Genomic DNA, 56,359 nt, shown 5'->3' on the forward strand with positions numbered 1-56,359 from the left:
GAAACCCCGCCGAAGCGGGTTTTATGAAGAAGTGAAACTGACCGATAAGCCGCTTTCTTTCGGGTATAGCGTCGTGGACAGTCATTCATCCTGCCGCCCTGTAAAAGCAAAAACCCGCCGAAGCGGGTTTTATGAAGAGGTGAAACTGACCGATAAGCCGCTTTCTTTTGGATATAGCGTCGTGGACAGTCATTCATCCTGCCGCCCTGTAAAAGCAAAAACCCGCCGAAGCGGGTTTTATGAAGAAGTGAAGCTGACCGATAAGCCGGGTTCTGTCGTGGACAGTCATTCATCTAGGCCAGCAATCGCTCACTGGCTCAAGCAGCCTACCCGGGTTCAGTACGGGCCGTACCTTATGAACCCCTATTTGGCCTTGCTCCGGGTGGAGTTTACCGTGCCACGGACTGTTACCAGCCGCGCGGTGCGCTCTTACCGCACCCTTTCACCCTTACCTGATCCCACTTGCGTGGGCCATCGGCGGTTTGCTCTCTGTTGCACTGGTCGTGGGTTTCCCCCCCAGGCGTTACCTGGCACCCTGCCCTATGGAGCCCGGACTTTCCTCCCCTCCGCCCGTCTCCCCGAAAGGACGACGACGAAGCGGCGACTGTCTGGTCAGCTTCGGCGCGCAGTATAGAGGGTTCGCGCGACTTTGTCACCCTGCGCTGCGCATTCCTATCGCCAGAGCGGCAGCAACATTTCTGGATGCCCGATAAATATTGTCAAAAGCGCCCCGAAAAGCCTCCTCCAGCGTCACGATGCGCGTGAGTACGCTAAAGGCAGCGTCGATGCCATAATGATGCACTATCCCTACATCGTGCGTCAGGCTGCCGGCAATGCCAATCACTGGCTTATGATATTTTTTCGCCACATTCGCGACGCCAATCGGCACTTTACCGCGAATACTTTGGCTATCAATCCGCCCTTCTCCCGTCACCACCAGCGTACAGTCGTGGATATGCTCCTCCAGGTTCAGTGCCGCCGTGACAATTTCGATCCCGCTGCGTAATTCCGCACCGAGAAAAGCCATTAACGCCGCCCCCATACCGCCTGCCGCGCCTGCGCCGGGCGCCGCCTTTACGTCGACATTCAGCGATTTTTTTATGATGTCGGCATAGTGAGCAAGATTTCTGTCCAGCTCAACAATGTTCTCTTCGGTCGCGCCTTTCTGCGGCCCAAAAATTCGTGATGCGCCGTTGTCGCCGATCAGAGGATTAGAGACATCGCAAGCGACACGAATCGCGCAGAGTTTTAAACGGGGATCGAGCTCTGAAATATCAATGTCGCTTAGACAATGAAGGCTTCCGCCACCGTAACCGATATCCGCGCCGTTTGCATCGCGCAGTTTTGCGCCTAACGCCTGCATCATCCCTGCGCCGCCGTCATTTGTCGCGCTGCCGCCAATGCCGATAATGATATTGCTTGCGCCGCTTTCCAGCGCCTGCAATATCAGCTCCCCCGTTCCCCGCGAGGTTGTAATCAAAGGGTTGCGTTTTTCTGGCGGAACCAGCGCCAGTCCGCTGGCCGCCGCCATTTCAATAAACGCGGTTTTACCATCCCCGGACATTCCCCAGCAGGCTTTCACTTTTTCACCCAACGGCCCGGTCACCCATGCGGCGCGTTCAACGCCCTGCGTCGCGGCAATCATGGCTTCGACCGTTCCTTCGCCGCCATCGGCAACCGGAACAGAGACATATTGCGCATCGGGGAAAATTTCCCGAAATCCTTTTTCTATCGCCTGCGCTACCTCGGCGGCAGAAAGGCTTTCTTTGTAGGAGTCGGGGGCAATTACGATTTTCATAGTGGTAGCCTGTTACTGCACAACGCCGGATGGCGTTTCACTTATCCAGCCTGAAATTCAGGCCCGAATCGCTACACGCCATCCGGGCACAACGTCGTTAGCGAGTGACTTCCACTTTCGCCAGTTTTTCGTAGTAGCACGCCAGCGCGCTATGGTCGTCATTACCGTGTCCATCCGCGCGTAACGCCTGCATCATTTCCATAACGGCGGCGGTCAGCGGGAGCTGCGCGCCAACGCCGTGGGAGGTATCCAGCGCATTCGCCAGATCTTTAATGTGCAGATCGATACGGAAACCTGGCTTAAAGTTTCTGTCCATGACCATCGGCGCTTTCGCATCCAGTACCGTGCTGCCAGCCAGACCGCCGCGAATCGCCTGATAGACCAGATCCGGGTTGACGCCCGCTTTAGTCGCCAGCGTCAGCGCTTCAGACATGGCGGCGATATTCAACGCCACGATCACCTGGTTAGCCAGTTTTGTGACGTTGCCTGCGCCGATATCGCCGGTATGCACCACGGAACCCGCCATCGCTTTCATCAGGTCGTAGTACTTGTCGAAAATGGCTTTATCGCCCCCCACCATCACCGACAGCGTGCCATCAATCGCCTTCGGCTCGCCGCCGCTGACCGGCGCATCCAACATCTCAACGCCCTTCGCCTTCAGCGCATCGCTGATTTCACGGCTTGCCAGCGGCGCGATAGAACTCATATCAATCAATACGGTTCCTGGCTTCGCGCCTTCGATGATACCGTTCTCGCCCAGCGCAACCTCTTTCACATGCGGAGAGTTAGGCAGCATCGTGATGATGACGTCACACTGTTCAGCGATCGCCTTCGCCGTAGAGGCCGTTTCCGCGCCTGCGGCAATGACGTCAGCAATCGCTTCAGGATTACGATCGGACACCACCAGCGAATACCCTGCTTTCAGTAAGTTTTTGCTCATGGGCTTACCCATGATGCCTAAGCCAATAAAGCCAACTTTCATCGTCATAGCGTTCTCTCTTTCCATACCAGGATTATTTTTTAAAGGTGTCGGCAAGCTTCTGCGTGCTGGCGCGGAATGCGCCTAAATCGCTGCCAACGGCGACAAAGGTCGCGCCCCATTCCAGATAACGGCGGGCATCCGCCTCTACCGGCGCCAGAATGCCGCACGGTTTACCGTGCGCTTTAGCGCGGGCGAAAATATGTTGAATCGTCTGCTGCACGTCAGGGTGAGAAGCATTGCCGAGATGACCCAGCGCGGCGGCCAAATCGCTGGGGCCGACAAAAATGCCATCAACGCCTTCCGTTGCGGCGATGGCATCAACATTGTCGACACCCAACTGGCTTTCGATTTGAACAATAATGGTGATGTTTTTGTTCGACTGCGCAAAGTAATCAGGCACCGTACCGAACATATTCGCGCGGTGAGAAACGGAGACGCCGCGAATGCCTTCCGGCGGGTAACGCGTCGAGGCGACGGCGCGAGCCGCTTCCTCTTGCGTTTCAACAAAGGGGATCAGGAAATTATAAAACCCAATATCCAGCATCCGTTTGATAATGACCGGTTCATTGGTTGGCACACGTACCACAGGCGCGCTGGCGCTGCCTTTCAATGCCATTAACTGCGGAATTAAGGTGGTCACATCGTTCGGCGCATGTTCGCCATCCAGCACCAGCCAGTCAAATCCCGCCAGACCAAGAACTTCGGTGGTGATTGGGCTTGCCAGTGCAGACCAGCAGCCAATCTGCACCTGTTGCGCCGCCAGCGCCGCTTTAAACTTATTCGGGAAAATAGCGTTATTCATCGCTTATACCTTCGCTTATTTCTTTAATTCTCTACATGTGATGCCGCCACCATAACTTATAGCAACGACAATAAAATGCTTATCTGAAATCAGAATGGGTCTCCGCATTCTATTTCTAACGTGGTACACATCCTGTAGCACAATATACCGTTCTGATATCTTTATCGTCTTTTATTATTATCATGGTATTTTCAAATAACTCGTCAGATACACTGAATTCGCCATTCAGTATAAACAGCCTATGGCGGATAATCATTGTGCAAACGCTCATTAAAAAGGGATTATTTAACGCTTATTTTTGAGCATACGCCCATGATACTGGGCGCTAATGCACACATTTACGCTTTACCCGGCCTACATAAAAAATTTCATAATTTGCGGTGATCTGGATCACATTCTTATATTTATACTCCTGTCATTCTTATTTCATTATGCATGAACTTTATTTCTTATATTGAGATTTAACGATTTAACCATAACCAAAATAGATAATCCTATTTCTATCATCCAGGCTGGAGAATGTTGAACAATGGCCAATATCGAAATTCGCCAGGAATCGCCATCGGCGTTTTATATAAAAGTACATGAAACCGATAATGTCGCAATTATTGTTAATGACCACGGTCTTAAAGCCGGAACACGTTTTCCGGATGGCCTGGAACTGACTGAACATATTCCGCAAGGCCATAAAGTTGCTCTGACGGATATCCCCGCTCACGGCGAAATCATCCGTTATGGCGAAGTCATCGGTTATGCGGTACGCGACATCCCGCGCGGAAGCTGGATCGACGAGTCGCTGGTTGAACTGCCAAAAGCGCCGCCGCTGAATACGCTACCGCTGGCGACCAAAGTACCGGAACCGCTGCCGCCGCTGGAAGGCTATACGTTTGAGGGCTATCGTAACGCCGATGGCAGCGTCGGCACCAAAAATCTGCTTGGCATTACCACCAGCGTGCACTGTGTGGCGGGCGTGGTCGATTATGTGGTGAAAGTGATTGAGCGCGATCTCCTGCCCAAATACCCGAATGTCGATGGCGTTGTAGGGCTAAACCATCTGTACGGCTGCGGCGTGGCAATCAACGCGCCGGCGGCGGTCGTGCCGATTCGCACGATTCATAATATCGCGCTCAACCCCAATTTTGGCGGCGAAGTGATGGTGATTGGCCTCGGTTGCGAAAAACTGCAGCCGGAACGACTGCTGGAAGGCACCGAGGATGTTCCCGCCATCGCCGTTGAAAGCGCCAGTATTGTGCGTTTACAGGACGAGCAGCATGTCGGCTTTAAATCAATGGTCGACGATATTTTACGGGTCGCCGAACGCCATCTGACGAAACTGAACCAACGCCAGCGCGAAACCTGCCCGGCCTCCGAGCTGGTCGTCGGGATGCAGTGTGGCGGCAGCGATGCGTTTTCCGGCGTCACGGCAAACCCGGCGGTGGGTTATGCTTCCGATCTGCTGGTACGCTGCGGCGCGACCGTCATGTTCTCGGAGGTCACCGAAGTGCGCGATGCCATTCATCTTCTGACGCCGCGCGCCATCAACGAAGCCGTGGGTAAACGCCTGCTGGATGAAATGGCCTGGTACGATAACTACCTTGATATGGGGAAAACCGATCGCAGCGCTAACCCGTCCCCTGGCAACAAAAAAGGCGGTCTGGCGAACGTCGTGGAAAAAGCGTTGGGCTCTATCGCTAAATCGGGTAAGAGCGCCATTGTCGAAGTATTGTCGCCGGGCCAACGCCCCACCAAACGCGGCCTGATTTACGCCGCGACGCCCGCCAGCGATTTCGTCTGCGGCACGCAGCAGGTCGCTTCCGGCATTACCGTACAGGTCTTTACCACCGGACGCGGCACGCCGTACGGGCTGATGGCGGTGCCGGTCATTAAAATGGCGACGCGTACCGAGCTGGCGAACCGCTGGTATGACTTAATGGATATCAATGCAGGCACCATCGCCACGGGTGAAGAGACAATCGAAGATGTGGGCTGGAAGCTGTTTCACTTTATTCTCGATGTCGCCAGCGGCCGGAAAAAGACTTTCTCGGACCAGTGGGGCCTACATAACCAACTGGCGATATTTAACCCGGCGCCAGTGACCTGATCCAGTCAGTACCCTTCTCCGACCAGGGTATAACCGCATAATCTGTAGACCGGGTAAGCGCCAGCGCTACCCGGTATTTTTTCGCCCTTAGTCTGTAGCCTGAAGTATGTCTGCCCGACATGCTTTTTTTACTCCTGACTTTCGATAACTTCCATTTTATTTCGAAACTTTCATTTATCAGATCAAAATCACAAAAAAACATTCCGAAAGCCTATAAATTCTTTCAAAGAAAACAAACGAAAGATTTCGGAGGAAGGATGTTTATCATTTCAGGCAGAACAATGCTAAAGAAGGCGCAGCAGGAAGGCTATGCTGTGCCGGCGTTTAACATCCACAACCTGGAGACATTGCAAGTGGTGGTGGAAACCGCCGCAGAATTGCGCTCTCCGCTGATTGTCGCCGGTACGCCAGGCACCTTTAGCTACGCAGGCGTCGGTAATATCGTGGCTATCGCCGCAGAACTGGCGAAAAGCTGGAACCATCCTCTCGCGGTACATCTCGATCATCATGAAAAACTGGCCGACATCAAAATGAAAGTCGCCGCCGGGGTACGCTCGGTCATGATCGACGGGTCGCATTTCCCCTTTGCCGACAATATTGCGCTGGTGAAAAGCGTGGTTGATTACTGTCATCGCTACGATGTCAGCGTTGAAGCTGAACTTGGGCGTCTCGGCGGGCAGGAAGACGATCTTATCGTTGACGGTAAAGATGCGCTTTATACCCATCCGGAACAGGCCCGGGAATTTGTAGAAAAAACGGGTATCGACTCGTTAGCCATTGCTATCGGCACCGCTCACGGCCTCTACACCGCTGAACCAAAACTTGATTTTGAACGACTGACGGAAATTCGTCAGCGGGTTGATGTCCCCTTAGTCCTTCACGGCGCCTCTGGCCTGCCGACCCGCGATATTACCCGCGCTATTTCGCTGGGCATCTGCAAAGTTAACGTCGCCACCGAGCTTAAAATCGCCTTTTCTGGCGCGCTTAAAAACTATTTAACGCAACACGCAGAGGCCAGCGATCCCCGCCATTACATGATCCCGGCGAAAGCGGCCATGAAAGAGGTTGTACGTAAAGTGATTGCCGACTGCGGTTGTGAAGGGAAGCTCTAAAGCCCCCGGATTTAGCACGGCAAAGGGCGTTTTCATAGCTGGATCACGAAAGCCATTATTATCCTTTGCCTTCAAACCAAAAATATTATGAAGATAAACAAAAGATATCGGAGCCAGAAGTGAAAGAAATAATTTCTCGTCACAAAGCAGGGGAACAGATAGGGATCTGTTCCGTATGTTCAGCACACCCGCAGGTGATTGAATCCGCATTACGTTTTGATCTGAATAGCGGGAACAAAGTTCTGATCGAAGCGACCTCTAACCAGGTTAATCAGTTTGGCGGTTATACCGGCATGAAACCGGCTGACTTTCGTGATTTTGTCTATGGCATCGCCCAGGAAGTGGGTTTTCCACGAGAACGGCTTATTTTAGGCGGCGATCACCTGGGACCTAACTGCTGGCAAAACGAACCTGCAGATACGGCGATGGAAAAATCTGTCGAACTCATTAAGGCTTACGTCGCTGCCGGGTTTAGCAAAATCCATCTTGATGCCTCTATGTCCTGCGCTGACGACCCGACGCCGCTGGACCCAATGGTTGTCGCTAAACGCGCCGCCCTGCTTTGCCAGGCAGCGGAAACGACGGCGACCGACGAACAAAAACGCCATTTAACCTATGTTATCGGCACTGAAGTTCCGGTTCCGGGCGGGGAAGCCAGCGCCATTAACGCCGTGCATGTTACCCGCGAACAGGATGCAGCCCGCACGCTGCAAACGCATCAGGCTGCTTTTCGCGTCCTGGGGCTGGATGAGGCATTGAACCGGGTTATCGCGATTGTCGTACAGCCGGGCGTAGAATTCGACCATACACAGATTATCCACTATCAACCGCAGGCCGCTAAAGCGCTTTCCGACTGGATAAAAGAAACGCCGATGGTCTATGAAGCGCATTCGACTGATTATCAGACGCGACAGGCCTACCGTGCGCTGGTACGCGATCATTACGCCATTCTGAAGGTCGGCCCGGCGCTCACTTTCGCGCTGCGCGAAGCCATTTTCGCACTTGCGCAAATGGAAAACGAGCTGATCTCCCCGGAACAACGTAGTCGGGTACTGGAGGTCATTGATGAAGTTATGCTAAACGAACCGGGCTACTGGAAAAAATACTACCGTCCAACCTGGAGCCAGGCGATGGTCGACATCCACTTTAGTTTGTCTGACCGTATTCGCTATTACTGGCCGCACCCGCGTATTCGTCAAAGCGTAGAGAAGTTAATCGCCAATCTGAATAACGTCACATTGCCGCTGGGATTAATTAGCCAGTTTATGCCCGTACAGTTTGAACGCCTGTCTGAGGGCGTGCTCACCCCCACGCCGCATAACCTGATTATTGACAAAATTCAGGATGTTCTGCGCGCTTATCGCTTCGGTTGCACGCCGGATGTCGCCTGAATAATGGAGAATTTATGAGCCAACTATTTGTCCGAACCGGAATCACATTCGACTCGAGCCAACAGGCGCTGGCGCACATTGGCAAAGAGATGCTGGCGAAAGGCGTGGTACATGATAGTTATCCGCAGGCGCTGGTGGAACGTGAAGCGTCTTTTCCTACCGGCATTGCGCTGGAGCGTCACGCCGTCGCTATCCCTCATTGCGAGGCGGTTCATGCGAAATCACCCGCTATCTATCTGATTCGTCCAGATAAGCCGGTCATGTTTCAACAGGCGGATGATGACGAAGAGATTGCTGTTTCGTTAATCATCGCCTTAATCGTTGAAAACCCGGCGGCACAGCTAAAACTTCTGCGCCGCCTGTTTAGTGAGCTACAGAACCCAAGCACCCTCGATGCCCTGTTAAGCGCGCCGGATGCCGAACTGGCGATACGCTTTCAGGAAACCATCCTTGAGCCTGAGCAGTGCGTCCAGGTTTGATAATAAATTGATAATAATGAGGAATACCCTATGAAACGTAAAGTAATTGTGGCCTGTGGCGGTGCGGTTGCAACCTCAACGATGGCTGCGGAAGAAATTAAAGAGCTATGTGATGCCAACCATATTGAGCTCGACTTAGTGCAATGCCGGGTCACCGAAATCGAAACCTATATGGACGGCGCCGATCTTATCTGTACCACTGCCAGGGTCGATCGCGCCTTTGGCGATATTCCCGTCGTTCACGGTATGCCTTTTGTTTCCGGCGTGGGTATTGAAGCATTACAGCAAAAAATTCTGTCCATTCTCATGGGGTAACGTATGTTTAGCGAAATAATGCGTTATATCCTCGACTTAGGCCCAACGGTGATGTTGCCTCTGGTGATCATCGTGTTCTCTAAACTGCTGGGAATGAAGCTTGGGGATTGTTTTAAATCGGGTTTGCATATTGGTATCGGCTTCGTGGGTATTGGTCTGGTCATCGGCCTGATGCTGGATTCTATCGGCCCCGCGGCGAAAGCCATGGCGGAACATTTCCAAATCAATCTCCACGTTATTGACGTCGGCTGGCCAGGTTCATCGCCCATGACCTGGGCGTCACAAATCGCGCTGGTCGCGATCCCTGTCGCCATCGGGGTTAACGTCCTGATGCTGGTGACCCGCATGACCCGCGTGGTGAATGTCGATATCTGGAATATCTGGCACATGACCTTCACGGGCGCCATGCTGCATCTGGCGACCGGTTCATACTGGCTGGGGATTCTGGGCGTTGTGGTTCATGCCGCCTTTGTCTACAAACTGGGGGACTGGTTTGCCAAAGATACCCGCGACTATTTTGGCCTGGAGGGGATTGCAATCCCACACGGTTCATCCGCATACCTGGGCCCCGTGGCGGTGCTCGTTGATACCATTATCGAAAAAATTCCGGGCCTCAATCGTATTCACTTTAGCGCAGACGATGTCCAGAAACGCTTCGGACCGTTTGGCGAGCCGGTGACTGTCGGCTTCGTGATGGGGCTGGTGATTGGTGTACTGGCAGGCTACGACGCCAAAGCCGTTCTGCAACTGGCGGTCAAAACCGCAGCGGTGATGCTGCTTATGCCACGCGTCATTAAACCTATTATGGATGGCCTAACGCCTATCGCGAAACATGCGCGTAAACGTCTACAGGCCAAATTTGGCGGGCAGGAGTTCCTGATAGGCCTTGATCCAGCGCTACTGCTCGGTCATACCTCTGTTGTCTCCGCGAGCCTGATATTCATTCCGCTGACCATCCTGATTGCCGTCTTAGTACCGGGAAACCAGGTGCTGCCGTTCGGCGACCTCGCCACCATCGGTTTCTTTATTGCGATGGCGGTCGCGGTACACCAGGGCAACCTGTTCCGCACGCTGATTTCAGGTGTCATTATTATGGGTATCACCCTGTGGATAGCCACCCAGACGATTGGCCTGCATACCCAACTGGCTGCCAATGCCGGAGCGCTAAAAGCTGGCGGACAAGTCGCCTCGCTGGATCAGGGCGGTTCTCCCATCACCTGGCTGCTGATTCAACTTTTTACCTGGCAGAATATCGTCGGCTTCGCCGTCATTGCCATTATCTATCTGGCCGGCGTACTGCTGACCTGGCGTCGCGCCCGACAATTTGTCGCGGCTGAGAAAGCCACGGCGCTACAGCAAAGTCAAATCGCCTCTTAATTTTAGGGGAGCAATCGCTCCCCTCACCTTCCTGGAGAATGTTATGAAATCAGTGGTTATTCACGCTGAGGGAGACGTGCGCGTTGAAGAACGTCCCTTACCACAACTGCAAGCCGAGGACGATGTGTTGGTCAAAGTCGTTAGCTCAGGGCTTTGCGGGTCGGATATCCCGCGTATTTTCGCGCAGGGCGCCCATTATTATCCTATTACGTTAGGTCATGAATTCAGCGGCTACGTTGAATCCTACGGCACAGGCGTAACGGATATGCAGCCCGGCGATGCCGTCGCTTGTGTCCCGCTTCTTCCCTGCTTTCACTGTCCGCAATGCGAACGCGGTTACTTTTCTTTATGCAAACAGTATCAGTTTGTAGGATCGCGCAGCGAAGGCGGTAATGCGGAATATGTGGTGGTCAAACGGGCCAATCTTTTCCGCTTGCCGTCTGATATGCCGATTGAAGATGGCGCGTTTATCGAACCGATTACCGTGGGCTTACACGCCTTTCATCTGGCGCAGGGCTGCGAGGGGAAAAACGTAATTATCGTTGGTGCCGGGACAATTGGCCTGCTGGCCTTACAGTGCGCGCGGGAACTGGGCGCGCGAAGCGTAACGGCGATTGATATCAATCCGCAGAAACTGGAACTGGCGAAAGCGCTCGGCGCAACGCATACCTGTAATAGCCGGGAAATGACCGCCGACGACATCCAGACCGCGTTGTCCGACATTCAGTTTGATCAACTGGTTCTCGAAACGGCAGGAACTCCCCAGACCGTCTCGCTGGCTATCGATATCGCCGGGCCGCGCGCGCAACTGGCGCTGGTGGGGACGTTACATCACGATCTCACCCTGACAACGCGTACATTCGGGTTAATTTTGCGTAAAGAGCTCACGCTCCTCGGCAGTTGGATGAACTACTCCGCGCCATGGCCAGGAGAGGAATGGGAAACCGCAGCGCGCCTGTTGGCTGAAAAACGTCTTCAACTGACCCCTCTCATTGCCCATCGCGGCGATGCGGAAAGCTTTGCAGAAGCAGTCAAAGCGCTTAATGGCGCGCCCATGCAGGGCAAAATCTTACTTCAACTTTCCTGATGGTACGAGCCAGCAACCTGCGCTGGCTCACATTTCCTTTCGAAATTTAGCGTTCACCTTTCGCAATCCTTCGTTTAAACTAGTTACAGTTAATTATCAGGCAAATCAATATGAACTCATTTGAGCGAAGAAATAAAATTGTCGACCTGATTAATACGCAAGGCAGCGTGCTGGTGATGGACCTTTCAAATACCTTTGGTATTTCTGAAGTGACTATCCGTGCTGACCTGCGTCTGCTGGAAGAGAAAGGCCTTGTCACCCGTTTTCATGGCGGCGCGGCAAAACCGGGAAGTCATCTGGCGGAAGGCGACAATCAGGAAGTCATTCTGGAAGATCGGTATCAACTCGCCAGCGATCCGAAAAAGCGGATTGCCCAGGCAGCTGCGGCAATGGTTGAAGAAGGAATGACCATCATTCTGGATAGCGGGAGCACAACATTACTGATTGCGGAAGCGCTCGCGCGAAAAAGCAATATTACGGTGATCACTAACAGCTTGCCTGCCGCTTTTACGCTATCAGAAAATAAAGATCTCACGCTGGTGGTCTGCGGCGGTACGGTACGGCATAAAACCCACTCAATGCACGGCACGATTGCGGAACGATCGCTACACGGCATCAGCGCCGATGTCATGTTTGTCGGGGCGGATGGCATTGATGCGACAAACGGTATTACCACGTTTAACGAAGGTTATTCCATTAGCGGCGTCATGGCGGCGGCGGCACACAAAGTTATCGCGGTACTGGACGCGACCAAATTTAACCGTCGCGGCTTTAACCAGGTATTGCCGATGGACAAGATCAACTGTGTGATAACCGATGACACCATCAGCAAACAGGATAAAGCGGCATTAGCGAAAACAGGCGTGGAACTAATGATCGTCTAAAAAGGAGTCGGTTATGCGTTGCTGATCGCGAGAGTAAGCCCGAAGGAAAGGTCCGGTCCGCTATCACCGCCCAATGCCCCCATCACTTTACCCACATCAATCACCTGATTGAGTATTAACGCGATGGCGATAAAAGGCGGTTCCCGGGCGCTCGCTTTTATTCTTCCTGCTGCTCCAGCGCATACTTATACAGCGCATTTTTCTTCACGCCGTGAATTTCTGCTGCCAGCGCCGCCGCTTTTTTCAGCGGCAGTTCTGCCTGTAGCAGCGCCAGCGTGCGCAGCGCGTCGGCGGGCAGGTCGTCTTCTTGCGCTTTATGGCCTTCGACAATCAGCACCATTTCGCCTTTGCGACGGTTTTCATCTTCTTTGACCCACGCCAGCAGCTCGCCGACCGGCGCGCCGTGAATGGTTTCCCAGGTTTTGGTCAGCTCACGCGCCAGCACCACATAACGGGATTCTCCCAATACCGCGACGATATCTTCCAGGCTATCTAACAGGCGGTGGGTTGACTCATAAAAAATCAGCGTTCGTGGCTCCGCTTCAACCGCTTTCAGCGCATCACGGCGACCTTTGGATTTCGCCGGTAAAAAGCCTTCATAGCAGAAACGGTCGGATGGCAGACCTGCGGCGCTCAGGGCGGCAATCGCCGCACATGGCCCCGGTAGCGGCACCACACGGATGCCCGCTTCGCGACAAGTACGCACCAGATGGTAGCCCGGATCGTTAATCAGCGGCGTACCGGCGTCGGAAACCAGCGCAATGTTCTGCCCTTCTTTTAGCTTCGCGACCAGCGTTTCCGCTTTTTGTTGTTCGTTATGGTCGTGCAGCGCGAACAATCGGGCATTAATCCCAAAATGTTGCAGCAATAAACCGGTGTGACGAGTATCCTCGGCGGCAATCAGATCTACAGCCTGTAACACCTCCAACGCACGCTGGGTAATATCCGCCAGATTACCGATAGGAGTAGGTACAATAAAGAGTTGGCCCTGAGAATTATCCGCCGATTCGTTTTGTTTCATTGTGTCGTCCGTATTGCCGATTTAATATTGAGCATTGCGTAAAAAAATATCACTGGATACAGTATGGTACCCTCAACATTTTCTCGTTTGAACGCCGCGCGCGCGCTGCCTGTCGTCCTGGCTGCGCTACTTTTCGCCGGGTGCGGCACCCAGGCGCCAGATCAAAGCGCAGCCTATATGCAGGGTTCAGCGCAAGCTGACTCCGCCTTTTACCTGCATCAGATGCAGCAAAGCGCAGATGATAGCAAGACCAACTGGCAATTACTCGCCATTCATGCACTGCTGAAAGAAGGAAAAAGCCAGCAGGCCGTCGACCTGTTCAACCAACTCCCGCAAAATCTGAACGATACCCAGCGTCGCGAACAGTCTTTATTAGCGGTAGAAATCAAACTGGCGCAAAAAGATGTCGCAGGCGCGCAGGCCTTGCTGGATAAACTAAAACCCGCCGACTTTGCGCCAAATCAGCAAGCGCGTTACTGGCAGGCGCAGATCGTTGCCAGCCAGGGACGCCCGTCGCTTACCCTGTTGCGGGCGTTAATCGCCCAGGAACCGCTACTGGCGGCGAAAGATAAACAAAAAAATATCGACGCCACCTGGCAGGCGCTCTCCGCCATGACGCCGGATCAGGCCAGGACGCTGGTTATCAACGCCGATGAAAATGTGCTTCAGGGCTGGCTGGATCTGCAACGCGTCTGGTTTGACAACCGCAACGATCCGGACATGCTGAAAGCCGGGATCGCCGACTGGCAAAAACGCTACCCGCAAAATCCGGGGGCGAAAATGCTGCCGACGCAGCTCGTCAATGTACAACGTTTCAAACCGGCTTCCACCAGCAAAATCGCTCTGCTGCTGCCGCTGAACGGTCAGGCTGCCGTGTTTGGCCGTACCATCCAGCAAGGTTTCGAAGCCGCGAAAAACCTCGGCACCCAGGCGGTAGAGATGCAGCCTGCCGCCGCGCCTGACGCGCCGGTAGAACCTGGCGTGGAGGAGACGCAGCCACAAATGACCAACGGCGTCGCCAGTCCGTCGCAGGCCTCGGTGAGCGATCTGACTGATGACGCTCCATCCCAGTCCGCTACGCCAGTCAGCGCGCCACAAACTCCCCCTGCTACAACAAGCGCGCCGGCGGATCCCTCCGCTGAATTAAAAATCTACGATACCTCTTCCCAGCCGTTGGATCAGGTGCTTGCTCAGGTTCAGCAAGACGGCGCCAGTATCGTGGTCGGGCCGCTGTTGAAAAACAATGTGGAAGCGCTGATGAAAAGCAACACGCCGCTCAACGTGCTGGCACTCAACCAGCCGGAAACGGTACGTAGCTTCCCTAATATCTGCTATTTCGCGCTCTCTCCAGAAGATGAAGCCCGTGATGCGGCGCATCATATTTATGACCAGGGCAAGCAGTCGCCGCTGCTGTTGATCCCACGCAGCACGCTTGGCGATCGCGTGGCGAACGCCTTCACCCAGGAGTGGCAAAAACTGGGCGGCGGCATCGTGTTACAGCAAAAATTCGGCTCCGTAGCCGAGCTGAAAATGGGCGTGAACGGCGGCGCGGGTATCGCGTTGACGGGCAGCCCGGTCGCCGCCAGCGTGCCTGCGCAGCCTGGCGTCACCATTGGCGGTCTGACCATCCCTGCGCCGCCGACCGACGCGCAAATCACCAGCGGCGGACGCGTAGACGCGGTCTATATTCTGGCTACGCCGGAAGAGATTGGCTTTATCAAACCGATGATCGCCATGCGTAACGGCACCCAGAGCGGCGCGACGCTGTATGCCAGCTCTCGCAGCGCGCAAGGCACCTCCGGCCCCGACTTCCGTCTGGAAATGGAGGGTTTGCAATACAGTGAAATTCCTATGCTGGCAGGCGGCAATATGCCGTTGATGCAGCAGGCGCTGAGCGCTGTACATAACGACTATTCTCTGGCGCGGATGTACGCCATGGGCGTGGATGCCTGGACGCTGGCGAACCACTTTTCGCAGATGCGTCAGGTGCAGGGATTTGAGATCAATGGTAATACCGGCGCATTAACCGCCAGCCCGGATTGTGTGATTAACAGGAAGTTATCATGGCTCAAATACCAGCAAGGGGAGATTGTTCCCGCCAGCTAACGCGTAAACAGGCTGGCGACGCGTGGGAAGCTGCCGCGCGTCGCTGGCTGGAAAGCAAAGGACTGCGGTTTATCGCCGCCAACGTGCGCGAGCGCGGCGGCGAAATCGATCTGATCATGCGCGACGGAAAAACGACGGTTTTTGTTGAGGTCCGCTATCGGCGCTCCGGGCTTTATGGCGGCGCGGCGGCCAGTGTGACCCGCAGCAAGCAACACAAATTATTACATACTGCCCGCTTGTGGCTCGCCCGCCAGAATGGGAGTTTTGATACTGTGGATTGTCGGTTCGATGTGTTAGCCTTCACCGGAAATGAGATTGAGTGGTTTCGGGATGCGTTTAACGACCACTCATAATTGAAGATTTTAAGGATTAGCGTGCTCGAAAGAATCAAAGTTTGCTTTACAGAAAGCATTCAAACTCAAATTGCTGCGGCGGAAGCGCTTCCGGATGCCATTTCCCGCGCCGCCATGACGCTGGTTCATTCCCTGCTTAACGGCAACAAAATCCTCTGTTGTGGAAACGGGACGTCCGCGGCCAACGCACAGCATTTTGCTGCCAGCATGATTAACCGCTTTGAAACGGAGCGACCCAGTTTACCCGCCATTGCACTAAATACCGATAATGTGGTCTTAACTGCGATCGCTAACGATCGCCTGCACGATGAAGTTTATGCAAAACAAGTCCGGGCGCTGGGACATGCAGGCGATGTTTTATTGGCGATCTCTACGCGTGGTAATAGTCGCGATATCGTAAAAGCCGTTGAAGCAGCCGTCACACGTGACATGACCATTGTGGCGCTAACCGGGTATGACGGGGGTGAGCTGGCCGGACTATTAGGGCCGCAGGATGTCGAAATTCGTATCCCTTCACACCACAGCGCGCGCATTCAGGAAATGCATATGCTGACGGTAAACTGCCTGTGCGATTTGATCGATAACACGCTTTTTCCTCACCAGGATGATTAAGGAGTACACATGAAGGCATTTTCGCCGCTCGCAGTCCTTATTTCTGCGTTGCTATTGCAAGGTTGCGTCGCCGCCGCGGTAGTGGGTACGGCAGCCGTCGGCACCAAAGCCGCAACCGACCCGCGTAGCGTGGGCACCCAGGTGGATGACGGAACGCTGGAACTGCGTGTCAGCAGCGCGCTGTCGAAAGATGAGCAAATCAAAAAAGAGACGCGCATCAATGTCACGGCTTATCAGGGCAAAGTTTTGTTAGTGGGCCAGTCGCCAAACAGCGAACTCTCCGCACGCGCTAAACAGATAGCGATGGGCGTTGAAGGCACCACCGAGGTCTATAACGAGATTCGCCAGGGTCAGCCTATCGGCCTGGGGACCGCCTCTAACGATACCTGGATCACCACGAAAGTTCGCTCACAGCTACTGACCAGCGATCAGGTAAAATCGTCAAACGTGAAAGTCACCACCGAAAATGGCGAAGTGTTCCTGCTGGGCCTGGTGACTGAACGTGAAGGTAAAGCGGCAGCGGACATCGCCAGCCGGGTGAGCGGCGTGAAACGCGTGACCACCGCCTTTACGTATATTAAGTAACCGGTGTGCCGGGTGGCGATAAGAATGTGTAAACCGCGTCGCCATCCGGTAAATCATCCGGCTTCGCTATTCCGCTTTTTCCCGCAGTTGCGATGAGGTCAGAATCGTCACGCCTTCTTGTGCTGGTGCCAGCGCTTCCGCCAGCATGGCCCGCGCCACATCCCGCGCATCAATCGATTTCCAGTTTCCTGGCAACAGCCGGAATAGCGGAGCGAAAAGCGTTTCATTCACCCGCCGCGTTGTTCTGTCGCCGAGCAGCATAGAAGGCCGGGCAATCGTCAAACGAGGCCAATTTTGTGCGATTAACGCCTCCTCCATTTCTCCTTTCACCCGATTGTAGAAAAACGGAGAGTGCGCGTTTGCTCCCATTGCGCTGACCACCACCATGTGCTGCGCACCCAGTCGACGTCCGGTCAGCGCGGTATCAACCACCAGCGTATAATCCGCATGAATAAACGCCGCTTTACTTCCCGCTTCACGCCGGGTCGTGCCCAGGCAGCAAAAAACAATATCTACCGGGTCGGTCACCTGAGCTAACGCATCGGTAAGCTGCGGATCGTGAGGGTTATAAACGCCGACAATATCCGTCAGCGGGCGACGCGTCGGCGCGGCGATAGCGCTCACCTGCGGCGTGTTGATTAACATTCTCAGCAGATGTCCGCCGACCAGTCCGGTCGCGCCGGTAATCAGTACCTGACTCATCCTCGCTCCTTTACAGATTTGTCCACCTTGCACTCTCGGCCCTATCGACCAGGCTTAATAGTCTACGAGGTAAGTATCCATCATTGTGGAAAATTTGCCTTACCCGACGCCACCACTGCGGAGGAAACGCATGAGTAAGAAAATTGCCGTTTTGATTACCGATGAATTTGAAGATTCAGAATTTACCTCGCCGGCAGCAGAATTCCGTCAGGCCGGCCATGAGGTCATCACCATCGACAAAGAGGCGGGTAAAACGGTGAAAGGAAAAAAAGGCGAGGCCAGCGTCACTATTGATAAGGCTATTGATGACGTTCGTCCCGACGAGTTCGACGCCTTGCTATTGCCGGGAGGTCATTCGCCGGACTACCTGCGCGGCGACAGCCGTTTCGTGGATTTTACCCGCGATTTCGTTAACAGCGGTAAACCGGTTTTTGCCATTTGCCACGGCCCACAGTTGTTGATCAGCGCCGATGTCATTCGTGGTCGCAAACTCACGGCGGTGAAACCGATTATTATCGATGTGAAGAATGCGGGCGCGGAATTTTACGATCAGGAAGTCGTCGTCGATAAAGATCAGCTGGTGACCAGCCGCACGCCTGACGACCTGCCGGCATTTAACCGCGAGGCGCTACGCCTGCTGGGCGCGTGAGTCGCGTAACCAGTGCAGTTTTTTACCAAACCCCAGCGTGTTGTCGGTGAATTTAATTTCATCCAGCCGGATTTCCCATACCGGTGCTGGCAGCACCCTGGCGACCGGGAAGCGACGAAGGTAAGCTTTACGCGCGGCGTCGCTCTCCTGCCCCTCCAGACGGCGAATTTCCCCTTTAAACTGCACGCCGCGAATGCGCGCCACCGTTTTCGGCTGACCATTGACCGTTCCCGCAACTGGCGCGCACGCGCCGGACATTTGCGCATGGCGGGTTTTATCATCCGTTAACAGATACAGCGCGACGTTTTGCGCATCGAACAAATAAAACGCATTGGCGCACCACAGCTCTCCCTCATGGTGTACGCACCAGGTCACCACGTGTTGTTTCGCCAGCCAACGGCCAATAGCGGTAAGTGTGTCCATCTTTATTCTCGCTTATACTGGGAACCTGAAAATTATCATGCTGATGGCGACAATGACACCCTGGTATCTGTATCTGATTCGTACCGCAGACAATGCGCTTTACACCGGAATAACCACCGATGTGGCGCGTCGTTACAGGCAGCATCAAACGGGAAAAGGCGCAAAAGCATTACGGGGAAAAGGCGAGTTAACGCTGGCGTTTGCGGCGCAGGTCGGCGATCGCTCGCTGGCCCTGCGCATAGAGTATCGCATCAAACAGCTCACAAAGCGCCAGAAGGAGCGCCTTGTGACGGAACGCGAAGCGTTTGAGGCGCTGCTGTCCAGCCTGCAAACGCCGGTGCTTAAAAACGATTGAAGTGGTCGTGATACTCCACCAGCCCCGTCACGCCCTCCAGCGCATCCTCAGCCAAACGGTGTACCTGGAAAGCGCTTTCCGTACCGGGCCAACGGCAGTGAAGATCGTAATGTGCGGCCAGTTCAAAACCGAAGCGGCTATATAACGCCGGATCGCCCAGCGTCACGACCGCCGCGTAGCCGAACTCGTTGAGCGAATCCAGCCCTTCATACACTAACTGGCGCGCCAGCCCTTGCCCGCGATACTTTTCATCGACCGCCAGCGGCGCCATGCCGACCCACTGTAAATCTTCGCCCTGCACATCAACCGGGCTAAAGGCGACATAGCCCACCACCTGACCTTCATCATCCGTGGCCACCAGTCCGAGCGTCAGAAAACCATCTTCACGCAAATCGTGAACCAGCTTCGCTTCCGCATCGCTTTCGAATGAACGGCGTAACAGCGCATCAATACCAGGCGCATCAATGGGAATTTCTACTCGAATTAGCATGGTTCACCTACCGAGGTCTGTTTGGTTTCCGGCGAGTTTTTCATACCCGCCTCAACAAAATCCGCCAGTTGCAGCAGCATAACGCGTAACGCTTTCGGCATCTGCTCCAGTTCGATGGCGTCCATCAGATTCTTCACATACAACCCTAACTCAGTATCGCCTTCAATGACCAGTCGACGCTGGAAAAAGAGCGTATCCGGGTCCTGTTTACGGGCTGCTATCATTAGCAGATCGCTGGCGTCGGCGCTAAAACTGACGTCAGCATCCGCCTGCTGGCTAACGATCAATTTTTCATTTTCAACTGTGGTATACCATTTTAAGTCGATGTCACGAACATGAATGCTTAACCAACGACCTTCGAGGAATTCCAGCTCTCCATCGGCCAGCGCCTGACGAAACTGCCAGCTCAGAACCTGTTCCAGAACCTGGCGCTTTAGCGCAAAGGGCGTCAGTTTAACCGGTACACTCATCAGAGACGGGCCAGCATGGACTAAGCGTGAACGCAGTTTATCTAACACGAGCTTTACTCCCTGTTTCAATAGTCCTGTTATTTTGCCATATCCAATAAATCACATGGCGGCGTAAATCAACAATTGGGTCTGATTTTCTACCCCATTATTGGTGTTACCAATACGCCTTTAACTGCCTTAAATCAAAAATTGTCGCAGCAAGGTTAACTAAAATCCCTGTTCGTTAACAATTTTGCGTCTCAGACGTAACCCTCAGGATAAATTATGGAGCTGCTCTGCCCTGCCGGAAATCTCCCGGCGCTGAAGGCGGCCATCGAAAACGGCGCTGACGCCGTTTATATCGGGTTAAAAGACGATACCAATGCCCGTCATTTTGCCGGCCTTAACTTTACCGAAAAAAAATTGCAGGAAGCGGTGAGTTTTGTTCACCAGCATCGCCGCAAATTACACATCGCCATTAATACTTTTGCGCATCCGGACGGCTATGCTCGCTGGCAGCGCGCCGTGGATATGGCGGCGCAGCTTGGCGCCGACGCGCTGATTCTCGCCGACCTCGCTATGCTGGAATATGCCGCAGAGCGTTACCCACATATTGAGCGCCATGTTTCCGTTCAGGCCTCGGCAACCAACGAAGAGGCGATTCGCTTTTATCACCGCAACTTTGATGTCCACCGCGTAGTACTGCCGCGTGTACTGTCGATTCACCAGGTAAAACAACTGGCCCGCGTCACGCCGGTGCCGCTGGAGGTATTCGCGTTTGGCAGCCTGTGCATTATGGCGGAAGGTCGCTGCTATCTTTCTTCCTACCTGACGGGGGAGTCGCCCAATACCGTCGGCGCCTGCTCTCCCGCCCGCTTTGTCCGTTGGCAGCAAACGCCGCAGGGGCTGGAATCGCGCCTGAATGATGTCCTGATTGACCGTTACCAGGATGGCGAAAACGCAGGCTACCCAACGCTGTGTAAAGGCCGCTATTTAGTGGACGGCGAGCGCTATCACGCGCTGGAGGAGCCAACCAGCCTGAACACGCTGGAACTGCTGCCGGAGCTCATGGCGGCGAACATCGCTTCGGTGAAGATCGAAGGCCGCCAGCGCAGCCCGGCCTACGTCAGCCAGGTGGCGAAAGTGTGGCGCCAGGCGATCGATCGCTGCAAAGCCGCCCCGCAAAACTTCGTTCCACAGCGCGACTGGATGGAGACGCTCGGCGCGATGTCCGAAGGCACTCAAACCACGCTTGGCGCATATCACCGTAAATGGCAGTGAGAGGAGCTATGAAATATTCCTTAGGACCGGTGCTTTATTACTGGCCGAAAGAGACGCTGGAAGATTTTTATCAGCAGGCCGCAAAAAGCAGCGCTGACGTCATTTATCTGGGCGAAGCGGTGTGCAGCAAGCGTCGCGCGACCAAAGTCGGCGACTGGCTGGAAATGGCGAAATCCCTCGCCGCCAGCGGTAAGCAGGTGGCGCTCTCCACCCTGGCGCTGGTACAGGCGTCATCTGAATTAAGCGAGCTGAAACGCTATGTGGACAACGGCGATTTTCTGCTGGAAGCCAGCGATCTTGGCGTGGTGAATCTGTGCGCCGAGCGCAAACTGCCGTTTGTCGCTGGCCATGCGCTGAACTGCTACAACGCGGTCACGCTGCGCCGGTTGCTGAAAGAAGGCATGGTACGCTGGTGTATGCCAGTGGAGCTGTCTCGCGACTGGCTGGTGAATTTGCTTAATCAGTGCGATGAACTGGGCATCCGCAATCAGTTTGAAGTGGAAGTGTTGAGCTACGGCCATCTGCCGCTGGCCTACTCCGCTCGCTGCTTTACCGCCCGTTCGGAAGACCGCCCGAAAGATGAGTGCGAAACCTGCTGTATCAAGTATCCAAACGGTCGTGACGTGTTCTCGCAAGAGAATCAGCAGGTGTTTGTGCTTAACGGTATTCAGACCATGAGCGGCTATGTCTATAACCTTGGCAACGAACTGACGTCGATGCAGGGATTGGTCGATATCGTGCGGCTGTCGCCGTTGGGGACGGAGACATTTGCCATGCTTGATGCCTTTCGCGCTAACGAAAACGGCGGCGCACCATTACCGCTTGCCGCGCATAGCGACTGTAACGGCTACTGGAAGCGGCTGGCCGGGCTGGAGCTACAGGCCTAGCCGGATGGCGGCATCAATACCTTATCCGGCCTACAAATAGCGCTCCCGTAGGCCCGATAAGCGCAGCGCTATCGGGCATTGTTTTGCCGTCAGTCTCATAAAGCTCACTTTGTTAACAACATTCGCTAATCTTTAATGCAGTATTAAAAGATTAATCGGTAACAAAGTGAGCCGTTATGACTGACAAAACTATTCCGTTCTCGGTGCTGGATCTGGCGCCGATCCCTGAAGGATCTTCGGCAAAAGAAGCCTTCACGCACTCGCTTGATCTCGCACGGCTGGCCGAAAAGCGCGGTTATCACCGCTACTGGCTGGCGGAACATCACAACATGACCGGTATCGCCAGCGCGGCGACCTCGGTATTGATTGGTTATCTGGCGGCCAATACCACAACATTACATCTTGGCTCCGGCGGCGTGATGCTGCCTAACCATTCACCGCTGGTGATTGCCGAGCAGTTCGGCACGCTGAATACGCTCTACCCGGGACGTATCGACTTAGGATTGGGACGCGCGCCGGGTAGCGATCAGCCGACGATGCGCGCGCTGCGTCGCCATATGAGCGGCGATATCGATAACTTTCCACGCGATGTCGCAGAGCTGGTGGACTGGTTCGACGCTCGCGATCCTAATCCGCATGTGCGCCCGGTGCCCGGCTACGGCGAGCAGATCCCGGTCTGGCTGTTGGGCTCCAGCCTGTATAGCGCACAGTTGGCGGCCCAGCTTGGCCTGCCGTTCGCCTTTGCTTCGCATTTCGCGCCGGATATGTTGTTCCAGGCGCTGCATCTGTACCGTACCCAGTTCAAACCTTCAGCGCGGCTGGAAAAACCGTACGCGATGGTGTGTATCAATATTATCGCCGCCGACAGCAACCGCGACGCCGAATTCCTGTTTACCTCCATGCAGCAGGCTTTTGTGAAGCTACGCCGTGGGGAAACCGGCCAACTGCCGCCGCCGGTTGAGAATATGGAGACCTTCTGGTCGCCATCCGAGCAGTATGGCGTGCAGCAGGCGCTGAGTATGTCGCTGGTCGGTGATAAAGCGAAAGTCCGCCACGGGCTGGAATCCATCCTGCGGGAGACCCAGGCGGATGAAATTATGGTAAACGGGCAGATTTTCGACCACCAGGCACGCCTGCATTCGTTTGATTTAGCGATGGATGTTAAGGAAGAGTTGTTGGGCTGATTTTATAACGCCGATTTTCAACGGTGATGGTTGGCAATCGGCGATTTTTTTCGAAGTAATCATAGCCGGGCTTCAACATACGCCAGAAATTATATTCCGGCCATGCTTGCGCCTGGCGCATATTTTTGTCATTCATCGTAAATGGGAAGATATGGACAGGCACGCTCTTCTGCCCGCTGTTTAGCGCCTGCGCCACCAGTTGATAAATCTCTTCAATACCGGCATCGGTCATGGCATAGCAACCCGCCGAAACGCAGTTCCCATGAACCATAATGAAATCACCGGTGTAGCCATTTGCCCGATCGTAAGCATTCGGGTAGCCAATATTAAATGCCAGATGATAGCGGCTGTTTGGGTTAAGCAACCCTTTGTTGGTGGCATAAAAGCCTTCCGGGCTTTTACCATCTCCCTGTTTATGTTTTGGCCCTAAGCCACCAGACCATGCGCATATAGTCCAGGTTTTGTAGAGTTCGTAAGGCTTGTTATTGGCGCTTGCCCACAGTTCCAGCTTATCTTCCGCTTTCAGAATGCGGATAAATAACTGGTCGCCGGGGTGAATGATTTTTAAAGACGATACGACAGGTTTTTCCACTGGCAGGTAAACGTCTTCATCGTACGGAGTGAGCCAGAAAAATTTTAAAATAAAAGCGATAAACAGGCTCAATAATACAATAGCGAGTAGTCCTTTACGCCCCATTTTCGTATTCCGCTTATTCTAAACCAGTTCAAGTATATATTTTCCTATGACAGGAAATAGAGGAAAGGTCCAGTTCTGTACTTTTATAAAATAGTAACCGTTTTATCATAACCGAACAGGGATATGAATAAATCGACTTATTACCAGAGAAAATCATCATGAGTGAACCTGCCTCCTTTTTTCTTCATGCACATATTACCGAGAGTAACCTCAAGAAATTTTTCCATTCACCGGCAACAAATATTAAAGACTATGAAGACTGGTTGCCATGGTTTACTGAGGAGCAAAGGTTGTACGGCGAGCCTGCAAAAATGCTTAACAATCTTGCCGCATGTAATTCTGGTGAAAGTGAAAAGAATATTTATGCTGAACATATCAACTTTAATAAAGAAACACAGATAGTCACGATGGATCACATATTTCTCTCAGAGAGCTATGAAATCTTCATGCCACTCATGGCCTGTGTGCGGGGAATCGAGAAATTTATTACGCCAGGGGAAAATAATTTTGCGCTAATTTATTATTACTGGTGGGGTTCGGAGATCGCCATCGCGCTCGAATTTGACGCCAATGGTAGCAGAATAACGGCAAATCCTAAGGCAGAAAATTTAACTATCGCCGATGCTTTTTTCGATGAACACGGGGAAGCACTCGCCGAAGAACTTTATAATAAACAGGGTTTTATTTGATACCATTTCGCGGACTTGTGAAATATTGCCGGATGAAAACAGCTCATCCGGCTCGTTCAATTACTGATACACCGGCAGCAAATTAAAGCTCGATAAAATATGCACCAGTGCGTTCCCGACGCCAAACAGCAGAATCAGTACAATCATCGGCGTGCCGCCCCAGACGCGGAATTTCGGGCTACCAAAGCGCTTGCGAGATTTACGCGCCAACAGCGCAGGCACAATGGCCGCCCAGATCGTCGCGGCCAGCCCTGCATAACCAATGGCATACAGAAAACCGTTCGGGTACAGCAGGCCACCGACAATCGGCGGTACGAAGGTCAGCAGCGCCGTTTTAAAACGCCCCATTGCCGAGTCATCAAAGCCAAACAGATCCGCCAGATAGTCAAACAGCCCCAGCGTCACGCCAAGGAAGGAACTGGCGACCGCAAAGTTAGAGAACACCACCAGCAGCAGATCCAGGCTGCGGCTGTTCAGCACGCCGCTCAACGCCTGTACCAGCACATCAATATTGCCGCCTTTCTGCGCAATGCCGATAAATTCCGGACGCGGGATGTTGCCCATCGTCCCCAGCAGCCAGACGGAATAGAGCGCCAGCGCCAGTAACGTCCCATAAATCAGGCATTTGACGATGGTGCGCGGATCTTTGCCGTAATATTTCATCAGGCTCGGTACGTTACCGTGATAACCAAAAGAGGCCAGACAAAATGGCAGCGTCATCAGCAGGTACGGCGTATATGACGCGTGGCTTTCAGCCACGTTAAACAACGTGGCAGGCTGAACGTGCCCTAACAGGCTGCCGAAGGTCAGGAAGAAAGTAATCACTTTCGCGCCCAGCACAATCGCCGTCATCCGGCTGACCGCCTTCGTACTCAGCCACACAACAAACGCCACCAGCAGCGCAAAGGCAAAACCTGCCGCTCGCGCCGGAACGTTCAGCGACATCTCAGCAAAGGTATGATGCAGAATTGAGCCGCTCGCCGAGATATAGGCGTAAGTCAGGATGTAGAGCACAAAGGCAATAGAAATGCCGTTGACAATGTTCCAGCCTTTGCCCAGCAGGTCTTTAGTGATGGTGTCGAAACTCGAACCTATGCGGTAGTTAAGGTTGGCTTCGAGGATCATCAGCCCGGAGTGCAGCATACAAAACCAGGTAAAAACCAGCGCCGCCATCGACCAGAAGAACCACGCCCCGGACATGACCACCGGCAGGGAGAACATCCCCGCGCCAATGATGGTGCCGCCGATAATCACCACGCCGCCAAGCAGCGAAGGTGACGTTTGGGTGGTGGTAAGTGTTGCCATTCAGCTCTCTCTCCAGTCATTTATAATGTGACTATCTCTCAATACGCTGCACTGTACCAGTACACGAGTACAAAAGAAATAAAAAAAGCCCCGATTGTGACGATCGGGGCTGTATATTTTACTTTACGCTGTGAATGCGCAGGTCAGCGTGAGTTACGCATCACCGCCGAAACGACGGCGACCGGTAGAGTCATCACGACGCGGACCACGGCTTTCACGACGTTCGCCGCTGAAGCGACGACCATCACCACGACCGCCTTCACGACGTTCGCCGCTGAAATTACGACCGCCTTCACGACGCTCGCCACTGAAGCTACGACCACCGCCGCGACGTTCGCCGCCCGCGTGCGGAACAGCATCACCCAACAGCTGCATATTCATCGGCTTGTTCAGAATGCGGGTACGCGTGAAGTGCTGGAGCACTTCGCCCGGCATACCTTTCGGCAGCTCGATGGTGGAGTGAGACGCGAACAGCTTAATGTTACCAATGTAACGGCTGCTGATGTCGCCTTCGTTAGCGATAGCGCCCACGATATGACGAACTTCAACGCCGTCATCACGGCCCACTTCAATGCGGTATAACTGCATATCGCCAACGTCACGACGTTCACGACGCGGACGTTCTTCACGGTCGCCACGCGGGCCACGGTCATTACGATCGCGCGGACCACGGTCGTCACGGTCACGGAATTCACGCTTAGGACGCATCGGCGCATCCGGCGGCAGAATCAGCGGACGCTCGCCCTGCGCCATTTTCAGCAGTGCGGCAGCCAGCGTTTCGAGATCCAGCTCTTCACCTTCAGCAGACGGCTGGATTTTCGCCAGCAGCGCACGGTACTGATCCAGATCGCTGCTTTCCAGTTGCTGCTGAACTTTCGCGGCGAATTTTTCCAGACGGCGTTTGCCCAGCAGTTCTGCGTTCGGCAGTTCCACTTCCGGAATGGTCAGCTTCATGGTGCGTTCGATGTTGCGCAGCAGACGACGCTCGCGGTTCTCAACGAACAGCAGCGCGCGACCGGCGCGACCCGCACGGCCGGTACGACCGATACGGTGAACGTAGGACTCGGAGTCCATCGGAATATCGTAGTTCACCACCAGGCTGATACGTTCAACGTCGAGACCACGTGCCGCCACGTCGGTAGCGATCAGGATGTCCAGACGACCATCTTTCAGGCGTTCCAGAGTCTGCTCACGCAGCGCCTGGTTCATATCGCCATTCAACGCGGCGCTGTTGTAGCCGCTACGTTCCAGCGCTTCTGCTACTTCCAGGGTCGCGTTTTTGGTACGCACGAAGATAATCGCCGCATCAAAGTCTTCCGCTTCCAGGAAACGCACCAGCGCTTCGTTTTTACGCATGCCCCAGACAGTCCAGTAGCTCTGGCTGATGTCAGGACGGGTAGTCACGCTGGACTGAATGCGCACTTCCTGCGGCTCTTTCATAAAGCGGCGGGTAATGCGACGAATCGCTTCCGGCATGGTGGCGGAGAACAGAGCGGTCTGATGACCTTCCGGGATCTGCGCCATAATAGTTTCAACGTCTTCGATGAAGCCCATACGCAGCATTTCGTCGGCTTCATCCAGCACCAGACCACTCAGTTTAGAGAGGTCGAGGGTGCCGCGTTTTAAGTGATCAAGCAGACGTCCCGGCGTACCGACAACGATCTGCGGCCCCTGACGCAGGGCGCGTAACTGCACGTCATAACGCTGACCGCCGTACAGGGCAACCACGTTTACGCCGCGCATGTGTTTAGAGAAATCCGTCATGGCTTCGGCAACCTGTACCGCCAGTTCGCGGGTTGGCGCCAGCACCAGAATCTGAGGTGCCTTCAGCTCAGGATCAAGATTGTTGAGCAGCGGTAAAGAGAACGCTGCGGTTTTGCCGCTGCCGGTCTGGGCCATGCCCAGCACGTCGCGACCGCCCAGCAGATGCGGAATGCACTCTGCCTGGATTGGAGATGGTTTTTCGTAACCCAGATCGGTAAGGGCTTCAAGGATAGGAGCCTTCAGCCCCAGATCTGCAAAAGTGGTTTCGAATTCAGCCATGTAGTACGTGTGCCTCAAAATTAATGGCGGCCAGTCTACATAACTCATCATGAAATTGATCTGCAATTTTCATTGAAAAGTGTGAACCGGCTCAAAGTAGGTGTATTAACGAACAACAACGCCCTCACCCGCGAAGGTGATGGCAATCAAAAAGATTACGGGCTGATATGTTCGTCAGCTATTGCTGGTCCGATTCTGCCAGGTCATCTTGGTCCTGGCCCAGGAGCGATAATTCCAACAATGCGTATCGGTGCTCAACAAAGTTATGAACGTTGTTGGCCACCGCCAGTTTGAACAGAGCCGTGGCGCTGTCCAAATCCCCCAGACTTAGGTAATACTTACCTAAATAGAAGTTGGTTTCACTGAGATGCTCAGCGAGCGAGGTGTTATCCGTTGCGTCCGCCTTGAGCCTTTCCATCAGCGTTGCTTCGCTAATGTCGCCCAGGTAGAACTCGACAATGTTCCATCCCCATTGCTCTTTATCCGATTTTTCGAAGCGTGCTTTTAACGCTTCTTTCGCCTGCTTCTCATTAAGCTTCTGCTCAACAAGATACAGCCACAGGCTGCGGTAAGGATCATTGGGATCGTCTTGATAAAACGCCAGCAGATCATCTTGCGCTAACTTATCACGGCCGCCGTAATACAATGCGATACCGCGGTTTAAGTGCGCGTAGTTGTAAGTTGGATCAAGCTCTAGTACAGAATCAAACGCTTCATAGGCAGCATCAAAATTGCCTGCCTGCGTTAAATAAATGCCTAAGTAATTGAATACTTCAGGCATATCCGGTCTGATTGCCAGCGCTTGTGAAAAATCATTTCGCGCTAATGCCCTCAAACCAAGACTATCATACAACACTCCGCGCTCATATAAAAGCTGTGCGCGTTCGTCATCGGTTAAAGCCCGACTGGCAAGAATCTGTTCCATACGCGCCAGAATCACTTCCTGCTGTAAAGTCGGTTGCAATGGTACTGCGAGGACTTCACTTTTACGCCAGGCGGAATTACTGCATCCTGCAAGCGTAAGTGCTGTCGCAACGAAACACCAGCGCAAAAAAGGCTTCATTTCCCACTCCCGAAGACAACGATTGAATGAACGTCCTGTTCCCCGGTGGCTCAACAAGGCGTCCAGCCAGGTCTAAAGCCCTCCGCACTGCGGAGGGCAAAAGGCTACCTTACTCGGCCTGTTCGCTCGCCGGAGCTTCCGGCGCAGCCGCAGGTTGAGACTGCTCGGTTGCTTCTTTAATGCTCAGACGTACACGGCCCTGGCGGTCAACTTCCAGAACCTTAACCGGGACTTCCTGACCCATCTGCAGATAATCGGTCACTTTCTCTACACGCTTATCCGCGATTTGAGAGATGTGAACCAGACCTTCTTTACCGCCGCCGATGGCAACAAACGCGCCAAAGTCAACGATACGGGTCACTTTACCATTGTAGATACGGCCGACTTCGATCTCTGCGGTGATCTCTTCGATACGACGGATAGCGTATTTCGCTTTTTCACCGTCGGTCGCCGCGATCTTCACAGTACCGTCATCTTCGATTTCGATGGTGGTGCCGGTCTCTTCAGTCAGCGCGCGGATCACAGAACCGCCTTTACCGATCACGTCTTTGATCTTGTCCGTGCTGATCTTGATGGTATGGATACGCGGCGCGAATTCAGAGATATCGCCGCGCGGCGCGTTGATCGCCTGTTCCATCACGCCCAGGATGTGCAGACGCGCACCTTTAGCCTGGTTCAACGCAACCTGCATGATCTCTTTGGTGATACCTTCAATTTTGATATCCATCTGCAGCGCAGAGATACCGTCGCGGGAACCCGCCACTTTGAAGTCCATATCGCCCAGGTGATCTTCGTCGCCCAGAATGTCAGACAGTACAACGTAGTTGTCGCCTTCTTTCACCAGACCCATAGCGATACCTGCTACGGCGGCTTTAATTGGCACGCCAGCGTCCATCAGCGCCAGAGAAGCGCCGCACACGGAAGCCATAGAGGAAGAACCGTTGGATTCGGTGATTTCAGACACTACGCGAACGGTGTACGGGAATTTATCCATGTCCGGCATCACTGCCAGCACGCCGCGCTTCGCCAGACGACCGTGACCAATTTCACGACGCTTCGGAGAACCGACCATGCCGGTTTCGCCTACGGAGTACGGAGGGAAGTTGTAGTGGAACAGGAAGCTGTCAGTGCGCTCGCCCATCAGTTCATCAAGCACCTGCGCGTCACGGGCAGTACCCAGAGTTGCGGTAACCAGCGCCTGCGTTTCACCACGGGTAAACAGAGCGGAACCGTGAGTACGCGGCAGTACGCCAGTGCGCACGTCCAGACCACGGATCATGTCTTTTTCACGGCCATCAATACGCGGCTCGCCTGCCAGTACGCGGCTACGCACCACGTTTTTCTCGATAGCGTGCAGGATTTCGCCCAGCTCGTTAGCATCCAGAGTTTCATCTTCTGCAATAAGCTGCTCGATGGTTTCGGATTTGATTACGTCAACCTGAGCATAGCGCTCTTGTTTATCGGTGATGCGGTACGCGTCGCTCAGACGAGATTCAGCCAGCGCAGCAACACGCGCGTTCAACGCGTCGTTGACGGCTTCCGGCTGCCAGTCCCAACGCGGTTTACCGGCTTCTTTCACCAGATCGTTGATCGCCTGGATAACAACCTGCTGCTGCTCGTGACCGAATACCACCGCGCCCAGCATAGTGTCTTCGCTCAGCAGTTCAGCTTCGGATTCCACCATCAGCACAGCCGCTTCGGTACCGGCAACCACCAGGTCCAGCTTGCTTTCTTTCAGCTCGTCCTGGGTCGGGTTCAGCACGTACTGGTCATTGATGTAACCTACGCGCGCCGCGCCGATTGGGCCGTTGAACGGAATGCCGGACAGCGACAGCGCAGCGGATGCGCCGATCATCGCCACGATATCCGGGTTAACCTGCGGGTTAACGGAAACGACGGTCGCGATAACCTGCACTTCGTTAACGAAGCCTTCCGGGAACAGCGGACGAACCGGGCGGTCAATCAGACGCGCGATCAGGGTTTCGCCTTCGCTTGGACGGCCTTCACGACGGAAGAAGCTGCCCGGGATACGACCAGCAGCGTAGGTACGCTCCTGATAGTTAACGGTCAGTGGGAAGAAGTCCTGGCCTGGCTTGGCTTTTTTCTGGCCGACAACGGTAACGAATACGGCGGTGTCATCCATGCTTACCATAACAGCGGCAGTGGCCTGACGCGCCATCATGCCAGTTTCCAGCGTAACGGTATGCTGACCGTACTGGAATTTACGAACGATCGGATTAAGCAAAATAATATCCTTTCCAATTTTTGACGGCATAATACGCGCCGTCGTTAATACCCGATCTTCTGCGCATCCTCGCGACTAATGACAACCCTAACCCTGATATGGGTAAAGCCTCTCATTAGCCGCGCGAACCTCTGCAACGGAAGATCATTCATAGCAACAATACATTAGTTTCCAGCGAATTGCTGCCATCTGCTGGAAAAAAGGGGCCATGAAGGCCCCCTCTTTCTGAAACTCGAAAGAATTAGCGACGCAGACCCAGACGCTCAATCAGCGCGGTGTAGCGTGCAACATCTTTACGTTTCAGGTAGTCGAGCAGTTTACGACGCTGAGAAACCATACGCAGCAGACCACGACGGCTGTGGTGATCTTTTTTATGCTCTGCAAAGTGACCCTGCAGGTGGTTAATCTGTGCAGTCAACAGAGCAACCTGAACATCGGTAGAACCGGTGTCGTTTGCGTCACGACCGAACTCAGAAACGATTTTAGCTGTAGCTTCAGTACTTAGAGACATTTTAAAACTCCAAAGTATTTAAGAATGAGAGGACGCCGATCTCTAATTCAGCGATCCCAGTGTACGCCGCGTAAACTGTTAAATAATTTACGCGACGTTAAGCGGCGGTATTCTACTCGCAGCGCTCTCTTATCGCAAGACGAAGCGACATTACGCTGGGTACTCTACTACCAGCCGACGAGGCGCGACACGGCCTTCGTCGTCAATTTCGCCCATACCGATAAATTTATCGTCTTCACCTTCCGTCACACGAACCAGTCCCTTCAACGGCGCGCCCGTGGTACGAACCGGGTTGCCATTTTTGAAGTATACCGAAGATGTTAACGGCAGATTAACAACAGGATAGTCCGAAGCTGGACTGTCCATTGGCATCAATAATGGATCGAGCAACTGCGCCGCCGGAACGCCCTGCTGTTCCGCCTGTGCTACCAGCGTCTGCAAATGCTCCAGCGTCACCATACGATCCACCGGATACTTGCTGACCGTCAGACGACGCAGGTACGTTACGTACGCGCCACAGCCCAGTTTCTCACCTAAATCATCAATAATGGTACGAATATAGGTGCCTTTGGAGCAATGAACTTCCAGCTCCAGCTCGTTACCTTCATGGCGAATAAACAGCAGCTCATAGACGGTAATCGGGCGGGCTTCGCGCGGCACTTCGATACCCTGGCGGGCATATTCGTACAGCTTCTTGCCCTGATACTTCAGCGCCGAATACATCGAGGGAATCTGTTCGATATCCCCACGAAAGGTCTCCAGCGCGCTCGCAAGCTGCTCAGCGCTGAAAGTCACCGGACGCTCCTGCACGATTTGACCATCGGCGTCAGAGGTATCCGTGCGCTGCCCCAGACGGGCAATAACACGATAGCGTTTGTCAGAATCCAGCAGGTACTGCGAAAATTTTGTCGCTTCGCCGAGGCAAATCGGCAACATGCCGGTCGCCAGCGGGTCCAGCGCGCCGGTATGCCCGGCGCGGTTGGCATTGTAGATGCGCTTAACTTTCTGCAGCACGTCATTGCTGGACATACCCTGCGGCTTATCCAGCAGCAGAACGCCGTGAATGTCGCGGCCACGACGACGAGGACGACTCATCAGTCCTCCTTGCTGTCGTCCGGGTTCACACGACGTTCTTCGTCATGTTTCACCACGTTAGTCACCAGGTTGGACATACGCATCCCTTCCACCAGCGAGTTGTCGTAGAAGAAGGTCAGTTCCGGTACGATGCGCAGACGCATCGCTTTACCCAGCAAGCTGCGGATGAAACCAGACGCTTCCTGCAACGCTTTGATGCCCGCTTTTACTGCGTCTTCATCTTTGTCGTTCAAAAAAGTGACAAACACTTTGGCATAGGCCAGGTCACGGGACATTTCGACACCGGAAACGGTGGTCATCATACCCAGGCGCGGGTCTTTAATTTCGCGCTGCAGGATGATTGCGATCTCTTTTTGCATCTCTTGCGCTACGCGCTGAGGGCGACCAAATTCTTTCGCCATAATAAATTCTCCAGAATAAAGACAAAAAAGGGGCCATAAGCCCCTTTTTAAATTTCTTGCCGGGTGGCGCTTCGCTTACCCGGCCTACGCCTAATCATCTTCTAAGGATTTTGGATTGCAACAAGGCGGCAAGCTCGTAAATCCCCGGGAGCATAGATAACTATGTGACCGGGGTGAGCGAGCGCAGCCAACGCCGTTGCGGCCCAAAAGACGACGAAGATTAAGCGATGGTACGTTGGATCTCGATAATTTCGAATACTTCAATCATATCGCCAACGCGAACGTCGTTGTAGTTCTTCACGCCGATACCACATTCCATGCCGTTACGGACTTCGTTAACGTCATCTTTGAAGCGGCGCAGGGATTCCAGCTCGCCTTCATAGATAACCACGTTGTCGCGCAGTACGCGGATTGGGTTATGGCGTTTAATCGTACCTTCGGTAACCATACAGCCCGCGATCGCGCCGAATTTCGGCGATTTGAACACATCGCGCACTTCAGCCAGACCGATGATCTGCTGTTTCAGTTCCGGAGACAGCATACCGCTCATCGCCGCTTTCACTTCGTCGATCAGGTTATAGATGACGGAGTAGTAACGCAGATCCAGGCTTTCAGATTCGATCACTTTACGCGCAGAGGCATCGGCACGAACGTTGAAGCCCACCAGAATGGCGTTGGACGCCGCAGCCAGGGTCGCGTCGGTTTCGGTGATACCACCTACGCCAGAACCGATGATCTTCACTTTCACTTCGTCGGTAGACAGTTTCAGCAAAGAGTCGGAGATCGCTTCCACAGAACCCTGTACGTCGGCCTTCAGCACGATGTTCACTTCGTGAACTTCGCCTTCGGTCATGTTGGCGAACATGTTCTCGAGTTTAGATTTCTGCTGACGAGCCAGTTTAACTTCACGGAATTTACCCTGACGATACAGAGCCACTTCACGCGCTTTCTTCTCGTCGCGAACCACGGTCACTTCGTCACCCGCAGCCGGAACGCCGGACAGGCCGAGGATTTCCACCGGAATGGACGGACCCGCTTCCAGCACTTCCTGACCCAGTTCGTTACGCATCGCACGCACGCGACCGTATTCGAAGCCACACAGCACGATATCGCCCTTATGCAGCGTACCTTCGCGTACCAGAACGGTAGCCACCGGACCACGACCTTTATCCAGGAAGGATTCGATCACCGCGCCGCTCGCCATACCTTTGCGTACCGCTTTCAGTTCCAGAACTTCGGCCTGCAGCAGGATAGCATCAAGCAGTTCGTCAATACCGGTACCCGCTTTCGCAGACACGTGAACGAACTGGCTTTCACCGCCCCACTCTTCCGGCAGAATGCCGTACTGGGACAGTTCGTTCTTAACGCGATCCGGATCGGCTTCCGGCTTATCGATTTTGTTCACCGCAACCACGACCGGCACACCTGCCGCTTTCGCGTGCTGGATAGCTTCGATAGTCTGCGGCATCACGCCGTCGTCTGCCGCAACCACCAGAACCACGATATCCGTTGCCTGCGCACCACGAGCACGCATGGAAGTAAACGCGGCGTGGCCCGGGGTGTCCAGGAAGGTGATCATCCCGTTGTCAGTTTCAACGTGGTAAGCACCGATGTGCTGGGTAATGCCGCCCGCTTCGCCAGAGGCTACTTTCGTGGAACGAATGTAGTCCAGCAGAGAGGTTTTACCGTGGTCAACGTGGCCCATGATGGTCACAACCGGTGCGCGCGGTTCAGCCGCAGCGCCGGTATCACGGTCGCTCATTACCGCTTCTTCCAGTTCGTTTTCACGACGCAGGATAACTTTGTGGCCCATCTCTTCGGCAACCAGCTGTGCGGTTTCCTGGTCGATGACCTGGTTGATGGTGGCCATGGCGCCCAGCTTCATCATCGCTTTGATGACCTGAGAGCCTTTCACCGCCATCTTGTTCGCCAGTTCGCCAACGGTGATGGTTTCACCGATCACCACGTCACGGTTAACGGCCTGAGCGGGCTTCTGGAAGCCTTGCTGTAAAGAAGACCCTTTACGCTTGCCGCCTTTACCGCCGCGAACCGCAGCACGCGCTTCTTCGCGATCGGCTTTGGATTCGGCATGTTTGCCTTTTTTCGCCGGACGCGCCGCTTTTGCATTACGGCCACGACCACGACCGCCTTCTACTTCACGATCGTTTTCGTCTTCGGCCTGGCGCGCGTGCTGAGAAGTGGTGACATGATAGTCACTGGTGTCTTCTACTGGCTCAGGCGTTGCGGTCCATTTGTTTTCTTCCGCCATGCGGCGAGCTTCTTCTGCTACACGACGCGCTTCTTCTTCGAGTTTGCGACGTGCTTCTTCTTCCGCTTTACGCTTCAGCTCTGCAGCTTCATTCTCACGGCGGGCTTTTTCGGCCTGGGCGGTTTTGGTCATATCGTCAGTCTGTTGATTGCTCACTTTGTCTTTTTCCGCAGCTTCACGTTTCGCTTTTTCAGCGGCTTCACGCTTAGCTTGTTCTGCGGCCTCGCGTTCAGCTTTTTGTTGCGCCTCGCGTTTGGCCTGTTCTTCTGCCTCACGACGGGCTTGCTCTTCCGCTTCACGCTGCGCCTGCTCTTCCGCGGCCAGGCGTTCAGCCTCTTGCGGATCGCGTTTCACAAAGGTGCGCTTCTTGCGGACTTCGATTTGTACCGATTTACTTTTTCCACCGGTACCTGGAATGTTCAGGGTGCTGCGCGTCTTACGCTGCAGCGTCAGTTTATCGGGACCAGAAACCGCTTCGCGGTTCAGGTGCGCCAGTAAAGTCTGTTTTTCTTGTGCGGACACAGAGTCGTCAGCAGATTTCCGGATACCTGCATCAGCAAACTGCTGTACCAGGCGATCCACGGAAACCTGTCTCTCTGCGGCCAGCGCTTTTAGGGTTACATCTGTCATGCTGTTCCTTCCTGCTACAGTTTATTACGCTTCGTCGCCGAACCAGCAAATATTACGGGCAGCCATAATCAGCTCACCGGCTTTTTCGTCGGTCAACCCTTCGATATCAGCCAGATCATCAATGCCCTGGTCGGCGAGATCTTCCAGCGTACAAACACCACGAGCCGCCAGTTTGAAAGCCATATCGCGATCTAATCCTTCCAGATTCAGCAGATCGTCAGCCGGTTTGTTATCACCGAGGCTTGCTTCCTGGTCCTGCGCCAGAGTGGCCAGTGCGTTTTTAGCACGCTCGCGCAGTGCTTCAACGGTCGGCTCATCAAGGCCGTCAATTTCCAGCAGTTCTTTCATTGGCACATAGGCCAGTTCTTCGAGCGTGGAGAAACCTTCTTCTACCAGAACGGTCGCGAACTCTTCATCAATATCAAGATATTTAGTAAAGATCTCGATAGCGGCATGTGCTTCAGCCTGATGTTTAGCCTGCAAGTCATCAACGGTCATTACGTTGAGTTCCCAGCCGCTCAATTGCGAAGCCAGGCGGACGTTCTGACCATTACGTCCGATCGCCTGCGCCAGATTACCGGCTTCAACGGCGATATCCATGGTATGTTTATCTTCGTCCACCACGATAGACGCGACGTCTGCCGGCGCCATCGCATTAATGACGAACTGCGCCGGGTTATCATCCCACAGCACGATATCGATACGCTCACCGCCCAGTTCGGTAGAGACCGCCTGAACGCGCGCGCCGCGCATCCCCACGCAAGCGCCGACCGGATCGATACGTTTATCGTTGGTTTTCACTGCGATTTTCGCACGAGAACCCGGATCGCGAGCCGCCGCTTTAATTTCAATCACTTCTTCGCCGATTTCCGGCACTTCGATGCGGAACAGTTCGATCAGCATTTCCGGCTTGGAACGGGTGACGAACAGCTGCGCGCCACGCGCTTCCGGGCGAACAGCGTACAGCACGCCGCGAATACGGTCGCCAGGGCGGAAGTTTTCGCGCGGCAGCATATCTTCACGCAGAATCACCGCTTCAGCGTTACCGGCCATCCCTTCGGATTTAATTTCCAGAGAGATATTGTCGCGGTTCACTTTCTTCACCACGCCAGTGACGATTTCGCCTTCCTGGTCGCGGAACTGATCGACAACCATCGCGCGTTCAGCTTCACGGACCTTCTGTACGATAACCTGTTTCGCAGTCTGCGTGGTGATACGGTCAAAGGTGACAGATTCAATCTGATCTTCAACATAGTCGCCGACATTCAGGCTTTCGTCTTCAAAACGCGCCGCTTCCAGCGTAATTTCCTTCGTCGGCATGGTCACTTCTTCAACGATCAACCAACGACGGAAAGTATCAAAATCACCGCTTTTACGATCGATTTCTACACGAACATCGATCTCCTGCTCATATTTTTTCTTTGTTGCTGTCGCCAGCGCACTTTCCAGCGCTTCAAAAATTTTTTCGCGTGGCAGCGCTTTTTCGTTGGAGACGGCTTCAACAACAGCCAAAATTTCTTTGTTCATCGCGGGCTTTTCACCTCATCCAGACTGTTAAAAGTGGGGAACCAGGTTCGCCTTCTGGATATTACTCAGCGCGAACACTTCATCTTTGCCTTCGACTGTGACGGTAATCATTTCACCGTCCACCGCTTTGATAATGCCCTGCCACTTGCGACGGTTCTGTACCGCCATGCGAAGAACCAGCGCGACTTCTTCACCCTGGAAACGCGCATAATGATCGGCAGTGAACATAGGACGGTCGAGACCCGGTGACGAGACTTCAAGGTTGTAAGCCACGGAGATAGGATCTTCAACGTCCAGCACCGCGCTTACCTGGTGGCTCACATCAGCACAATCATCAACATTGATGCCATCTTCACTATCAATATAGATGCGCAGTGTGGATGTGCGACCGCGAATAAATTCGATGCCGACCAGCTCGTAGCCTAAGGCTTCAACTGGCGCTGTAATCATCTCTGTTAATTTTTGCTCTAATGTGGACAAGCCCACCCCCAAGACATAAAAAAAGGGCCTAAAGCCCAGTTATTCTGTAGTCAGATAACAAAAAACCCCGATAAATCGGGGCTTTAGATAACTGAACCCTATAACCGCAACGGCGGTCTGGTGTACCTTCCGAAAGAATTTTTTTCAAATCCAGCTACGAAGGACATAATCTTCACAGTATATTTGAAAAAGAACTCTAAGGGAAAGTGGTTGCGGGGGCCGGATTTGAACCGACGACCTTCGGGTTATGAGCCCGACGAGCTACCAGGCTGCTCCACCCCGCGCCTGAAACGTGGCAAATTCTACTCGTTTTGGGCAAAATTTGCAAATACTGCTGGGATTTGGTACCGAGGACGGGACGTAAAATCTGCGCACAGTATAGTGACCAGGCATGAGTTATGTCAACCCTATTCCCAATATGCAGATGAATGAATATCACTCTTCGTTATACTCATCCCATCTCTCCGGCTTATACACGCATTTCACAACGTTATTTCAGTAAACCTTCACTAAACGCTTCCTGTCTCTGCTAAAAGATGATTAAATGAAAACTCATTTATTTTGCATAAAAATGCACTAAAGCAGAAACCGATCTCATTATCAGTCAATCAAGCAGGGTTCTATTCTATGACGACGATTCTTAAGCATCTTCCAGCAGGTCAACGTATTGGTATCGCTTTTTCCGGCGGTCTGGACACCAGCGCCGCGCTGCTGTGGATGCGACAAAAAGGAGCTGTCCCATATGCTTATACTGCGAATCTGGGACAACCGGATGAGGATGACTATGACGCCATTCCTCGTCGCGCAATGGAGTATGGCGCAGAGAATGCTCGCCTGATTGATTGCCGCAAGCAGTTGGTTGCAGAAGGGATCGCAGCGATTCAGTGCGGCGCTTTCCATAATACGACTGGCGGACTGACCTATTTCAATACCACGCCGCTGGGCCGTGCCGTGACCGGCACGATGCTGGTCGCCGCGATGAAAGAAGACGGCGTGAATATCTGGGGCGACGGCAGTACCTATAAAGGCAACGATATTGAACGTTTCTATCGTTACGGCCTGCTGACGAATGCTGAATTACAGATTTACAAACCGTGGCTGGATACCGACTTTATCGATGAGCTGGGCGGCCGTCATGAGATGTCTGAATTTATGATTGCCTGCGGTTTCGACTATAAGATGTCAGTCGAAAAAGCCTACTCCACCGACTCCAACATGCTCGGCGCGACGCACGAAGCGAAAGATCTGGAGTTTCTTAACTCCAGCGTCAAGATCGTCAACCCGATTATGGGCGTGAAGTTCTGGGACGAGAGCGTGAAGATCCCGGCAGAAGAGGTGACCGTCCGTTTTGAACAAGGACATCCGGTAGCGCTGAATGGCAAAACCTTCAGCGATGATGTTGAGATGATGCTGGAAGCAAACCGCATCGGCGGCCGTCACGGCCTGGGTATGAGCGACCAAATTGAAAACCGCATCATTGAAGCAAAAAGCCGCGGTATTTATGAAGCCCCCGGAATGGCACTGCTGCACATCGCTTACGAGCGTCTGTTGACCGGTATTCACAACGAAGACACCATTGAGCAATATCACTCTCATGGTCGTCAGTTGGGCAAACTGCTGTATCAGGGCCGCTGGTTCGACTCGCAGGCGCTGATGCTGCGTGATGGCCTGCAACGTTGGGTCGCCAGCCAGATTACCGGTGAGGTCACACTCGAGTTGCGTCGCGGCAACGATTACTCCATCCTGAACACCGTGTCCGACAATCTGACCTATAAGCCAGAACGTTTGACCATGGAAAAAGGCGATTCCGTGTTCTCACCGGACGATCGTATCGGTCAGCTGACCATGCGTAATCTGGACATTACCGATACCCGCGAGAAACTGTTCGGCTACGCGAAAGCCGGTCTGTTAACCGCCTCTTCCGCGACCGGTCTGCCGCAGGTTGAGAATCTGGAAAACAAAGGCAAATAAGCCCGCGTCGTTGATGCAACAGGCCGCGAAAGCGGCCTTTTTTGTGAATATCACCCCAGGTTGATGCAAATGGCTGATTTGCCGGTTAATCTAACTGGACAACATTTCGCACCCTGTCAAAGCATTGTGCAGCCATGTCTTTTTCAGTCATCATTATATAGTCAATGCCCCCGCCAAAATCCGGCCCAGCGACAGCCAGTAATGCTGTTGTAGAATGAATTTCTTCATCCCAGCTAAAAAGCTGTCGCCACCTTGTATCATTTTGATTCAGTTCATCTTCCACACTACGTTGGAGAGGAATTGTCCACCCTCCCAGAAGATCGCCGGAATAGCAGGCATCAACTCGATACGGGTTGTCCTGTTCGTAATCACTTAACGCGTCATACCATGATTCATACGCTTTCTGCTGCGTAACGCTTAACCCCTCGCAGACTGACGAAACACTGATAACGGAAAGAGGTTCCAGGCACTCAACCTGTGTACACAATTGCCATGGTTCACGAAATTCAATCTTATTGTAAAAAGCCAGCAAGTCATCTGGCACAGCTAGCGTGCTTAATGTATCTACCTCAACATCGTGCCAGAAAACAAAGGGCTGCCGATCTTCCCAGGTAACATCGACAAAGAAGCTCAATAACCCCCGCCTGGGAAGCAGTGGATCAAACCCCGGGAGTAACGCCAGGTCACTCAAGTTTAGTTGGGCAACGAAAGCAAGCGGAAAATCAACCAACTGATTCTCTATGCGGATGTCAATTTCGGTTAATAACCGCTGCTGCACTAACCGATACTTTTCCTCGTCAAAATCTTCCGCTGGCTGCCCAAGCAGCTTACGCCCTTCATTGAGCAGCTCATAACTCATTTTCATTTCATGAACAAACCTGGCATTTCGCGTTTTTTCAGCTTTCAGCTTTAGTACGCGAGATGTGGCATTAACCGATTTTTTTCGTATAGGCCAGCTTTGTCCTAATGGCCAGTCGGGTAGACCGCCCAACCGCGATGCCCCCACCTTTACTGTTTCCATATCCCGCAGACAACGTTTAAATGCAATAGCAGCACGTGCCTGTTGCACGACTTTCTCCTGAATAGCAGAGCTCAAATTGGATGTGCGCAATTCAGCAATCAATCCAGCACGATCGAAAAATAAACTCATTAATCTCTTCCTTAGATATTCGGCTCAGTGCAAAGGAAGATTAGATAAAACTACTTGAGCAAAAGATATGGAGGGGGATAACAGATACAAGCATTTCAGATTATAGCTGAGCAACTACTGGCTTCAATGAACGAAGATGATCTCGTAATCGGTGGAGTGAACCTGACGCAGGGAGATCACCAGAGAGGACATACATGAGTATGTATGTAGGGCTATCTCAACGTATTGACGGGGCCATGCCAGGGACGCGTGTAAGCGTGCTTCAACCTCCTCTCTGAGAGCAGTTTCAACAGACGAAAAAAAAGACGCTTTTCAGCGTCTTTCTTTCGGAATATTGGTACCGAGGACGGGACTTGAACCCGTAAGCCCTATTGGGCACTACCACCTCAAGGTAGCGTGTCTACCAATTCCACCACCTCGGCACGGATACTGCTATTAGCGCGGGATATCGCTGGTCGGCTGGGCCGGTGCAGCAGGTTGAGTCTGCTCGGTCTTCGCCGGCGCGCTCAGATTTTCCCACTCGCTTCCTTTATTGGTTTTGTTGCTATTGATATTACCCAACACCAGACTGATGATGAAGAACAGCGTCGCCAATACCGCCGTCATTCGGGTCATGAAGTTACCAGAACCACTTGAACCAAATAGCGTAGCGGAAGCGCCTGCTCCGAAGGAGGCTCCCATATCAGCGCCTTTACCTTGCTGCAGCATGATCAGACCTACAAGGCCAATTGCCACAATAAGGAAAACAACTAAAAGAGCTTCGTACATAATCAACCTGTTCCTTGCGGAGTTGCCGCGTACCAATGCTTCTACCAATAAAGCGGGATTTTTACTGTTTCCCACTGAAGCGGGTGTGAATACTAACCAAAGCGAATGACCTTCGCAAGGGCAATTTAAGCGCATTGTATCAACTGCGGAAAAAAACAGCAAAAGCGTTGTTTTTTGCGGGCCGTAAGGCGGCAACCGCCGCCTTTTTAGTCACTTAAACGCTTAAACGGCTTTTACCGCATCCGCGATACGATGGGCGAATGCCGTAACCTGCGCTTCATCCTCGCCTTCCACCATCACGCGAATCAGCGGTTCGGTACCGGATTTACGTAGCAGTACCCGCCCACGATTGCCGAGTGTGGCTTCTACGTCTGCCGTTACCGCTTTCACCGCTTCATTTTCCAGCGGATCGCCGCTACCGGCGGTGTAACGCACGTTAACCAGAATCTGCGGGAACATTTTCATACCGCTGCACAGATCGTGCAGACTCATATGATTACGCACCATCGCCGCCAGAACTTGTAGCCCCGCTACAATACCGTCGCCAGTGGTCGTTTTATCCAACAGAATAACGTGACCAGAGTTTTCCGCGCCGATGCGCCAGCCTTTTTCCTGCAATTTTTCCAGCACGTAGCGGTCGCCCACTTTCGCCCGGGCAAACGGAATGCCAAGCTGCTTGAGCGCCAGCTCCAGCCCCATATTGCTCATCAGCGTCCCCACCGCGCCGCCGCGCAGTTGCCCCTGGCGCAGCCCTTCGCGCGCGATGATATACATGATCTGATCGCCATCGACTTTATTGCCTTCATGGTCAACCATGATGACCCGGTCGCCGTCGCCGTCAAGCGCGATGCCGAGGTCCGCCTTCTCCGCCAACACGCGCGCCTGCAACGCGCGCACGTCGGTCGCGCCCACTTCTTCGTTAATGTTGACGCCGTTTGGCTCACAGCCAATAGCGATAACGGTCGCGCCCAGCTCGCGCAGCACATTCGGCGCGATATGGTAGGTAGCGCCGTTGGCGCAATCCACAACCACTTTCAGGCCGTTGAGGCTCAGTTCGTTCGGGAAGGTGCCTTTACAGAACTCAATATAGCGTCCGGCGGCATCGACGATGCGGCTCGCTTTCCCCAGCTCGGCGGAGTCTACGCAGGTGATCTCTTTTTCCATTTCGGCTTCGATGGCTTCTTCCACATCGTCAGGCAGTTTCGTACCGTCGATAGAGAAGAATTTAATGCCGTTATCATAGAACGGGTTATGCGAAGCCGAGATAACGATACCCGCCTCCGCGCGGAAAGTCCGCGTCAGATAGGCGACGGCTGGCGTTGGCATAGGTCCGGTAAACGAGGCCGACAGCCCCGCAGCGGCAAGGCCCGCCTCCAGCGCGGACTCCAGCATATAGCCGGAAATACGCGTATCTTTACCGATAATGATTTTACGCGAGCCATGACGCGCCAGCACTTTTCCGGCAGCCCAACCCAGTTTAAGCACGAAATCAGGTGTAATGGGGGCATTGCCTACACGTCCGCGAATCCCATCGGTACCGAAATATTTACGATTACTCATAGCGTTTGTTTCCCTTTGCAGACAGAGTGGCTTCCACCACCCGCATTGCCTCTACGGTTTCTTTGACGTCATGGACGCGAATGATCTGCGCGCCCTGCATCGCGGCAATTACCGCGCACGCAAGGCTACCGTTCAGACGGTCTGATGGTCCCACGTTAAGTAACTGACCAACCATCGTTTTACGTGACATGCCCACCAGCAGCGGCAGGTTAAAATGATGAAACTCACCCAGTCGCGCCAGTAAGGTATAATTGTGAGAGAGATTTTTACCGAAACCGAATCCTGGGTCGAGCAACAATTTCTCTTTTGCGATGCCGGCCTTCTCACAACGTGCTATTTGCTCAATAAAGTAGCGATTCACCTCGGCAAAGACATCGTCATATTTCGGCGCCTCCTGCATGGTTTTGGGGTTGCCCTGCATGTGCATAAGACTGACCGGCAAGCCGGTTTCCGCTGCCGCTTCCAACGCGCCGGGCTCGGAGAGCGAACGGACATCATTGATAATATGCGCGCCCGCCCTTGCCGCTTCACGGATCACCTCGGGTTTAGAGGTATCCACAGAAATCCACACTTCAAAACGTTGCGCGATTGCTTCCAGTACCGGAATAACGCGATCCAGCTCTTCTTCCACGCTCACTTCTGCCGCGCCTGGTCGCGTTGATTCCCCCCCCACATCAATAATTGTCGCCCCGGCATTCACCATTAAATTCGCATGTTTCACCGCCTCAATCAGCGTGTTATGCGCACCGCCGTCTGAGAACGAATCCGGCGTTACGTTCAGGATACCCATAACATGCGGATGAGTGAGATCGAGCGTGGTGCCCTGAGCGAAGAGTTTCATGGTCAAAATCCCTGTTTTATTTATGGTGAGTTAAAAAAGAAAAACCCCGGGGCAAGCCCCAGGGTTTCGGTGAGCGCTAAACATAATGTTGTACAACAAACGCTTATTTGTCGCCCAGCTGCTCTGACATCGTGTTGCCCGGGTTCGGCGTGCGTGGTTCATCAACCGGACGCGGCGCCTGAGGCGTACCATTGCTGTCAGAGTTATTGGTGCCGTTTGGATCTTCCCAGCCCGCAGGCGGACGCACTTCACGACGCGCCATCAGGTCATCAATCTGCGGCGCATCGATGGTTTCATATTTCATCAGCGCATCTTTCATCGCGTGCAGAATATCCATATTGTCAGTCAGGATCTGACGAGCGCGATTGTAGTTACGTTCAATCAGCGCTTTCACTTCCTGGTCGATGATACGCGCAGTTTCATCAGACATATGTTTCGCTTTTGCGACGCTACGGCCGAGGAACACTTCGCCCTCTTCTTCCGCGTACAGCAACGGACCGAGTTTCTCCGAGAAGCCCCACTGGGTGACCATGTTACGCGCCAGGTTAGTCGCGACTTTAATGTCGTTCGACGCGCCGGTAGAAACATGCTCAACGCCGTAGATAATCTCTTCCGCCAGACGGCCACCGTACAGCGTGCTGATTTGGCTTTCCAGCTTCTGACGGCTGGCGCTGATCGCGTCGCCTTCAGGCAGGAAGAAGGTCACGCCCAGCGCACGACCGCGCGGGATAATCGTCACTTTGTGCACCGGATCGTGTTCCGGCACCAGGCGACCGATAATCGCGTGGCCCGCTTCGTGGTACGCGGTCGACTCTTTCTGCGCTTCCGTCATCACCATGGAGCGACGTTCGGCGCCCATCATGATTTTGTCTTTCGCTTTCTCGAACTCAACCATCGACACAACGCGCTTGTTACCACGAGCCGCAAACAGCGCCGCTTCGTTCACCAGGTTCGCGAGGTCAGCACCGGAGAAGCCCGGCGTACCGCGCGCAATGATCGCCGCATCAATATCCGTCGCTAACGGTACGCGACGCATATGCACCTTCAGAATCTGCTCACGACCGCGAACATCCGGCAGACCGACCACAACCTGACGGTCGAAACGGCCTGGACGCAGCAACGCCGGGTCAAGGACGTCCGGACGGTTGGTTGCCGCGATAACGATAATACCTTCGTTACCTTCGAAGCCGTCCATCTCAACCAGCATCTGGTTCAACGTCTGCTCACGTTCATCGTGACCGCCGCCAAGACCTGCGCCACGCTGGCGGCCTACGGCGTCGATTTCATCGATGAAGATAATGCACGGCGCCGCTTTCTTGGCCTGTTCGAACATGTCACGCACTCGAGACGCGCCGACACCGACGAACATTTCCACAAAGTCAGAACCGGAAATCGTAAAGAATGGCACCTTCGCTTCACCCGCAATGGCTTTTGCCAGCAGGGTTTTACCGGTACCCGGCGGGCCGACCATCAGGACGCCTTTCGGAATTTTACCGCCCAGCTTCTGGAAACGGCTCGGTTCACGCAGGTATTCAACCAGTTCCGCCACTTCTTCTTTTGCTTCGTCACAACCCGCAACGTCAGCAAACGTGGTTTTGATCTGATCTTCCGTCAGCATACGCGCCTTGCTCTTACCGAACGACATGGCGCCTTTGCCACCGCCGCCCTGCATCTGACGCATGAAGAAGATCCAGACGCCGATCAGCAACAGCATCGGGAACCAGGAAATGAAGATAGAAGCCAGCAGGCTTGGCTCTTCAGGTGGTTCGCCAACAACCTTGACGTTTTTAGTCAGCAGGTTATCAAGCAGCTTCGGATCATTAATCGGAATGTAAGTCGTGTAACGGTTACTATCTTTCTTGGTAACGTTGATCTCACGTCCGTTGATACGCGCTTCGCGAACCTGGTCCTGATTGACCTCTTGCAGGAAGGTAGAGTAATCCACCTTACGGCCATTAGACTCGCTGGGCCCAAAGCTCTGGAATACTGACATCAGCACAACGGCAATGACCAGCCAGAGTATTAGGTTTTTCGCCATGTCACTCAAGGGATTAACCTCTTATTACAACTGTGTTAAAAACAGCGTCAGGATACTCTATATCCAGTTTCTTTCAAACCTTACGTCTGAAATCTGCCGGTTATCACTTTCGCCCGGTCGCTACAATGTACACTTCACGCGAACGCGCACGCGAAGAGTCCGGCTTACGAACTTTAACCTTCGTAAACAGGGAGCGAATTTCCCTTAGATACTCATCGAAACCTTCGCCCTGGAACACCTTCACTACAAAACTTCCGCCTGGCGCCAGCACATCGCGGCACATCTCTAACGCCAGCTCCACCAGATACATGGCGCGGGGGATATCCACCGCCGGTGTTCCGCTCATGTTTGGTGCCATATCCGACATGACAACTTGTACTTTACTGTCACCCACGCGTTCCAGTAACGCTTTCATGACAAGTTCATCACGAAAATCGCCCTGAAGAAAGTCCACACCAACGATAGGATCCATAGGTAAAAGATCACAAGCGATGATGCGGCCTTTGCCGCCAATCTGCGTGACCACATACTGTGACCAGCCTCCTGGCGCAGCGCCGAGATCGACTACCGTCATTCCCGGCTTAAAAAGTTTGTCACTTTGCTGTATTTCATCAAGTTTAAACCAGGCACGGGAGCGTAGCCCCTTTTTCTGCGCCTGTTGAACATATTTATCGCTAAAGTGTTCCTGAAGCCAGCGGCTTGAGCTGGCAGAACGCTTTTTACCTGTCATTTAACTTTCCCGTCGGGGCAGTTCATCGTAGCCAATGGCGTAAATTTCTACACGCCTATTTGGCGATATAAGGGAGATGGCGGTAGAATGACCCGTTTTCAATCCCAACGTAAGCAAAAATATACGATGAATCTGAGTACTAAACAAAAACAGCACCTAAAAGGTCTGGCACATCCGCTCAAGCCTGTTGTTATGCTTGGCAATAATGGTTTGACCGAAGGGGTACTGGCCGAGATTGAACAAGCGTTAGAGCACCATGAACTTATCAAGGTGAAAATCGCCTCGGAAGATCGCGAAACAAAAACCTTGATCGTGGACGCTATCGTGCGCGAAACCGGCGCCTGTAACGTACAGGTCATCGGTAAAACGCTGGTGCTGTATCGCCCAACTAAAGAGCGTAAAATCTCGCTGCCGCGTTAAGGATATCCTAAAGTCGAACACAAAATCTGTGTAAAACGAGGGGTTTTCCACGAGCAGGAAAGCAAAATGCCACGCTCTCTCCGTTGATAAAAGGCCGCTATGCGGCCTTTTTCCTTTCTTTACAATACACCAACAATTTGCGTATTGAGTACTACTTAAAGGTATTCCACTTTAAGCACTTCGTATTCCACATCGCCGCCAGGCGTTTTAATCACCACGACGTCATCCTGCTCTTTGCCGATCAGGCCGCGAGCGATTGGCGAGTTTACCGAAATGAGATTTTGCTTAAAATCCGCCTCATCATCGCCAACAATACGATAGGTCTGCTCTTCGTCGGTGTCCAGGTTCAGCACCGTGACGGTAGCGCCGAAAATCACGCGACCATTGTTCGGCATTTTGGTAACGTCAATCACCTGCGCATTCGACAGTTTTGCTTCGATATCTTTAATGCGCCCTTCGCAGAAACCCTGCTGTTCGCGTGCAGCATGATACTCCGCGTTTTCTTTTAAATCGCCATGTTCGCGCGCTTCGGCGATAGCGGCGATGATTTCAGGACGGCGCACAGATTTCAGAAAATCCAGCTCTTCGCGCAGTTTTTCGGCTCCGCGTAAGGTCATCGGAATAGCTTGCATTTGTTATACCTCTTGAACATTCCTGTAGGGGGCAATGAACTCTACCCCGGCTGCTAAGCCAGCCCCGGCATATGCCATACCAGGGTCAGAAGCAAAAAAACACCAACCCGGGCGCGCAGTCCCAGGTCAGCTACAATTTCCTCTTTGATAACCATTTTACCCTGGAGTTCCCTATGGGTCATCGTTTACTTTTTAGGGCGTTGCGCCGTAGTATGACGGCTTGTTTCCAGGGTGTTAGCGCGAGATTATGCGATTTTCCAGATTTATCATCGGATTGACCACCAGTATAGCGTTCAGCGTTCAGGCCGCGAATATTGACGAATACATCAAACAGCTTCCGGCCGGCGCCAACCTCGCGCTGATGGTGCAAAAGATTGGCGCGCCCGCGCCGGCTATTGATTATCATAGTCAGCAGATGGCGCTTCCCGCCAGTACCCAAAAAGTGATTACCGCGCTGGCGGCGCTGATTCAACTCGGCCCGGATTTCCGTTTTACGACCACGCTGGAGACTAAAGGCAACGTCGATAACGGTATCCTGAAAGGTGACTTAATTGCGCGCTTCGGTGGCGATCCAACGCTAAAACGTCAGGATATTCGCAATATGGTCGCGACGCTGAAAAAGTCAGGCGTCACGCAAATCGACGGCAATGTGCTTATCGACACGTCGATTTTCGCCAGCCACGATAAAGCGCCAGGCTGGCCGTGGAACGACCTGACGCAGTGTTTCAGCGCGCCTCCCGCCGCCGCCATTGTTGACCGCAACTGTTTTTCTGTGTCGCTTTATAGCGCGCAAAAACCAAACGATTTAGCCTTTATTCGCGTGGCCTCTTATTATCCGGTAACGATGTTCAGCCAGGTACGGACTCTGCCGCGCGGTTCGGCAGACGCGCAGTATTGCGAGCTGGATGTTGTGCCTGGCGATTTGAACCGTTATACGCTTACCGGCTGTTTACCACAGCGCGCCGACCCGCTGCCGCTGGCCTTTGCTATTCAGGACGGCGCCAGCTACGCGGGCGCGATCCTCAAGCAGGAACTGAAAGAGGCCGGGATAACTTACCGCGGCACGCTGCTGCGCCAGACGCAGGTTAACGAGCCCGGAACGATCGTCGCCAGTAAACAGTCGGCGCCACTGCACGATCTGCTTAAGATTATGCTGAAAAAGTCAGACAACATGATCGCCGATACTGTTTTTCGGATGATTGGTCATGTCAGGTTTAACGTGCCTGGCACCTGGCGGGCGGGATCGGATGCCGTTCGCCAGATCCTGCGCCAACAGGCGGGAATTGATATCGGCAATACCATTATTGCCGACGGTTCCGGTCTTTCTCGCCATAATCTGATCGCTCCCGCCACGATGATGCAGGTGCTGCAATATATCGCCCAACACGATAATGAGCTTAACTTTATCTCTATGCTGCCGCTGGCGGGCTATGATGGTTCATTACAATACCGCGCCGGGCTGCATCAGGCGGGCGTAGACGGTAAGGTTTCAGCGAAAACCGGGTCACTGCAGGGCGTGTATAATCTGGCGGGCTTTATTACCACCGCAAGCGGGCAACGGATGGCATTTGTACAGTATTTGTCCGGCTACGCGGTTCCACCTGCCGATCAGCGTAATCGACGTATTCCGCTGGTACGCTTCGAGAGTCGATTGTACAAGGATATTTATCAGAATAACTGAGTGCATTATTGCCGGATGGCGGCGCTAACGCGTCTTATCCGGCCTACAACGAACATAATAAAACGGGCCGCAAATGCGGCCCGTTGGCTTTTATAGGCCGGATAAGCGTAAGCGCCATCCGGCTACGAGATTAACGTTTGTAGATGAACTCGACGCCTTCTTCGTCGTCTTCATCCCAGTCGTCATCCCAGTCATCGTCTGCGTCTTCTTCCACTTCAGCCAGCTGCTGGCGATGATAATCGTCCCACATGAACTCGACTTTTTCCGGCTGTTTTGCTTCTTCAGCCTGCGCGATCGGATTCTCGATGATAAAGGTCATCACATCCCAGCAGAGATCTTTCACCCCTAGCTGACTGGCAGCGGAAATCAGATAGTATTTCCCTTCCCAGCCCAACGCTTCGGCGATCGCTTTCGCTTTCTCTTCCGCTTCGGTTTTATCCATCAGATCGATCTTGTTGAACACTAACCAGCGCGGTTTAGCCGCCAGATCCTGGCTGTATTTTTCCAGTTCGCCAATAATGATACGGGCGTTTTCCACCGGATCGGAACCGTCGATCGGATCGATATCAATGAGGTGCAGCAGTACGCGGCAACGTTCGAGGTGCTTCAGGAAGCGAATCCCCAGGCCCGCGCCTTCCGCCGCGCCTTCGATCAACCCCGGAATGTCGGCCACCACAAAACTCTTTTCGCTGTCCATACGTACCACGCCCAGGCTCGGCACCAGCGTGGTAAACGGATAGTCCGCGACTTTCGGTTTTGCTGCCGATACCGCGCGAATGAACGTTGATTTACCGGCGTTTGGCATCCCCAGCATCCCGACATCCGCCAGCAGCATCAGTTCCAGCAGCAGGTCGCGCTTATCGCCCGGCGTACCATTGGTTTTCTGGCGCGGCGTACGGTTAACCGAGGATTTAAAACGGGTATTGCCTAACCCATGCCAGCCGCCCTTCGCGACCAACAGACGCTGACCGTGTTTGGTCATGTCGCCCATCGTTTCACCGGTTCCCTGGTCGATAACGCGCGTACCGACCGGCACTTTGATGGTCACGTCTTTACCGCGTTTACCGGTACAGTCGCGGCTCGCGCCATTCTGACCACGTTCAGCGCGGAACGATTTTTCAAAGCGGTAATCGATCAGCGTATTCAGGTTTTCATCGGCTTCCATCCAGACGTCGCCGCCGTCGCCGCCATCACCGCCGTCCGGGCCGCCTTTCGGGATATATTTTTCGCGGCGGAAGCTCACACAGCCATTACCGCCATCGCCTGCAACGACCAGAATCGATGCTTCATCAACAAACTTCATTTTATTCTCCGTAAATCATTCGCCTGAGCGGGGTTGCGAAACCACCGTTTCATGCTTGCGTAAACCGCCCCAAATACGATGACCAATGGCGGAATACATCGCGCCCGCAACCACGACAAACGCACCGAGATAACCTAAAAGGTTTAACATCGGTCTGGCGAAGAAATCGGGCCAGGCCATAGATAAAAGATCTGAAAACAGCAGGGTAAATAGCGGTGTAAGCGTGATTATCGCGCTCACCTGCGCCGCCTGCCAACGCGCCATCGCTTCCGCCAGGGCGCCATATCCTACCAGCGTATTTAGCCCGCAGAAAATCAAACAGGCGAGCTGCCAGTCGCTCAGTTGCGCTATCACCATCGGTTTTGCCAGCGGCAAGAGCGCTATCGTACATAAAGTGTACAGTAAAAACAGGATCTGCTGCGAGGCCAGACGTCGCAATAATACTTTTTGCGCCACGCCATAGCTCACCCACACCATCGCCGCGCCTACGCCAAAAATAACGCCCCAGGTGTAGTCGGTCAGTCGGGTAAAAATCTCGATCAGACTGGTGTTAAAAAACATCACCAGCCCGCTCAATAACATCAGCGCGCCAATCACCTGCGTACCGCGCATCTTTTCTTTCAGAATAAAGACGCTGGCGACCATCATGCCAACCGGCGAGAGCTGGCCGATAACCTGCGACGCGGTTGGGCTTAAATATTGCAGGGAAGAACTGAACAAAATGAAATTACCGAACAGTCCGCAGGTCGCTATCGCCAATAACACCAACCAACGCGGCTTACGAAAAATACGCAGCGGCGGCAGCTTTCTTTTTACTGCCAGTATCGCCCCGAGGCCAATACTGGCCATTAAGAAGCGGTAGAAGACAATAGTTGAAGGCTCCATCACCTCCAGCACTTGCTTCATTGCTATTGGCAACGCTCCCCAGCACATCGCGGTAGTGAGCGCTAAAAGAATGCCAATGCCTGCCTGCTGCTTCATGCCGTGTTCCCTGCAAAGACCCGTTAACGGCATTCGCACAGCCACACGGGTATATTTTAGTCGGCCATCGAATGTAAAAAGCCCCGCAACAGGTGCGGGGCTTTCATCCGTTACCGGACCACAAAAAACTTACTCAGCAACGATGCTGATGTATTTACGGTTTTTCGGGCCTTTAACTTCGAATTTCACTTTACCGTCTGCTTTAGCAAACAGAGTGTGGTCACGACCGCAACCAACGTTGGTGCCAGCGTGGAATTTAGTACCACGTTGACGAACGATGATGCTGCCTGCCAGAACTGCTTCACCGCCAAAGCGTTTTACGCCCAGACGTTTAGCTTCAGAATCGCGACCGTTACGAGTCGAGCCGCCAGCCTTTTTATGTGCCATTTAATCTGCTCCCCTAATCTTAAGCGCTGATGCCGGTAATTTTCACATCAGTGAACCACTGACGATGGCCCTGCTGCTTACGGTAGTGTTTACGGCGACGAAACTTAACGATTTTAACTTTCTCGCCACGACCGTGGGCAACAACTTCAGCTTTGATTACGCCGCCATCAACGAAAGGAACGCCGATTTTGACTTCTTCACCGTTTGCGATCATCAGAACTTCAGCGAACTCGATAGTTTCGCCAGTTGCGATGTCCAGCTTTTCCAGGCGAACGGTCTGACCTTCGCTTACTCGGTGTTGTTTACCACCACTTTGGAAAACCGCGTACATAAAAAACTCCGCTTCCGCGCACACCTTTCAATGATTCAGAGCGCGCTATAAATATTCACAATAGGGCGCGAATATTACGCAAATTGCACGGCTTTGACAAGTGCTACCATCAATACATGAAGAAAAAAAACACAACGCATACGGTAACGTTTATCTGCGGCGTTTTTTCAGTACAATCAGGGTATATTTCTAACCATAAACCCTACGTTACCTCATTCAGACATGGGATAATCGGGGCGATAAGCCCGGCTTTTGCGATGAATTTAGAAAAAATCAACGAGTTAACCGCGCAAGATATGGCGGGTGTCAATGCGACAATCCTTGAACAGCTTAATTCCGACGTTCAACTGATTAATCAGCTAGGATATTACATTATTAGCGGCGGCGGAAAACGCATTCGTCCGATGATTGCCGTTCTTGCCGCGCGCGCGGTGGGTTATCAGGGTAACGCGCACGTGACTATCGCCGCTCTGATCGAGTTTATCCACACGGCGACGCTGCTACATGATGATGTGGTGGATGAATCCGATATGCGTCGCGGCAAAGCGACGGCAAATGCCGCCTTCGGTAATGCCGCCAGCGTGTTGGTCGGCGACTTTATCTATACCCGCGCCTTCCAGATGATGACCAGCCTCGGCTCGTTAAAAGTGCTGGAAGTGATGTCGGAAGCGGTCAACGTGATTGCAGAAGGCGAAGTGCTGCAATTGATGAACGTGAATGACCCGGACATTACCGAAGAAAATTACATGCGGGTGATTTACAGTAAAACGGCCCGTCTGTTCGAAGCTGCCGCCCAGTGCTCCGGTATTCTTGCCGGTTGTACGCCTGAGCAAGAGAAAGGGTTGCAGGACTATGGCCGCTACCTTGGTACGGCTTTCCAGCTCATTGACGATCTGCTGGATTACAGTGCCGACGGCGAGCATCTCGGTAAAAATGTGGGTGATGACCTCAATGAGGGCAAACCTACCTTACCGTTGCTTCACGCCATGCGCCACGGTACGCCAGAACAGTCAGCGATGATCCGTACCGCTATTGAACAAGGTAATGGCCGTCATCTTCTGGAACCGGTTCTGGAAGCGATGACCACCTGCGGCTCGCTGGAATGGACGCGTCAGCGAGCGGAAGAAGAAGCCGACAAAGCGATATCCGCGTTGCAGATATTGCCGGATACCCCATGGCGTGAGGCGCTAATCGGTCTCGCACACATCGCGGTGCAGCGCGATCGTTAATGCCGTTCTCTTATCCCGCGTACTGCGCGGGATATCCCATTAAGTTCTAATAAACTCCAGATACCCTATCGCCTGTCTTTCACATACTCGTCCAGGACTTCCCCTGGCATATTCTGAATATTGCCGCCACTTACATGAACTTTTTAGAACATTCCTTCACGAAGCGTTATAGTATCGAACGTCGTCGGGTTGTTAAAACCGTAAGTGATTAACCTAAGGAGTGATGGATGTATGGAAAGCAAGCTTATTGACTGGCATCCGGCCGATATCATTGCCGGACTACGTAAAAAAGGGACTTCAATGGCCGCTGAGTCACGCCGGAATGGATTGAGTTCATCCACGCTGGCCAATGCATTAACGCGCCCGTGGCCGAAAGGAGAGTTGATTATCGCGAAAGCATTGGGAACGGAACCCTGGGTTATTTGGCCATCGCGTTATCACGATCCGCGCACGCATGAGTTTATCGACAGAACGCGGCTTATGAGAGCGCGTAATAAAAACAAACAGAATGTAGAGTAAGTGCCTGTAAAACAACCCCCGCATCGCGTTCGCGGGGGTTATTCAGCGTACAGAAGGTTATTCGCCTTTCACGCGTTCAATATTCGCGCCTAGCGCGCGCAGTTTGTCTTCGATGCGCTCATAACCGCGATCGATGTGATAAATGCGATCCACAATCGTCGTGCCTTCCGCAATACAGCCCGCCAGCACCAGGCTCGCAGATGCCCGCAGATCTGTCGCCATGACCTGGGCGCCAGAGAGCGTTTCTACACCATGGCATATGACGGTATTGCTTTCAATTTCCGCACGCGCGCCCATGCGGCTGAGTTCAGGCACGTGCATAAAACGGTTTTCAAAGACGGTTTCAGTGATAAAGCCCGTCCCTTCCGCCACCAGGTTCAGCAACGTGAACTGCGCCTGCATATCGGTCGGAAATGCCGGGTGCGGCGCGGTACGGACATTGACCGCCTTCGGCCGTTTGCCGTGCATGTCCAGACTAATCCAGTCCTCGCCCACTTCGATATCCGCGCCAGCATCGCGCAGTTTCGCCAGTACTGCGTCCAGAGTGTCCGGTTGCGCGTTACGGCAGATGATTTTGCCGCGAGAGATCGCTGCCGCCACCAGGAAAGTCCCCGTTTCGATACGATCCGGCAGCACACGATAAACGCCGCCGCCCAGACGCTCTACGCCCTCGATCGTAATACGATCGGTGCCCTGCCCGGCGATCTTCGCCCCCAGCGTAACCAGGAAGTTAGCGGTGTCGACAATTTCCGGCTCGCGCGCGGCGTTTTCAATGATGGTCGTCCCTTCCGCCAGCGTGGCGGCACACATAATGGTGACGGTCGCGCCGACGCTGACCTTATCCATCACGATATGCGCCCCTTTAAGACGTCCTTCGACGGAGGCCTTTACGTAGCCCTCTTCCAGCTTGATGGTCGCACCCAGTTGTTCCAGACCGGTAATATGCAGATCAACCGGACGCGCGCCGATAGTACAGCCCCCCGGCAGAGAGACTTGTCCCTGACCAAAACGGGCAACCAGCGGCCCCAGCGCCCATATCGAGGCGCGCATGGTCTTAACCAGATCATAAGGCGCGCAGAACACGTTCACCTGGCTGGCGTCAATATGTACCGATCCATTGCGTTCCACTTTCGCGCCTAATTGGCTCAAGAGCTTCATCGACGTATCCACGTCTTTCAGTTTTGGAACGTTTTGGATCTCTACCGGTTCTTCTGCCAGCAGAGCGGCGAACAGGATCGGCAGCGCGGCGTTTTTGGCGCCGGAAATTGTGACTTCGCCCTGGAGCGTCGTTGGCCCCTGTACACGAAATTTATCCATTATTGTATTCTCAGTTAAGCATTCATCTCCGCTACCGGCAGGTTACCCGTAGCTTAAAATCCGTTAAGTTTACGATCGCGCGCCCATTCCGCCGGGGTATATGCTTTGATCGATACGGCAT

At 53.4% G+C, this 56,359-nt stretch carries 56 protein-coding genes, 2 tRNA genes and 1 other RNA gene (1 of these 59 running past the window's edge); 23 read left to right on the top strand and 36 right to left on the bottom strand.

The genetic code is table 11. The features are described 5' to 3' along the window. Positions 1 to 245: 245 nt before the first annotated feature. From rnpB to garL, 4 genes are all read right to left on the bottom strand, one after another. Positions 246 to 620: RNase P RNA component class A (gene rnpB / locus ACLJQJ_RS13010), an RNA gene on the bottom strand. Between the two features lie 32 nt (positions 621 to 652). Then, the gene (gene garK / locus ACLJQJ_RS13015) at positions 653 to 1,798 is read right to left on the bottom strand and encodes a glycerate 2-kinase (protein ID WP_063809185.1); all 1,146 of its coding nucleotides are present in this window, start codon (positions 1,796 to 1,798) and stop codon (positions 653 to 655) included. A 97-nt stretch (positions 1,799 to 1,895) separates the two neighbouring features. Beyond that, positions 1,896 to 2,786 carry a 2-hydroxy-3-oxopropionate reductase gene (gene garR / locus ACLJQJ_RS13020; protein WP_000178106.1) on the bottom strand — a complete coding sequence of 297 codons (891 nt, stop codon included), beginning with the start codon at positions 2,784 to 2,786 and terminating at the stop codon, positions 1,896 to 1,898. Between the two features lie 25 nt (positions 2,787 to 2,811). Then, positions 2,812 to 3,582: a 2-dehydro-3-deoxyglucarate aldolase gene (gene garL, locus ACLJQJ_RS13025; protein ID WP_001057715.1), complete on the bottom strand. Its 771-nt coding sequence runs from the start codon at positions 3,580 to 3,582 to the stop codon at positions 2,812 to 2,814. Positions 3,583 to 4,111: 529 nt separating this feature from the next. On the opposite strand from garL, the gene garD reads away from it, so the two are divergent. The 8 genes from garD (at position 4,112) to ACLJQJ_RS13065 (ending at position 12,328) form a co-directional block, all read left to right on the top strand. After that, on the top strand, positions 4,112 to 5,683 hold the full coding sequence (gene garD, locus ACLJQJ_RS13030) for a galactarate dehydratase (RefSeq protein ID WP_001273722.1): 1,572 nt from the start codon (positions 4,112 to 4,114) through the stop codon (positions 5,681 to 5,683). A 257-nt stretch (positions 5,684 to 5,940) separates the two neighbouring features. Next, entirely contained in the window at positions 5,941 to 6,795 is an 855-nt protein-coding gene (locus ACLJQJ_RS13035; RefSeq protein WP_000469979.1) for a tagatose bisphosphate family class II aldolase, read from the top strand. A gap of 119 nt (positions 6,796 to 6,914) precedes the next feature. Further along, entirely contained in the window at positions 6,915 to 8,186 is a 1,272-nt protein-coding gene (gatZ, locus tag ACLJQJ_RS13040) for a tagatose-bisphosphate aldolase subunit GatZ (RefSeq protein WP_063809198.1), read from the top strand. A gap of 14 nt (positions 8,187 to 8,200) precedes the next feature. After that, positions 8,201 to 8,665, top strand: coding sequence for a PTS galactitol transporter subunit IIA (gene gatA / locus ACLJQJ_RS13045; protein WP_000080445.1), 465 nt, complete (start codon positions 8,201 to 8,203; stop codon positions 8,663 to 8,665). Between the two features lie 30 nt (positions 8,666 to 8,695). After that, a complete protein-coding gene (gene gatB / locus ACLJQJ_RS13050; protein WP_000824293.1) occupies positions 8,696 to 8,980 on the top strand; it encodes a PTS galactitol transporter subunit IIB in 285 nt (94 codons plus the stop codon). Positions 8,981 to 8,983: 3 nt separating this feature from the next. Continuing rightward, on the top strand, positions 8,984 to 10,357 hold the full coding sequence (locus ACLJQJ_RS13055; protein ID WP_000490601.1) for a galactitol-specific PTS transporter subunit IIC: 1,374 nt from the start codon (positions 8,984 to 8,986) through the stop codon (positions 10,355 to 10,357). A gap of 43 nt (positions 10,358 to 10,400) precedes the next feature. After that, on the top strand, positions 10,401 to 11,444 hold the full coding sequence (gene gatD / locus ACLJQJ_RS13060; protein WP_000844174.1) for a galactitol-1-phosphate 5-dehydrogenase: 1,044 nt from the start codon (positions 10,401 to 10,403) through the stop codon (positions 11,442 to 11,444). A gap of 110 nt (positions 11,445 to 11,554) precedes the next feature. Then, complete coding sequence (locus tag ACLJQJ_RS13065; protein ID WP_001083900.1) at positions 11,555 to 12,328, top strand: DeoR/GlpR family DNA-binding transcription regulator; 774 nt, start codon at positions 11,555 to 11,557, stop codon at positions 12,326 to 12,328. Positions 12,329 to 12,485: 157 nt separating this feature from the next. Here ACLJQJ_RS13065 and rsmI read toward each other — a convergent pair whose 3' ends face one another. Further along, the gene (rsmI, locus tag ACLJQJ_RS13070; protein ID WP_061375839.1) at positions 12,486 to 13,349 is read right to left on the bottom strand and encodes a 16S rRNA (cytidine(1402)-2'-O)-methyltransferase; all 864 of its coding nucleotides are present in this window, start codon (positions 13,347 to 13,349) and stop codon (positions 12,486 to 12,488) included. A 63-nt stretch (positions 13,350 to 13,412) separates the two neighbouring features. Between rsmI and ACLJQJ_RS13075 the strand changes: the two genes are divergently transcribed. From ACLJQJ_RS13075 to dolP, 4 genes are read left to right on the top strand one after another with little or no spacing between them, the layout of a single operon-like run. Continuing rightward, complete coding sequence (locus tag ACLJQJ_RS13075; protein ID WP_023241653.1) at positions 13,413 to 15,455, top strand: penicillin-binding protein activator; 2,043 nt, start codon at positions 13,413 to 13,415, stop codon at positions 15,453 to 15,455. Beyond that, the gene (locus ACLJQJ_RS13080) at positions 15,413 to 15,808 is read left to right on the top strand and encodes a YraN family protein (RefSeq protein ID WP_000057285.1); all 396 of its coding nucleotides are present in this window, start codon (positions 15,413 to 15,415) and stop codon (positions 15,806 to 15,808) included. Before ACLJQJ_RS13075 ends, ACLJQJ_RS13080 begins: the two co-directional genes overlap by 43 nt. Before the next feature lie 21 nt (positions 15,809 to 15,829). Next, positions 15,830 to 16,420, top strand: a complete 591-nt coding sequence (gene diaA, locus ACLJQJ_RS13085) for a DnaA initiator-associating protein DiaA (RefSeq protein ID WP_000893481.1) — start codon at positions 15,830 to 15,832, stop codon at positions 16,418 to 16,420. Between the two features lie 9 nt (positions 16,421 to 16,429). Next, on the top strand, positions 16,430 to 17,005 hold the full coding sequence (gene dolP / locus ACLJQJ_RS13090; RefSeq protein WP_000643280.1) for a division/outer membrane stress-associated lipid-binding lipoprotein: 576 nt from the start codon (positions 16,430 to 16,432) through the stop codon (positions 17,003 to 17,005). Positions 17,006 to 17,071: 66 nt separating this feature from the next. Here the strand turns inward: dolP and ACLJQJ_RS13095 are convergent, their stop codons facing one another. Continuing rightward, on the bottom strand, positions 17,072 to 17,707 hold the full coding sequence (locus ACLJQJ_RS13095; RefSeq protein ID WP_001521094.1) for an NAD(P)H-binding protein: 636 nt from the start codon (positions 17,705 to 17,707) through the stop codon (positions 17,072 to 17,074). A 130-nt stretch (positions 17,708 to 17,837) separates the two neighbouring features. On the opposite strand from ACLJQJ_RS13095, the gene yhbO reads away from it, so the two are divergent. Next, entirely contained in the window at positions 17,838 to 18,356 is a 519-nt protein-coding gene (gene yhbO / locus ACLJQJ_RS13100; protein WP_063809187.1) for a protein/nucleic acid deglycase, read from the top strand. Here yhbO and ACLJQJ_RS13105 read toward each other — a convergent pair. Continuing rightward, positions 18,336 to 18,779: a YhbP family protein gene (locus ACLJQJ_RS13105; RefSeq protein ID WP_000380404.1), complete on the bottom strand. Its 444-nt coding sequence runs from the start codon at positions 18,777 to 18,779 to the stop codon at positions 18,336 to 18,338. The genes yhbO and ACLJQJ_RS13105 overlap by 21 nt on opposite strands. 37 nt (positions 18,780 to 18,816) lie before the next feature. Between ACLJQJ_RS13105 and ACLJQJ_RS13110 the strand changes: the two genes are divergently transcribed. Beyond that, complete coding sequence (locus tag ACLJQJ_RS13110) at positions 18,817 to 19,134, top strand: GIY-YIG nuclease family protein (protein WP_000928379.1); 318 nt, start codon at positions 18,817 to 18,819, stop codon at positions 19,132 to 19,134. On the opposite strand, the gene ACLJQJ_RS13115 is transcribed toward ACLJQJ_RS13110, so the two are convergent. Both ACLJQJ_RS13115 and ACLJQJ_RS13120 read right to left on the bottom strand, forming a co-directional pair. Continuing rightward, positions 19,121 to 19,624, bottom strand: coding sequence for a GNAT family N-acetyltransferase (locus tag ACLJQJ_RS13115; protein WP_000908562.1), 504 nt, complete (start codon positions 19,622 to 19,624; stop codon positions 19,121 to 19,123). The two genes, ACLJQJ_RS13110 and ACLJQJ_RS13115, sit on opposite strands and share 14 nt — an antisense overlap. Beyond that, positions 19,618 to 20,142, bottom strand: a complete 525-nt coding sequence (locus tag ACLJQJ_RS13120) for an SCP2 domain-containing protein (protein ID WP_000884721.1) — start codon at positions 20,140 to 20,142, stop codon at positions 19,618 to 19,620. Before ACLJQJ_RS13120 ends, ACLJQJ_RS13115 begins: the two co-directional genes overlap by 7 nt. A gap of 216 nt (positions 20,143 to 20,358) precedes the next feature. On the opposite strand from ACLJQJ_RS13120, the gene ACLJQJ_RS13125 reads away from it, so the two are divergent. From ACLJQJ_RS13125 to ACLJQJ_RS13135, 3 genes are all read left to right on the top strand, one after another. After that, positions 20,359 to 21,354 (top strand): peptidase U32 family protein, encoded by a 996-nt coding sequence (locus ACLJQJ_RS13125; RefSeq protein WP_000421309.1) that lies wholly within the window; start codon positions 20,359 to 20,361, stop codon positions 21,352 to 21,354. Further along, positions 21,345 to 22,241 (top strand): U32 family peptidase, encoded by an 897-nt coding sequence (locus ACLJQJ_RS13130; protein ID WP_077905270.1) that lies wholly within the window; start codon positions 21,345 to 21,347, stop codon positions 22,239 to 22,241. Before ACLJQJ_RS13125 ends, ACLJQJ_RS13130 begins: the two co-directional genes overlap by 10 nt. A gap of 176 nt (positions 22,242 to 22,417) precedes the next feature. Next, positions 22,418 to 23,425 (top strand): luciferase-like monooxygenase, encoded by a 1,008-nt coding sequence (locus tag ACLJQJ_RS13135; RefSeq protein ID WP_063809188.1) that lies wholly within the window; start codon positions 22,418 to 22,420, stop codon positions 23,423 to 23,425. Here the strand turns inward: ACLJQJ_RS13135 and ACLJQJ_RS13140 are convergent. Continuing rightward, a complete protein-coding gene (locus ACLJQJ_RS13140; protein WP_063809189.1) occupies positions 23,403 to 24,122 on the bottom strand; it encodes a murein L,D-transpeptidase family protein in 720 nt (239 codons plus the stop codon). The genes ACLJQJ_RS13135 and ACLJQJ_RS13140 overlap by 23 nt on opposite strands. Positions 24,123 to 24,280: 158 nt before the next feature. Between ACLJQJ_RS13140 and ACLJQJ_RS13145 the strand changes: the two genes are divergently transcribed. After that, positions 24,281 to 24,811, top strand: a complete 531-nt coding sequence (locus tag ACLJQJ_RS13145) for a hypothetical protein (protein WP_063809190.1) — start codon at positions 24,281 to 24,283, stop codon at positions 24,809 to 24,811. Positions 24,812 to 24,871: 60 nt separating this feature from the next. On the opposite strand, the gene mtr is transcribed toward ACLJQJ_RS13145, so the two are convergent. The 12 genes from mtr to ACLJQJ_RS13205 form a co-directional block, all read right to left on the bottom strand. Beyond that, entirely contained in the window at positions 24,872 to 26,116 is a 1,245-nt protein-coding gene (gene mtr / locus ACLJQJ_RS13150; protein ID WP_000224377.1) for a tryptophan permease, read from the bottom strand. 153 nt (positions 26,117 to 26,269) lie between these two features. Beyond that, positions 26,270 to 28,159: an ATP-dependent RNA helicase DeaD gene (gene deaD, locus ACLJQJ_RS13155; RefSeq protein WP_000807248.1), complete on the bottom strand. Its 1,890-nt coding sequence runs from the start codon at positions 28,157 to 28,159 to the stop codon at positions 26,270 to 26,272. Continuing rightward, positions 28,152 to 28,232 carry a protein YrbN gene (gene yrbN, locus ACLJQJ_RS13160; RefSeq protein ID WP_010723222.1) on the bottom strand — a complete coding sequence of 27 codons (81 nt, stop codon included), beginning with the start codon at positions 28,230 to 28,232 and terminating at the stop codon, positions 28,152 to 28,154. The genes deaD and yrbN overlap by 8 nt, the downstream gene beginning before the upstream one ends. A 105-nt stretch (positions 28,233 to 28,337) precedes the next feature. Next, positions 28,338 to 29,222: a lipoprotein NlpI gene (gene nlpI / locus ACLJQJ_RS13165; RefSeq protein ID WP_000802069.1), complete on the bottom strand. Its 885-nt coding sequence runs from the start codon at positions 29,220 to 29,222 to the stop codon at positions 28,338 to 28,340. 109 nt (positions 29,223 to 29,331) lie between these two features. Beyond that, entirely contained in the window at positions 29,332 to 31,467 is a 2,136-nt protein-coding gene (gene pnp, locus ACLJQJ_RS13170; RefSeq protein ID WP_001670767.1) for a polyribonucleotide nucleotidyltransferase, read from the bottom strand. Between the two features lie 241 nt (positions 31,468 to 31,708). Beyond that, positions 31,709 to 31,978 (bottom strand): 30S ribosomal protein S15, encoded by a 270-nt coding sequence (gene rpsO, locus ACLJQJ_RS13175; protein WP_000059465.1) that lies wholly within the window; start codon positions 31,976 to 31,978, stop codon positions 31,709 to 31,711. 150 nt (positions 31,979 to 32,128) lie between these two features. Continuing rightward, a complete protein-coding gene (gene truB, locus ACLJQJ_RS13180) occupies positions 32,129 to 33,073 on the bottom strand; it encodes a tRNA pseudouridine(55) synthase TruB (protein ID WP_063809191.1) in 945 nt (314 codons plus the stop codon). Beyond that, complete coding sequence (gene rbfA / locus ACLJQJ_RS13185) at positions 33,073 to 33,474, bottom strand: 30S ribosome-binding factor RbfA (RefSeq protein WP_001040199.1); 402 nt, start codon at positions 33,472 to 33,474, stop codon at positions 33,073 to 33,075. Before rbfA ends, truB begins: the two co-directional genes overlap by 1 nt. Before the next feature lie 220 nt (positions 33,475 to 33,694). Continuing rightward, complete coding sequence (gene infB, locus ACLJQJ_RS13190) at positions 33,695 to 36,373, bottom strand: translation initiation factor IF-2 (protein WP_000133064.1); 2,679 nt, start codon at positions 36,371 to 36,373, stop codon at positions 33,695 to 33,697. A gap of 24 nt (positions 36,374 to 36,397) precedes the next feature. Next, positions 36,398 to 37,900 (bottom strand): transcription termination factor NusA, encoded by a 1,503-nt coding sequence (nusA, locus tag ACLJQJ_RS13195; RefSeq protein ID WP_001031038.1) that lies wholly within the window; start codon positions 37,898 to 37,900, stop codon positions 36,398 to 36,400. Between the two features lie 27 nt (positions 37,901 to 37,927). Continuing rightward, positions 37,928 to 38,380 carry a ribosome maturation factor RimP gene (gene rimP / locus ACLJQJ_RS13200; RefSeq protein WP_000105461.1) on the bottom strand — a complete coding sequence of 151 codons (453 nt, stop codon included), beginning with the start codon at positions 38,378 to 38,380 and terminating at the stop codon, positions 37,928 to 37,930. A 207-nt stretch (positions 38,381 to 38,587) separates the two neighbouring features. Then, positions 38,588 to 38,664, bottom strand: a tRNA-Met gene (locus ACLJQJ_RS13205). A 343-nt stretch (positions 38,665 to 39,007) separates the two neighbouring features. Between ACLJQJ_RS13205 and argG the strand changes: the two genes are divergently transcribed. Beyond that, a complete protein-coding gene (gene argG / locus ACLJQJ_RS13210) occupies positions 39,008 to 40,351 on the top strand; it encodes an argininosuccinate synthase (RefSeq protein ID WP_000207648.1) in 1,344 nt (447 codons plus the stop codon). An 85-nt stretch (positions 40,352 to 40,436) separates the two neighbouring features. On the opposite strand, the gene ACLJQJ_RS13215 is transcribed toward argG, so the two are convergent. The 7 genes from ACLJQJ_RS13215 to rlmE all read right to left on the bottom strand — a co-directional run bounded on the left by ACLJQJ_RS13215 (position 40,437) and on the right by rlmE (position 47,438). Further along, positions 40,437 to 41,501 carry a DUF1963 domain-containing protein gene (locus ACLJQJ_RS13215; protein ID WP_000051504.1) on the bottom strand — a complete coding sequence of 355 codons (1,065 nt, stop codon included), beginning with the start codon at positions 41,499 to 41,501 and terminating at the stop codon, positions 40,437 to 40,439. Positions 41,502 to 41,836: 335 nt separating this feature from the next. Then, positions 41,837 to 41,923 (bottom strand) — tRNA-Leu (locus tag ACLJQJ_RS13220). Between the two features lie 13 nt (positions 41,924 to 41,936). After that, complete coding sequence (secG, locus tag ACLJQJ_RS13225) at positions 41,937 to 42,269, bottom strand: preprotein translocase subunit SecG (RefSeq protein ID WP_000272680.1); 333 nt, start codon at positions 42,267 to 42,269, stop codon at positions 41,937 to 41,939. Positions 42,270 to 42,491: 222 nt separating this feature from the next. Then, positions 42,492 to 43,829, bottom strand: a complete 1,338-nt coding sequence (gene glmM, locus ACLJQJ_RS13230) for a phosphoglucosamine mutase (protein ID WP_000071169.1) — start codon at positions 43,827 to 43,829, stop codon at positions 42,492 to 42,494. Continuing rightward, the gene (folP, locus tag ACLJQJ_RS13235; RefSeq protein WP_063809192.1) at positions 43,822 to 44,670 is read right to left on the bottom strand and encodes a dihydropteroate synthase; all 849 of its coding nucleotides are present in this window, start codon (positions 44,668 to 44,670) and stop codon (positions 43,822 to 43,824) included. Before folP ends, glmM begins: the two co-directional genes overlap by 8 nt. 103 nt (positions 44,671 to 44,773) lie before the next feature. Beyond that, positions 44,774 to 46,708, bottom strand: coding sequence for an ATP-dependent zinc metalloprotease FtsH (gene ftsH / locus ACLJQJ_RS13240; RefSeq protein ID WP_001107481.1), 1,935 nt, complete (start codon positions 46,706 to 46,708; stop codon positions 44,774 to 44,776). 103 nt (positions 46,709 to 46,811) lie between these two features. Then, the gene (gene rlmE, locus ACLJQJ_RS13245) at positions 46,812 to 47,438 is read right to left on the bottom strand and encodes a 23S rRNA (uridine(2552)-2'-O)-methyltransferase RlmE (protein WP_000145974.1); all 627 of its coding nucleotides are present in this window, start codon (positions 47,436 to 47,438) and stop codon (positions 46,812 to 46,814) included. Between the two features lie 126 nt (positions 47,439 to 47,564). Between rlmE and yhbY the strand changes: the two genes are divergently transcribed. After that, the gene (gene yhbY, locus ACLJQJ_RS13250) at positions 47,565 to 47,858 is read left to right on the top strand and encodes a ribosome assembly RNA-binding protein YhbY (protein ID WP_001592995.1); all 294 of its coding nucleotides are present in this window, start codon (positions 47,565 to 47,567) and stop codon (positions 47,856 to 47,858) included. A gap of 155 nt (positions 47,859 to 48,013) precedes the next feature. Here yhbY and greA read toward each other — a convergent pair whose 3' ends face one another. Then, complete coding sequence (greA, locus tag ACLJQJ_RS13255) at positions 48,014 to 48,490, bottom strand: transcription elongation factor GreA (protein ID WP_001148008.1); 477 nt, start codon at positions 48,488 to 48,490, stop codon at positions 48,014 to 48,016. 247 nt (positions 48,491 to 48,737) lie between these two features. Between greA and dacB the strand changes: the two genes are divergently transcribed. Continuing rightward, entirely contained in the window at positions 48,738 to 50,171 is a 1,434-nt protein-coding gene (gene dacB, locus ACLJQJ_RS13260; protein ID WP_052932758.1) for a serine-type D-Ala-D-Ala carboxypeptidase, read from the top strand. Between the two features lie 130 nt (positions 50,172 to 50,301). Here the strand turns inward: dacB and cgtA are convergent, their stop codons facing one another. From cgtA to rplU, 4 genes are all read right to left on the bottom strand, one after another. Further along, complete coding sequence (gene cgtA, locus ACLJQJ_RS13265) at positions 50,302 to 51,474, bottom strand: Obg family GTPase CgtA (RefSeq protein WP_000673556.1); 1,173 nt, start codon at positions 51,472 to 51,474, stop codon at positions 50,302 to 50,304. Between the two features lie 15 nt (positions 51,475 to 51,489). Then, complete coding sequence (locus ACLJQJ_RS13270) at positions 51,490 to 52,455, bottom strand: DMT family transporter (RefSeq protein ID WP_000813052.1); 966 nt, start codon at positions 52,453 to 52,455, stop codon at positions 51,490 to 51,492. Between the two features lie 129 nt (positions 52,456 to 52,584). Next, entirely contained in the window at positions 52,585 to 52,842 is a 258-nt protein-coding gene (gene rpmA / locus ACLJQJ_RS13275; RefSeq protein WP_000940593.1) for a 50S ribosomal protein L27, read from the bottom strand. Between the two features lie 19 nt (positions 52,843 to 52,861). Continuing rightward, on the bottom strand, positions 52,862 to 53,173 hold the full coding sequence (gene rplU, locus ACLJQJ_RS13280; RefSeq protein WP_000271396.1) for a 50S ribosomal protein L21: 312 nt from the start codon (positions 53,171 to 53,173) through the stop codon (positions 52,862 to 52,864). Between the two features lie 257 nt (positions 53,174 to 53,430). On the opposite strand from rplU, the gene ispB reads away from it, so the two are divergent. Both ispB and sfsB read left to right on the top strand, forming a co-directional pair. Next, entirely contained in the window at positions 53,431 to 54,402 is a 972-nt protein-coding gene (gene ispB, locus ACLJQJ_RS13285; protein ID WP_001047354.1) for an octaprenyl diphosphate synthase, read from the top strand. A gap of 231 nt (positions 54,403 to 54,633) precedes the next feature. Next, a complete protein-coding gene (sfsB, locus tag ACLJQJ_RS13290) occupies positions 54,634 to 54,921 on the top strand; it encodes a DNA-binding transcriptional regulator SfsB (RefSeq protein WP_000444168.1) in 288 nt (95 codons plus the stop codon). Between the two features lie 57 nt (positions 54,922 to 54,978). Here the strand turns inward: sfsB and murA are convergent, their stop codons facing one another. Then, the gene (murA, locus tag ACLJQJ_RS13295; RefSeq protein WP_000357286.1) at positions 54,979 to 56,238 is read right to left on the bottom strand and encodes a UDP-N-acetylglucosamine 1-carboxyvinyltransferase; all 1,260 of its coding nucleotides are present in this window, start codon (positions 56,236 to 56,238) and stop codon (positions 54,979 to 54,981) included. 53 nt (positions 56,239 to 56,291) lie between these two features. Further along, a protein-coding gene (gene ibaG, locus ACLJQJ_RS13300) for a BolA family iron metabolism protein IbaG (protein ID WP_001518349.1) crosses the window boundary here: on the bottom strand, positions 56,292 to 56,359 show its final stretch. Its footprint extends 187 nt past the window's final position; only the last 68 of its 255 coding nucleotides appear in the window; the start codon falls outside the window, past its right edge — the gene reads right to left on this strand; it ends in the stop codon at positions 56,292 to 56,294.

It is taken from the genome of Salmonella sp. SAL04202, assembly GCF_046550775.1.
GTDB lineage: Bacteria > Pseudomonadota > Gammaproteobacteria > Enterobacterales > Enterobacteriaceae > Salmonella > Salmonella enterica.

Bases quoted from the DNA above. Each gene is read 5' to 3' on its own strand.
- greA (WP_001148008.1), bottom strand. From the start codon at position 48,490: ATGCAAGCTATTCCGATGACCTTACGCGGAGCCGAAAAACTGCGCGAA.
- garL (WP_001057715.1), bottom strand. From the start codon at position 3,582: ATGAATAACGCTATTTTCCCGAATAAGTTTAAAGCGGCGCTGGCGGCG.
- ACLJQJ_RS13105 (WP_000380404.1), bottom strand. From the start codon at position 18,779: ATGGACACACTTACCGCTATTGGCCGTTGGCTGGCGAAACAACACGTG.
- gatB (WP_000824293.1), top strand. From the start codon at position 8,696: ATGAAACGTAAAGTAATTGTGGCCTGTGGCGGTGCGGTTGCAACCTCA.
- nusA (WP_001031038.1), bottom strand. From the start codon at position 37,900: ATGAACAAAGAAATTTTGGCTGTTGTTGAAGCCGTCTCCAACGAAAAA.
- mtr (WP_000224377.1), bottom strand. From the start codon at position 26,116: ATGGCAACACTTACCACCACCCAAACGTCACCTTCGCTGCTTGGCGGC.
- ispB (WP_001047354.1), top strand. From the start codon at position 53,431: ATGAATTTAGAAAAAATCAACGAGTTAACCGCGCAAGATATGGCGGGT.
- ACLJQJ_RS13215 (WP_000051504.1), bottom strand. From the start codon at position 41,501: ATGAGTTTATTTTTCGATCGTGCTGGATTGATTGCTGAATTGCGCACA.
- ACLJQJ_RS13080 (WP_000057285.1), top strand. From the start codon at position 15,413: ATGGCTCAAATACCAGCAAGGGGAGATTGTTCCCGCCAGCTAACGCGT.
- murA (WP_000357286.1), bottom strand. From the start codon at position 56,238: ATGGATAAATTTCGTGTACAGGGGCCAACGACGCTCCAGGGCGAAGTC.
- ACLJQJ_RS13055 (WP_000490601.1), top strand. From the start codon at position 8,984: ATGTTTAGCGAAATAATGCGTTATATCCTCGACTTAGGCCCAACGGTG.
- ACLJQJ_RS13140 (WP_063809189.1), bottom strand. From the start codon at position 24,122: ATGGGGCGTAAAGGACTACTCGCTATTGTATTATTGAGCCTGTTTATC.
- ACLJQJ_RS13110 (WP_000928379.1), top strand. From the start codon at position 18,817: ATGCTGATGGCGACAATGACACCCTGGTATCTGTATCTGATTCGTACC.
- ACLJQJ_RS13145 (WP_063809190.1), top strand. From the start codon at position 24,281: ATGAGTGAACCTGCCTCCTTTTTTCTTCATGCACATATTACCGAGAGT.
- gatD (WP_000844174.1), top strand. From the start codon at position 10,401: ATGAAATCAGTGGTTATTCACGCTGAGGGAGACGTGCGCGTTGAAGAA.
- ACLJQJ_RS13095 (WP_001521094.1), bottom strand. From the start codon at position 17,707: ATGAGTCAGGTACTGATTACCGGCGCGACCGGACTGGTCGGCGGACAT.
- ACLJQJ_RS13135 (WP_063809188.1), top strand. From the start codon at position 22,418: ATGACTGACAAAACTATTCCGTTCTCGGTGCTGGATCTGGCGCCGATC.
- sfsB (WP_000444168.1), top strand. From the start codon at position 54,634: ATGGAAAGCAAGCTTATTGACTGGCATCCGGCCGATATCATTGCCGGA.
- ACLJQJ_RS13130 (WP_077905270.1), top strand. From the start codon at position 21,345: ATGGCAGTGAGAGGAGCTATGAAATATTCCTTAGGACCGGTGCTTTAT.
- glmM (WP_000071169.1), bottom strand. From the start codon at position 43,829: ATGAGTAATCGTAAATATTTCGGTACCGATGGGATTCGCGGACGTGTA.
- ACLJQJ_RS13115 (WP_000908562.1), bottom strand. From the start codon at position 19,624: ATGCTAATTCGAGTAGAAATTCCCATTGATGCGCCTGGTATTGATGCG.
- rpsO (WP_000059465.1), bottom strand. From the start codon at position 31,978: ATGTCTCTAAGTACTGAAGCTACAGCTAAAATCGTTTCTGAGTTCGGT.
- secG (WP_000272680.1), bottom strand. From the start codon at position 42,269: ATGTACGAAGCTCTTTTAGTTGTTTTCCTTATTGTGGCAATTGGCCTT.
- ACLJQJ_RS13125 (WP_000421309.1), top strand. From the start codon at position 20,359: ATGGAGCTGCTCTGCCCTGCCGGAAATCTCCCGGCGCTGAAGGCGGCC.
- gatA (WP_000080445.1), top strand. From the start codon at position 8,201: ATGAGCCAACTATTTGTCCGAACCGGAATCACATTCGACTCGAGCCAA.
- dolP (WP_000643280.1), top strand. From the start codon at position 16,430: ATGAAGGCATTTTCGCCGCTCGCAGTCCTTATTTCTGCGTTGCTATTG.
- yhbY (WP_001592995.1), top strand. From the start codon at position 47,565: ATGAATCTGAGTACTAAACAAAAACAGCACCTAAAAGGTCTGGCACAT.
- rsmI (WP_061375839.1), bottom strand. From the start codon at position 13,349: ATGAAACAAAACGAATCGGCGGATAATTCTCAGGGCCAACTCTTTATT.
- nlpI (WP_000802069.1), bottom strand. From the start codon at position 29,222: ATGAAGCCTTTTTTGCGCTGGTGTTTCGTTGCGACAGCACTTACGCTT.
- infB (WP_000133064.1), bottom strand. From the start codon at position 36,373: ATGACAGATGTAACCCTAAAAGCGCTGGCCGCAGAGAGACAGGTTTCC.
- argG (WP_000207648.1), top strand. From the start codon at position 39,008: ATGACGACGATTCTTAAGCATCTTCCAGCAGGTCAACGTATTGGTATC.
- ACLJQJ_RS13035 (WP_000469979.1), top strand. From the start codon at position 5,941: ATGTTTATCATTTCAGGCAGAACAATGCTAAAGAAGGCGCAGCAGGAA.
- rlmE (WP_000145974.1), bottom strand. From the start codon at position 47,438: ATGACAGGTAAAAAGCGTTCTGCCAGCTCAAGCCGCTGGCTTCAGGAA.
- yhbO (WP_063809187.1), top strand. From the start codon at position 17,838: ATGAGTAAGAAAATTGCCGTTTTGATTACCGATGAATTTGAAGATTCA.
- cgtA (WP_000673556.1), bottom strand. From the start codon at position 51,474: ATGAAGTTTGTTGATGAAGCATCGATTCTGGTCGTTGCAGGCGATGGC.
- dacB (WP_052932758.1), top strand. From the start codon at position 48,738: ATGCGATTTTCCAGATTTATCATCGGATTGACCACCAGTATAGCGTTC.
- yrbN (WP_010723222.1), bottom strand. From the start codon at position 28,232: ATGAAAATTGCAGATCAATTTCATGATGAGTTATGTAGACTGGCCGCC.
- ACLJQJ_RS13270 (WP_000813052.1), bottom strand. From the start codon at position 52,455: ATGAAGCAGCAGGCAGGCATTGGCATTCTTTTAGCGCTCACTACCGCG.
- ACLJQJ_RS13065 (WP_001083900.1), top strand. From the start codon at position 11,555: ATGAACTCATTTGAGCGAAGAAATAAAATTGTCGACCTGATTAATACG.
- folP (WP_063809192.1), bottom strand. From the start codon at position 44,670: ATGAAACTCTTCGCTCAGGGCACCACGCTCGATCTCACTCATCCGCAT.
- ACLJQJ_RS13075 (WP_023241653.1), top strand. From the start codon at position 13,413: ATGGTACCCTCAACATTTTCTCGTTTGAACGCCGCGCGCGCGCTGCCT.
- rbfA (WP_001040199.1), bottom strand. From the start codon at position 33,474: ATGGCGAAAGAATTTGGTCGCCCTCAGCGCGTAGCGCAAGAGATGCAA.
- truB (WP_063809191.1), bottom strand. From the start codon at position 33,073: ATGAGTCGTCCTCGTCGTCGTGGCCGCGACATTCACGGCGTTCTGCTG.
- ftsH (WP_001107481.1), bottom strand. From the start codon at position 46,708: ATGGCGAAAAACCTAATACTCTGGCTGGTCATTGCCGTTGTGCTGATG.
- rplU (WP_000271396.1), bottom strand. From the start codon at position 53,173: ATGTACGCGGTTTTCCAAAGTGGTGGTAAACAACACCGAGTAAGCGAA.
- garK (WP_063809185.1), bottom strand. From the start codon at position 1,798: ATGAAAATCGTAATTGCCCCCGACTCCTACAAAGAAAGCCTTTCTGCC.
- garD (WP_001273722.1), top strand. From the start codon at position 4,112: ATGGCCAATATCGAAATTCGCCAGGAATCGCCATCGGCGTTTTATATA.
- rpmA (WP_000940593.1), bottom strand. From the start codon at position 52,842: ATGGCACATAAAAAGGCTGGCGGCTCGACTCGTAACGGTCGCGATTCT.
- deaD (WP_000807248.1), bottom strand. From the start codon at position 28,159: ATGGCTGAATTCGAAACCACTTTTGCAGATCTGGGGCTGAAGGCTCCT.
- garR (WP_000178106.1), bottom strand. From the start codon at position 2,786: ATGACGATGAAAGTTGGCTTTATTGGCTTAGGCATCATGGGTAAGCCC.